Here is a 43026-nt window from a genome sequence, read left to right on the forward strand (position 1 = left end):
GGCCAACGGAAGGTCGTAGTACTCGGCAACGTTGGCGGCCGGTTCCTGGTAGCTCTGCCCGGCGAACACCAGGTCGGCGCCGTCGGCCAGCGACATCAGCGTGGTGTTCATCTGCGCCCAGCACTGGTCGCTGAGGTCCCACATCTCGCGCCACATGCCGCGCATTTCCTGGATCTTCCAGAAGCCGCGGAAGAACGATGTCCAGAAATCGCGGTACACGTCGAGCCAGGCCTGCGATTCCAGCCCGTACGGGACGGCCGTCAGCCCCGCGGCTTCGGTGAAGCTCACCGAGTCGGGCGGGACGGCCATGACCATGTCATGCCCGCGACGTTGCAGTTCGCGCGCCACGACCAGGGAAGGCTCGATATCACCGCGCGTTCCATAACTGGCCAGCACACATTTCATCGCGAATCCATGCCCTTCGGTTGCGCCATCGTTTGAAGCGTCGACTTCACTGTAAATATCGACGAAACCCCACGGCACCGGTTTGCGCGGCTACCTCGAGGACGAACTAAGCGCAGGTGGGCCTCATGGCTTACGCCACAGCACGCCGGTACCGTCGATCTCCTCGATCTCTGCGGTCACGCCATGCTGCGTACGGTAGTCCGTCACCGCCTGCGCGCACGCGGCGATGGCGTGGTAGTCGTCGATGATGCAGTAGCCGCCGGGCGACAGCCGCGGGTAGAGCGCGTCGAGTGCCTGGATCGTCGACTCATACAGATCGCCATCCAGCCGCAACACCGAAATGCGCTCGATCGGGGCGTCCTGCAGCGTGTCCTTGAACCAGCCCGGAACAAAACGCACCTGATCATCGAGTAACCCGTACCGCTCGAAATTCGCCTTGACCTGCTCCTGGGGTATCGCCAGCACGCCGGCCGCGCGATGCAGCTTGATGCCCTTGTCCGCCTCGTAGTGTTCGGTGTCCGGCGGCGGCACCCCTTCGAACGAATCGCACAGCCACACCGAACGCTTCTCATCGCCGTAGGCCGAGAGCACGGCGCGCATCAGGATCGACGCCCCGCCCCGCCACACACCGCACTCGACGAGATCACCGGGGACGTCGTCTTTCAGCACCGTCTCGACGCACTGCTGCAAACTGGTCAGCCGCTGCATGCCGATCATCGTCAGGGCATCCGCCGGCCAGTCCAGGCCGAGATCGCGTGCATGTTTGTTGAACGGGCGCTTGCGCACCAGCAGCAGGTTGCGGGTGCTGAAGAGCGGACGGCCGAGGTAATTCCAGCCCACGGGCACCAATTCGTCGCTGCCGTATCGGGTGAGGTTACGTCGCAGCAGTTCAAGGTATGCGGAACGGGTGTCGAGAAAGGGAGATCGCATGTCACGATCGGTAACGGTCAAAGCTGCCCCTAAGTTCAGATGAAGTCCGGAAAACGACGCCCTCGACGACGCCGAGCTCGTCAATGCGTGTCGCATTTGTCCACTAACGCGCCTAACCGGCCTCCTTGAGCTGCCCCCGCTGCTACCGGCTGACCCATCCCCTGCCCTACCGAGTAGTAGCAACCATCATAGGCGTTAAGTTTGCGGGGCCTGGCTGCTGGATTTGCCGAACCACGCGCCCTAACTGCGCCCGGCATGTTCGACGGCGGTCCGCCCCGATTCGTTCGATGCGTCGCGTTGCCCCGCGATCCAGTCGAGCAGGGCGCCCAGACCTTCGTCGAGCGTGGCCTTCGGACGCCAACCCAGCTCGGTTTGCGCCGGCTCGATGTCGCAGCTCGCGGCGCGCACGTCGCCGTCGCGGAACTTCGGAACCACGACCGGTTCCGGCGCGCCACACATGGCGGCGATCTTGTTGGCCAGCTCATGGATGGTGGTCGCGTTGCCGGACCCGATGTCGAGGCAGCGCGGCTGCGTCGCGGGCCGCTGCACGGCGGCGAACAGCGCGTCGACGACGGCGTCGATGTAGACGAAGTCGCGCACGATCCGGCCGTCCTCGTAGACCTCCAGCGCAAGCCCCTGCCGCGCCAACCGCGCGAACAGCGCCACGATCCCGGTGTACGAGTTGGTCAGCGACTGGCCCGGCCCGTAGACGTTCTGCAGGCGCAGCACGCTGAGGTTGGTGTCGTGCGCGGCCGTCCAGGCAGCCAACAGGTGCTCCTGGGCCAGCTTGGTGGCCGCGTACACGTTGGTGGGGCGGGGCTCCGTTCGGTCGGCGCGGCTCGGCAGCGGCACCGCCTGTTCGCCCGCCGGTCCCTGCGGATCCCAGACACCCGCGAGCAGTTGTGCGTGGCTGCGGGGCTTCGGGTAGAAGATCCGCTCGCCGGATTGCCACGCGCCCTCGCCGTACACCGCCCGCGACGACGCCAGGACCAGTTGCTCGGGCACGATTCCCGAGCGGCTCAGGGCGTCAAGAAGCTGAGTGGTTCCCACGACATTCACCGAGCCGTGCCGCGTCGCCTCCGACAGCGACTGTGCGGTTCCGGTCTCGGCCGCCAGATGGACGACCTGGGAAGGGCGGAACAACCGCAACACCGCGTCCCAGTCGGGCGCATGGGTGACGTCGCCGGTGAACAGCCGCACGCTCGGCGGCAGCTCGATCGGCCCGCCACCGCCGTGCACCTGCGGATGCAAGACGTCCATCACCGCGACGTCGTATCCGGCCTCGACGAGACGGTGTGAGAGCGCCGACCCGATGAATCCTGCCCCACCACTGATGAGCACGGACGGTGACAAGGATCGACGCCTTTCTTTCGTATGCAGAGGAAATTGCGCAACCGGCGCGCATCGCCGCGCGGTCCGGTCGATCATATCGGGGACTCCCCGCGGCATCAGAAGATTGTGCGAAGCCGACCGACGCCACCTCGAATTCGCACGAACGCGCGGAAGGGACTAGGCCCAAGTCCCCCGGTGCCGATGCGCCATTGCAAGGACCTCCATCACCGGACGCGCGATGACCGGCCGGAAAATGCGGAACAGCACGCTGTTCGATAACCCGTGAAAGTCCTCGAACGCCTTACGGAAATCCCGCTCGCTTTCCCGGTAAGACGCGAAAACGCGGTCCAACGTTGACATGTCGAGCGGATCGTCCTGAGCGGCCTCGCGCAACGCTTGGTAGACCAGCGAGATCCAATCCGCGCCGAATAGGTCCGTCACCGGCCCGCAGTGCCGCTGGCGATGAAGACCGGGGGTGAGAAACTTCTCGATGGCGTCCTCGTCCTGGGTATCCAGCTCGACCGGCAACTCGGTGGAAATCCGCTTCACTTCCCGGCGCCAGTCATCGAGCAGGTTCGCGTAGTCGACGAATACGCGCGGCACGCCGCGGGTGTTCCGCTCCGCGAGGATGTTGCATTTCAGCCACAGCGCACTCGCGAGCGCAGGAGAAACGTGCCAGGACTTCACAATCGACGAGATGACCTCCTGCGGGTGCCGTACGGCGATGACCGACGCCACGTCGAATCCGGCCTGACGCGCCGCGTCGAACCACAGGTCGGACAGGGTGGTGATCCTGGGCTCCTTGATCACCACCAGCGGCGCCGCGGGCAGGGTGGACAGATACCCGGCGATCTTCGCGACGCAGGCTTGGCTCTCGCCGGGATCGACCGCGCCGTCGTCCAAAAATCGCAATGACGGGTCGTACCAATTGGTCCCGAGCCGGCGCAGGATTGTCTCGTTCAGCGAAATGGCCGCTCGCGGTTCCCAGTAGCCGAGCGGATTGTTGGCGTCGGCGCCCAACATCGCGGTCGGAAGCGTGCCGCCGCACAGCGAGAGCACACGGGTGAGCGCCGAGGTGCCGGACCGTTGCGGGCCGAGCACGAACAACACCACTGGACGGGCGCCAAAGGAATTGGAGGCGTTGTCGGCTGGTTTGCTGGTCCGGGCCAATCTCATCGCGAATCCAAACCTTTCACTACTCGGGCTGCTATCCGACTTCGGGAATTCCGTTGCTATTCATGCCTTTCCGATCCGATGCAGACCCGTTCGACGGGCGCGCAGCAATCACCGGAGCCAACCCGATTGCGCACACTACGAAGTCAAGGGCCTGAATCTCAGTCCCTCAACATCTTTGACAAAAGAGGAGATCCTTTACCGAACTCCTCATGCGGAGTCAGGTCTGACTTGCGACCGTCAACTTCGCCCCCCCGGGTCAGTTTCCCTCGGATCATTGCGCCCGCTAAAGACTATAGCCGGGCACGAAGGATCAGGACATCATTTTTACGAATCCGTTTTGTTTACTTCACTTTTGGATGACAACGCGTGGATCGTCATGACGGCATCGGTTGTTGTGGGCCCCGTGCGAATTGCATCGGCGAGCCCCGGTAAGCCAATATCCGCGGGCCTATGCCGCAGCCATCGACAGTTCGGCTGTGCATTCCCGCGAACGCAGCATGGTTACTCTAACAAACAATCTCGGCCGCCGTGCGCCAACCCGCCGCGGACCAAGTCGGTAGTGGAAACGACGTGCTGACCTGCGCGACGGGGCCCTAGGCCCACGCTCCCCTGCGCCGATGCACCATCGCGGCGACCTCGAGGATCGGCTTGACGATGAACGGCCTGAACACCCGTCGGACCGCGCTGTGGGTTCGCGTGTGAAAGTCCGTGAAGGCCATGCGGAAATCACGCTCGCCGGCCTGATACGACTCGAAAACCCGATCCAATGTCGACACCTGCAGGGGATCGTCCTGCGCGGCCCCGCGCAGGACGTCGTAGACCGCGGAGATCCAGTCGCTGCCGAAATGGTCCGCCACCGGGCCGCAATATCTCTGGCGACGAAGGTCGGGAGTGAGGAACTGCTCGATCGCGCTCTGCTGCGCGGTGTCCAGATCGATGTCGAGCGTCGTGGCGATGCGCTTCATCTCTCGGTGCCAGTCGTCGAGCAGGTTGGCGTAGTCGACGAACACCCGCGGCATACCGCGGGTGTGCCGCTCGGCCAGCAGGTTGTATTTCAGCCACAAGGCGCTCGAGAGCTCCGGCGAGGTTTGGACATACTTCGCCGCCGATGCGATGACCTCTTGGGGGTGACGCAGCGCGATGACCGCGGCGACGTCGAAGCCGACCTGGCGCGCCGCCTCGAACCAGAGTTCGGAGAGCGCGGTTATGCGCGGCTCCTTGATCACCACCAGTGGCGCCGCCGGCAGCGTACCCAGGTAGGCGGCGATCTCCGCGATACAGGCGGCCTTCTCCCCGGCCCCGAAGGCGAGGTCCTCTTGCAGCCGCATCGTCGGGTCGTACCAGTTGCTGTGGTGGCGACGCAGGATCGTCTCGTTCAGCATGATGGCCGCGCGCGGCTCCCAATAACCGCGCGGGTTGTTGCCGTCGGCGCCGCACATGCCGGCCGGCAGGGTGCTCCCGCACAGCGAGAGCACACGCGTCAGCGCGGACGTCCCCGACCGCGCCATGCCCAGCACGAACAGCGCAACGGGGCGGACAGTGGTTCCCGAGCGGACGGCCTGCGCCGGCAGGTCGGCATTCTTGACGGATTGGCTCGTCCGGGCAGGCGTCATCGCGGAACCCATACCTTTCAGTTCGCTCTGGCGGGCCCCCGGGATCTCGGGCAATTATGCATGACTTTGCAATTTACGGGGCAATGTTCAATTACTCGTTTCCTGTGACGACACCGCCCGTTTAAGTCACGGCTTCGGCAACGTGAATATGCAGGCCAGACATCGTGAATCCGGTGCTTTTGCCTGCCTGCGCATAAAGGTGAGATTGAGGGTTGCGGATTGTTTGCGGGGATTGCCGGATCCGCGGCGAAAGAGCAGGGCCGGGGCCGCCTCGAGCGGCGTCGAGCGGTGATGCGGCGCGGCGGCCTTGAGTGCCTTACTCGGCCGAGACGGCGTCCGCGGCCGACGGTGCGCCGACGCCCGCAGCACCCCATCCGCGCGCTCGCCGTTTGAAGCGTGACTTGAGCGACAGCGCCCGCTTTTCCACCAGGAACCAGCTGAGCGCGGCCAGCGGCAGGGTGGCGACGGCGGCGACGACCGCGAAAGCCAGCGGAGGTAAGAAGGCCAGTCCGCAGATGACCAGCAACTGCTGGATCGGCCACGCGTAGATGTAGACGCCGTAAGAGAGGTCGGTGCGCAACCGCAGGCGTTGGTTGTGGATCAGCGCGCCGGAGACGACGACGGTGTAGGCCAGCGGGAGCGCGGCGAGGATCCGATAGTTGGGCACCAGCAAACCGGCCGCCACGACGATGACGGCGCTCAGCGCGACCAGTGACCACCGAGCGGGGATCACATCCCGAAACTCGTGCAGGACCGCACCCGCCGCGAACACGAGCGCGAAACGCGTCACCATCTGAATAAGCGTCGGCACCGTCTGGACCGGGTAGGACACCAGCACCGCGGCCGCCAGGAAGAGCGTGAAAACCACTGGCGCAGGCCATCTGCGGTTGAGCAGGCCGGCCATGCCCGCGGCGGCGACGGCGACGTAGCAGAGCAATTCGAATATCAGGGTCCACAGCACGCCGTCCCACACGCCCGGGAACGGGACATTCTTGGGTGTCCCGTCGATGCCGGCGTGATACACGTTCAGGACGGCGTTGTTCAGCACGTAGGTGATCGGCGCGGGCGACAGCAGCAACTTGAGAGCCGAGCCCCCTTGGATCGCCATCGCGATCGGGGCGATGACGAAGGCCACCACGGCCAAACAGACCCACAGCCCCGGAAAGATGCGCAGAGCGCGCGCGACGAAGTACTCCCGCAGCCGCGGGTTGCGGACCCAGCTCGCCGTGATGAGGAATCCCGAGATGACGAAGAACCCGTCGACCCAACCCTGGGTGAGCAGCTGCTCGACCGGAGGGTGCAGCTTGCGGCCGGTGAGCGGCCAAGAGTGTTCCAGGATGACGCCCGACGCCAGCACCAGGCGCCAGACGTTGAGCGCGTTATTGCGTGTGTCGAATACCTGCGCGAGCGTCGGACTTGCCGCCCGTAGCCGCTTTGACCGACGGTTGGCGGTCGGCTCCGGGCCGGAAACTTCTGCGTGCGCACTCATCTGGGGGTTCCGATGCGTTCAACCAGGCGACCTGCGTTTGCCGCTTTCCTGGGTGCCAATATCGCCGCCCGGCCATCAGCGCGCCCCCAGAGCGCAGACCGCCGACCGGCATTCCGCGGCAATGCCGCGAGAATGCACGGAAATGGACGGGGCAAACATCCGGACAGAGTACATCGCCCGCAAATCACCCGCGCGAGGGCAACCAACTCCGACTATTCGAACCGGGTCATCGAATTAAGCACGGTGGTTATTTTACCGGCCCCGGTTCAGGCAACCATGCCGGCGCGGCCCGGCGTCAGCCGGCGACGGCCCCCGGCTCGTAGCAGGGCGCCCCGAACTCGGTGACCGACCGGAATCCGCGTTTGCGTGCCTTGTCGGCGGCCCTGCGGATCAGCGCGTAGATGCCCACGAACGCCGCGTGATCGGACATCACCAGGGGCGTCAGCAGCCGGTTGTGCACCAACGAGAACGCCACCCCGGAGGCGGGGTCGGCCCAACCGACCGAGCCACCCATCCCGACATGCCCGAAGCCCGGCATCACGCTGCCAATGGGCAGTGTGTGATAACCCAGGTGAAAAGCCAACGGTACGAAGATGTTTCGATCCGGCCGCAGGCTGCGCTCACCGGTCAGGCCGGCGACCAGATCACGGGACAGGAATCGGATGCCGTCGACCTCGCCGCCGTTGGCGATGGCGCCGTACATGCGCGCCAGGCCGCGCGCGGTGGCCACCCCGTTGGCGGCCGGGATTTCGGCGTCCAGCAACGGAGTGTCACCCTGGACGGCGCCGACCAGGCCCTTGAAGTACATCGACCGGTACGCCCCGGACATCTCGTTGGCGACCTTGCGGGTCACATAGCTGACGACCGGGTTGCCGATCAGGTGCTGCGGGCAGATGATCTCGGCGACCCGCGTCGGGGCCTCGACCGGTGGCCGGCCGAGGTGCAGGCCGTCGGTGCCCAGCGGCTCGGCGAGCTCCTCGCGGATCAGCGTGGCCATGCCCTTACCGGTCACGGCCCGACCGAGGCCCGACATTAGCCAGCCGAACGTCAGCGCGTGATACGCCGATTTGCCCAACAGCCGTCCCGGAGCCGCCGCGGCCAGCTTCTCCTCCATCACGACGTGATCGAGCAGCTCTTCCTTGGTGGCGCCGCGCAGACCGGACAGCCCGGCCTGGTGCCGCATCACCTGGCGCACAGTCATATCGGCCTTGCCGTTGGCCGCGAACTCGTGCCAGTACTCGGCGACGGGCGCGTCGTAGTCGATCAGCCCCCGGTCGGCGAGGCGGTGGATGACGGTGGCGGCCATTCCCTTGGTCGCCGAAAACACCATGGGCGCGGTGTTTTCCGTCCACGGCCGCTGGCCACCACGGTCGGCCCACCCCGTCCAGACGTCCACGACGGGCTGGCCGTCGACATAGACGGCCAGCGCCCCGCCACCGAACCGGCGGACCGGGAACATGCTGGCGAAACTACGAACGACGCAACCGAAGTGTGAGTCCGCCGCGCCGGACACACGATGACCTGCGTCAAGGTCATCGTGGACACGGACCGCGCGGCGATCGACTCGGGTATCCACCGTCACAACATTGAATTTACTTGAATTACACAACCGGCCGGATCGAAATCCCGATTATTTACTGATCCGTTAGCCCTTCGCGGCCGCCAGTATTTGCTCGGCCGCCAGCGCTGGAGTTAGCTCCCCCGCCTTCACCTTTCGCTCCACGTCGGCACGGATCTTGCGCACCGCCGGGCTGGACAACAGCCGGTCCAGCACGGTGTCGCGCACCATCTGCCACGTCCAGTCGACCAGCTGTGCCCGGCGGCGCGCCTCGAACTCCCCCGCCTCGCTGAGGACCTGCCGATGACGTTCCACGGTGTCCCACAATTCCTTCAGGCCCGTCCCTTCGGCCGCGCTCATGGTGAGAACGGGCGGGCGCCAGAGCGTTTCGCGCGGATGTATCAGCCGGATCGCGCCGGACAGCTCGCGCGCGGCCGACCGAGCCTCGGCGAGGTGATCGCCGTCGGCCTTGTTCACCACGACGATGTCGGCCAGCTCCAGCACACCCTTTTTGATGCCCTGCAGCTGATCACCGCCGCGGGCCAGGGTGAGCAGCACAAAGGTGTCGACCATGTTGGCCACCGTCACCTCGGACTGACCGACCCCGACGGTCTCGATCAGGATCACGTCGAAGCCGGCGGCCTCCAGCAGGACGGACGTTTCGCGGGTCGCCTTGGCGACCCCGCCCAGGGTGCCCGACGTCGGCGAGGGCCGAATGTATGCATCCGGATGCATTGCCAGGCGGGCCATCCGGGTCTTGTCGCCCAGGATCGAGCCGCCGGTGCGCGTCGACGACGGGTCGACGGCCAGCACCGCCACCCGATGGCCCAGCTCGATCAGATGCATGCCGAGGGCCTCGATGCTGGTGGATTTCCCCACCCCCGGGATCCCGGTGATGCCGACCCGATACGCGTTACCCGAGTCCGGGGTCAGCTCCAGCAGCAACCGCTGCGCCTTTTCGCGATGGTCGGCGCGGGTGGACTCCAGCAGCGTGATGGCCCGCGGCAACGCCGCGCGGTCGCCGTTGCGGACCGCCTCGGCCAAATCCTCGACGGAGTCGTTGCGTTGGGAAGCCATTTAGTCGAGCGCGTAACCCAACCGCTCGGCGAGCTTGTGCAGCAAGCCGATTGCGGCGTCGGCGATGACCGTCCCGGGCGGAAAGATGGCGGCGGCCCCGGCCTCGTACAGCTCGTCGAAGTCGCCCGGCGGGATGACGCCGCCGACCACCACCATGATGTCGGGCCGCCCGACTTCGGCCAGCGCGTCGCGCAGCGCGGGCACCAGCGTCAGATGGCCGGCGGCCAGCGAGGACACCCCGACCACGTGCACGTCGTTGTCGGCGGCCTGGCGGGCGACCTCCTCGGGCGTGGAGAACAACGACCCGACGTCGACGTCGAATCCGATGTCGGCGAACGCCGTCGCGATCACCTTCTGGCCACGGTCGTGGCCGTCCTGGCCCATCTTGGCGACCAGAATCCTGGGGCGGCGACCGTCGGCTTCCGCGAACTTCTCGACGAGTTCGGTCGCGGTTGCCATGTTTCCGGCCTTTCCAGCTTCGTCGCGGTAGACCCCGGCGATAGTACGGATCTCCGCCTGGTGACGGCCATACACCTTCTCCAGCGCGTCGGAGATCTCGCCGACGGTGGCCTTGTGGCGGGCCGCGTCGATGGCCAGCGCGAGCAGGTTGTTGCCCAGCCCGTCCTCGCCGGCGCGACCGTGGGCGGCCGCCGCGCGTGACAGTTCCGCCAGCGCGGCGTCGACGGCCTGTTGGTCGCGGCTCTCGCGCAGCTCCTTCAGCTTGGCGAGCTGCTCGGCGCGCACCCGGCTGTTCTCGACCTTGAGGACCTCGACCTCCTGGTCCTCTTCGACCTGGTACTTGTTGATCCCGATCACCGGCTGGATCCCCGAGTCGATGCGGGCCTGGGTGCGCGCGGCGGCCTCCTCGATGCGCAGCTTGGGAATGCCGTCGCTGATCGCCTGCGCCATGCCGCCGTGCTCGGCGACCTCGGCGATGTGGGCGCGGGCCCGCTGCGCGAGTTGATGAGTCAGCCATTCGACGTAGTACGAACCCGCCCACGGGTCGATCGGCCGCGTGGTGCCCGACTCCTGCTGCAGCACCAGCTGGGTGTTGCGGGCGATGCGAGCCGAGAAGTCGGTGGGCAGCGCCAGCGCCTCGTCGAGGGCGTTGGTGTGCAGCGACTGCGTGTGCCCCTGCGTCGCGGCCATCGCCTCGATGCAGGTGCGCGCGACGTTGTTGAAGGCGTCCTGCGCGGTCAGCGACCAGCCCGAGGTCTGCGAATGTGTGCGCAGCGACAGCGATTTGGCGTTCTTCGGATCGAACTGGGAGACCAGCTCGCTCCACAACAGCCGGCCCGCCCGCAGCTTGGCGACCTCCATGAAGAAGTTCATCCCGATGCCCCAGAAGAAGGACAGCCGCGGCGCGAACTTGTCGATGTCCAGCTCGGCGTCCAGGCCGGCCTTGATGTAGTCGACCCCGTCGGCCAGCGTGTAGGCCAGCTCCAAATCGGCTGTGGCACCGGCTTCCTGGATGTGGTAGCCGGAGATCGAGATGGAGTTGAACTTCGGCATCTTCGCACTTGTGTAGGCGAAGATGTCGGAGATGATGCGCATCGACGGCTTGGGCGGATAAATGTAGGTGTTGCGCACCATGAACTCTTTGAGGATGTCGTTCTGGATGGTGCCGGCCAGCTTCTCCGGCGGAACGCCCTGCTCCTCGGCGGCCACCACGTACAGCGCCAGGATCGGCAGCACCGCGCCGTTCATGGTCATCGACACCGACACCGTCGACAGGTCGATGCCGTCGAACAACTGGCGCATGTCGAGAATGGAATCGATTGCCACGCCGGCCATTCCGACGTCACCCTGCACGCGTGGGTGATCGGAATCGTACCCGCGGTGGGTCGCCAGGTCGAAGGCCACCGATAGGCCCTTCTGGCCCGCGGCCAGGTTGCGACGGTAGAAGGCGTTGGACTCCGCGGCGGTGGAGAAGCCGGCGTACTGCCGGATGGTCCACGGCTGGTTGACATACATCGTCGGATAGGGCCCGCGCACGAACGGTGGTTCGCCGGGGAAACTGTGCAGCGGATATCCGTCAGCTTCGACGGCCGCGCGGTCCGCCCCGATGTAGACCGGTTTGACGTCGATGTCTTCCGGTGTCTGCCATTGCAATTGGTCGGGTGTGTACAGGTGCGCGGCCGCGGCCGCCGCCACGTGCGCGTCGACGGCGGCTTCGGTCGCCGGCGCGGTGGTCCGCTCACTGTGCAGCGGCACGTCGGCGAAACTGCCGACAGTAGGTGCAGTGGTCGTCATCGTGTCTACGCCCCCAGCCTCGTGAGGAGATCCGACAAAGCTTCGACCGCATTGATTTTCGCGGTCAGGAATTGGTCCGGTTGGTGCTCGGCGTCGGCCACGGCCTTATCGGGGCCGGCCAGATAGACCCGCGAGATTCCGGCGCCGCGGGCCGCCTGCACGACGCCCGACGCCTCAGCCTGGTAGCGCTTGTCGGTGCCGCAGATGACCGCCGCGACCGGTGACCCCGCGTCGGCCACCGCCGACGCGATGCCGTTGGCGTCGACCGTTCCGGGGTTGATCGCCTCGATGCCGCCGGACGCCAGCAGGTTGGAGGCGAACGTCGCGCGGATGTTGTTCTCGGCCAACGGCCCCAGCGGCAGCAACAGCACCTGCGGGCGCGAGCCGGTGCGGGCCAGGTAGGCGTCCGACCGGTCCCGCAGCGCCTCGAACTCCGCGGCGTACCGCACCAGTTTGCCGGCGGCCAGCGGCGAATACGTCGAGTCGCTTTGCGGCAGCGGCGCTTCGGTGAGGTTGGGGAATTCGTTGACGCCGGTGACCGCGGTCCTACGGTGCGCGATGTCGTCGGTGCGGCGGGCGGCCACCTCGGCGATCTGCCCGGCGATGAAGTCGTGGGCTTGCGTGAATCCGCCGTGCTTCTCGATGGCCTGGAACTGTTCCCAGGCGCGCTCGGCCAGGCGGCGGGTGAGGTCTTCGACGAACCATGAGCCACCAGCCGGGTCCAACACGCGGCCCACGTGCGACTCCTCGAGCAGCAGCAGCTGGGTATTGCGCGCGATGCGGCGGGCGAAACTCGTTGCGATGTCCGGGAATCCGCCCTCGATCGCGACATCGAACGGGAACACCAGCAGGGAGTCGGCGCCACCGACACCGGCGCCGAAGGCGGCCAGCGTGCAGCGCAGCATGTTCACCCACGGGTCGCGCTGGGTCATCATCGGCAGCGACGTCTCGGCGTGGATGACCGCCGCGCCGGCATCCGGGTCGCCGACGACCTCGGCGACCCGCGCCCACAGGTTGCGCGCCGCACGGAATTTGGCGATCGTCATGAACTGGTCGTCGTCGGCGGCGAACCGGAAGCTGATCTGCCGCAACGCCTGGCCGATCGACAACCCCGATTCGGTGAGCACCCGCAGGTAACTCACCGCGGCCGCGACACTGGCCGCCAGCTCCCACGTCGCGTTGGCACCCAGGTTGTGGAACGCGGGCCCGTCGACGGTGATTGCGCGCACGCCGGGGTGGCCGGCGGCCCTCTTGGCCACGGCGAGGACGTCCTCGATCTTCGGCGCGGGCCGCTCGCTCAGGGCCGCGCTCAGCGGGTCGCCGCCCAGGTCGATCGACAGCGTGGCGCGCTGGTCGGGTTCCACGCCGTCCGCCAGCGCCAGCACCGCGTCGCTGGCCCCCGGGTAGTCGGCGCCGGCCTCGAGGATCAGCGGCGCCATGCTCAGGTAGACGCCTTCGAGCGCGCCGGCCAGCTGGTCGGGCGCCACGCCCGACTCCCCGATCCGCAGGACCAGGGCGCTGGCCCCGTTGCCGAGCGCGTCCAGCACCGCGGAGTTGACGTCCTTGGCGGCGACCCCGGGGACCGGCGTGGCCGGGAAGGCCTCGGCGACCTTCCAGCCGGACTTGACGTCGCGCAGGGCGTCGCCGCCGCGCACGTAGGGCCATTCGCCCGGCAGCGGCGGTTCCGGCAGTTCGTCGAGCGCGGTGTAGAGCGCCCGGACCGCGATCCCGTCATACGTCGGGGTTTCCAGCAGCCGCTCGGGCGCGTCCCCCAACTGCTCGGGGTCCTTCCGGGTGCTTTTAGCCAGCACTCCGGCGACCGCACTGCGCCAACGCCCGAGAACCTGTTCTAGGTCGTCGAGCTCGGGTACATCAATGGACACCGATTGCTCCCTTTTCCCAGCATTTAGGGCTACAGCTCTGGGGATACCACTTAGCTACTGAGGCTAATTGATGACCGCTCGTCGCAAAAAACCGCCAGGTATGGCGAGCGGGCCCGATTCCGGATGAAACGCCAGCCTCGGGAAACGGCTTATTCATCCGCGCCCCGTACCCTATGAAGACGTGACGGGTTCCGCCACCAGCAAAATCACCGAGACGCTCCGCGATCTCGGCTGCGCCATCGGCGTCGCCGCGCGAGGCGTGTCCCGGTCGCGGATCGTCTGGACAGTGGTGGGCATCACAGCCCTGGTGGTGCTGGCGTCGTGGCTGCCGCTGCCCTCGCCGGTGCAGATGCGCGACTGGGCGCAGTCCGTCGGGCCGTGGTTTCCGCTGGCGTTCTTGGCCGCCCACATCGTCGTGACGGTGGTGCCCATTCCGCGCACGGCGTTCACCCTGGCGGCCGGGCTGCTGTTCGGCCCGCTGCTGGGCGTCGCGATCGCGGTGGTCGCCAGCACCGCGAGCGCGATGATCGCCCTGCTGTTGGTGCGCGCGGCCGGGTGGCGGCTGAACCGCCTAGTGCGCCACCGGTCCATCGACACCGTGGAAGAGCGCCTGCGACAACGGGGCTGGCTGGCCATCCTCTCGCTGCGGCTGATTCCCGCGGTGCCGTTCTCCGCGCTCAACTACGCCGCGGGCGCGTCGAGCGTGCGGGTGCTGCCCTACGCGGTGGCGACCCTGATCGGGCTGCTGCCCGGCACCACCGCCGTGGTGGTGCTCGGCGATGCCCTCGCCGGCCACATCAGCGCGCTGCTGTATCTGGTATCGGCGGTCACGAGCGCGCTGGGACTGACTGGGCTGATCATCGAGATCCGCCACTTCCGGCGGCACCACCGCCGCGCGCACCGTCACCTCGACGACGAGCACTCCCCCGAACCGGCCGCCATCAGCTGATCACCAACTTCATTCAGACCGCCGCGCGGTGCGCCAAAGATCGGTCTAATGGAGAGGTGTACGCGATGGAGGTCGCGAGCTGGGGGACGCCGTACTCGCCAGCTCGTGCCGTCGCGCTGCCGCTGAGCGCCCTGGTGTTGGCGGTACTCGCCGTGATGGGCTTCCTACCCGGTCCGGACGAGCGGCGTCGCAAGCCGAAGCGGAACCTGTTCGCCCGCCTGGCCGTGCAGCCACGCCGCGCCAAGATCCATACCTCGTTGCTCATCCTCGCGGTGGTGTGCAGCATCGCCGCCCTGGTGGCGGCTGTCTGCTTGTTCCCTACGACCGCCGTCCCGGCGCAGCAGGCGGCGCCGTCTCCGCCGCCCGTCCTGGCACCGATCGATCTGCCCGCCGCCAGCGCCGCGGGCCCGGGTGCCGGCATCTACGTCGACTACGCTGACGGCTCCGGTGGAATGGGCTGTACCGCAGGGTTTTTGGTGCGCGCCAGCAGCGGCAAAGCCGGCATCCTCACCGCCGGCCACTGCAACCGGCCCGGCGAAGCCAGCAAGGTGAGGATGAACCTGGGCGGTGTTTTGCCCTACGCGACGCTCGGGACGTTCAGCGAGACCGTCAGCGAGGGAGTCCACGACGAACAGCACGACATCGGCCTCATCACGCTGGACGGTGACAACGTTCCCCAGTCCTCAGCGATCGCCTCGTCGTTGCCGGTCAGCGGTGTCGCCACCAACCTGCGACTCGGCCAGCAATTGTGCAAGTTCGGCATGGGCTCCGGCGCGGACGCCTGCGGGCAGATCGTGCAGATCACCGGCAGCAAGGTCGTGTTCCTGGCGAGCGGCCAGTGCGGCGATTCGGGCGGCCCGGTGTATACGTACGAAACGGACGGCACCGTCAGCGCCGTCGGCATCCTCATCCGCGGCGGCGACCCCTACACCCCCAAAGCCGGGTGCGCGGCGCGGGCGAAATTCTCGGTCGCCGAGTTGGTGCGGCCTTGGCTGGACAAGTGGCACCTGGCGGTCGTGACCGCGCCGGCTTCCCCGGGCTGACGGGCTCTTTCCTGCCATCTTCAGGTGGGCTTCAGGCTGACTTCCTACCGTCACGGCATCGCCTCGGACCATGCGGGGCGCGGTGACCGGTAATGCGGTGCGAGACGCGCGCTTTCGCACCGGCCGGATGAAGGAACCGTCGACAGAGAGGATGGAAGAGCCCAGTGAAAATCAAGCAACTGATCGCTGGTTCGTTGATCGCGGGAAGCCTCGGGGTGGCCGCGGCCGGATTTGGCGCCGCGGTGGCCAGCGCGGATCCGCCGCCACCACCGCCGGGGCCGGGGCAACCTTGGGGGCCAGGGCCCGGTGGACCGGGCGGGCCAGGCGGGCCGCCCCCGCCGCCGGGCGGACCGCTCGCACCGCCGCCGCCCGGCGGTCCCGGTGGACCGTTCCGTCCGCCACCGCCGGGGTTCTGATGCCGGCCGTGCGCTAACCGGGCCGAGCGGTGGCCGCCTCAGACGGGTGGCCACCGCTCGGCCTCATGCGCGCGGCAGCGTGAGCCGGAATTGCGCGCCGCCCCGGTGCGGCAGGCACACCAGTTCGCCGCCGTGGGCACGCGCCAGTGCCCGCGCGATCGCCAGCCCCAGCCCGGCACCGCCGTGGTCGCGGGCGCGGCCGGGGTCCAGGCGCACCAGCCGCTCGAAGATGTTGTCCCGCTGATCATCTGGGATGCCCGGGCCGGTGTCGGTGACGGTGATTTCCGCGAGGCCCTCGGGGGCGCGAAGGTCGACGGTGATGGCTCCGCCGGCGGGTGTGTACCGGCGGGCGTTGTCGAGCAGGTTGGACACGATCTGCGACAGACGGGTCGCGTCGGCGTCGAGATGCAGTGTGGTCACACCGGTGCGGGACACGCTGACCTGCGGGGCCAGCATCGCGGCTCTGTCCACCTCGCCGTCGAGCACGGCGGCCACGTCCACGTCGTGCAACTCGAGCGCGAGCCCGGCGTCGATGCGGCTCAGGTCCAGCATGTCGGAGACGAGCCGTCCGGCGCGGCGAGCGTCGGAGAGCAACAGGCTCGCCCGGCGGTATTGCCCGTCGTCGTGGTGTTCGGAGGCGCTGTGCGCGACCTGCTCGGCGGCGACCTGAATGCCGGCGATCGGGGTGCGCAACTCGTGGGCGGCGTCGACCAGAAACCGCCGGGTCGCCGTCTCCGCGCGCTGCGCGGTGTCGGCGGCGTGCCGCGCCCGGTGCTCGGACAGTTCCAGTGCGTCCAGCATGCCGTCGAAAGCGCTTGCGGCGCGGCCGAGTTCGGTGTCAGTACGATCAGGGTGCAGCCGGCGGCCGCGATCGCCGGTGGTGATGGCGTTGGCCAGCGCGGTGAGCCGATCCAATGGACGCAGCGCCGCCCGGCTGACCGCGATGAGGAGCAGCGCCGCGAGCAGCAGGGTCACCAGACCCGCCCCGGTCATCAACCCGCGCAACTGATGCGCGACCTGGGTGGCCTGCGTCGTGTCGGCGACCAGGATCACCCGGCTTCCATCGGGCAGCGGGTGCACGACGGAGGTCGCGGTGGCGTCCGGCGGAGGGCCGGGCGGCGGCGGAAGTGCGTACGGCGGTGGCGGATACGGCGGATACGGCGGCGGCGGGTACCCGGGCGGCGGCCCGGGAGGCGGCGGCGGGGGCGGACCGACGCTGACGATCCAGGCGAAGGCGATCGCCGCGACGGTGCCGACCGCGCCGAGCAGCACGCCCGCCACTCCGGCGCCGATCACCACGCCGGTGGGGTAACGGCGTCGCTCGGGTGTTTGGTAGGCCACCGGCGCCGGCGCGGGTGGATTGGTGTTGATGTCGTCGTTCGTGGTCATGTCACGGACGTTAAGAGCCGGGGCTGAAATGGATCTGAAGAAATCTGCCGGGCGAACGGACCTCATCCGTCACGGTGGTCCCCGGCGGCGGCCAGCGACACAGGCCCTCTCCGCCCGCTTCAGGTTCATCTCAGCACCGGTGTCGACAATGAGGGGTATGACCGACTGCCCACGTGCCGGCCCCCACTTCAGCGTCGGCACACCGCGGGTGCTGGTCGTCGAAGACTCCGAGACCATCCGGGAGATGGTCAGCGAAGCGCTCGCCGATGTCGGCTATCACACCGACGCCCGCCGCGACGGCGACGGCCTGGAAGAGGTCCTCGACGGGATGCGGCCCGACCTGGTGGTGCTCGACGTGATGCTGCCCGGGCGCGACGGGTTCGAGCTGATCGACGTCGTCCGCGAATGGGGCGACATCGGGATCGTCCTGATTACGGCGCGCGACGGGCTGCCCGATCGGCTGCGCGGGCTCGACGGCGGGGCCGACGACTACGTCATCAAGCCGTTCGAGCTGGCCGAACTCGTGTCGCGGGTCGGTGCTGTGCTGCGCCGACGCGGCCGGCTATCGGAGGTGATTCAGGTGGGCGACGTCACGCTGGACCTCGGCGCCGGCGTGGCCGCGCGCGGCGGACACCGGCTGGATCTGACCGCCACCGAGCTGCGCGTGCTGGCTTTCCTGGTGGAGCAGCGCGGCCGGATCGTCAGCGCGGGCCAGATCCTGAACGGGGTGTGGGGCTACGACGCCTACGACCCGAACCTGGTGCAGGTCCATGTCAGCGGGCTGCGGCGCAAGCTCGAGGCGCATGGGCCGCGGATCCTGCACACCGTGCGCGGGATCGGTTATCGCCTGCAGGCCGAGCGGTCATGACGGCCGTGTCGACGACGCCGACGCCGTCGCTGCAACGTCGCGTGACGCTGGTGGTGCTGGCCCTGCTGGCCGTCCTGCTGGTGGTGCTCGGAGTCACCATCGACATCACGATGGGCGTTCTCGCCCACCGCAATCTGCACGATCGGCTGCTGGCCGCGACCTCGCGCGCGGACGCGTTGAACGCCGCGCGCACCTCGCCCGATCTGCTCGCCGCCGAGCTGAACGGCGGCGGGATCCGGGCGCTCGTGGTCACGGCCGACGGCACCGCGTACGGCGACCGCGGGATCAGTCCCGCGCTGAGCGACGGGGAGGTCGAACCACCACCGTTCTATCCGCCGCCGCCCCCGTACCCGCCGCCGCCCGGGCCGCCGGGACCCCCGCGCGGCTTCTGGCCGCCGCCCCCGGGCGAGGGATCCCCGACACCGCCGGCGTCCCCCGCGCCGCATCCCTGACAACTGAGCCTGTCGCCGTCACGATGCCCGACGTCGTGACGGCGACCGGCGTCGGCCCAGTAGCGTCTCGGTTATCCCGACGACCGAGGAGAGCCGCATGACATCGGACAGCCTCGCCAGCCTCGCCGGGCGGCTGCTGCGCTCGCGCCGCCTCATGCGCGCGCCGATATGGATGTACAAAGCCCGCGCGGGCGCGCTCTTCGGTTCCCGCATCCTGCTGCTCGAGCATGTCGGCCGCAAGTCGGGACTGCCGCGCTACGCGGCGCTGGAGGTCGTCGACCACTCCGTGCCCGACACCTATGTCGTCGCCTCGGGCTTCGGCCGAAAAGCCCAGTGGTTCCGCAACATTGAAGCCAACCCCCGGGTGCGGGTGTACGCGGGCAGCCACGCGCCCAGGACCGCTACCGCGCGGGTGCTGACCACGCCGGAGGCCGATCGCACCCTGGCCGCCTACCGGACCCGTCACCCCAAAGCGTGGGAAAGGATGCGCCCGGTGCTGGAGCAGACGCTCGGCGTCCCGATCACCGACACCGACACCCCCCTGCCGCTGGTCGAGTTGCGCCTCGATTAGCCCTCTTCCGGCCCCTTGATCGTCATCGCGGCGACCAGCGCCAAAAACAGCGCGGCCGGAAGGCCGTTGACGACCTTGTCGCGCACCCGAACGTGCGCGCCGACCGCCAGCACGAAGTACAACGTCAGCATCGCCGTCGTCAACCGCGCCAGCGCCGGAAAGCGGTGGACCGACAGCAGACCGACCGCAGCGGCCGCCTTCACCGCCGGCAGCACGGGCCGGATGTTCTCCGGGAGGCCCACGTCGTCGAGGACCTTCTTGATCGGGGCCACCTGCACGCCGCACGCCACCGCGTCGACGGCGTGGAACACGCCGAGCGCCGTGTAGGTCTTCGGGGAAGTCAACACGCTCATGCGTCAATCCTAGGGAGTCAGCTCCCCCGCGGCGCCGTCCGCCGGCTGACGCGCGATCGCCTCGGCCTTGGCCACCGCCTGGGCGATGGCGGGGTCGGTTTCGGTGGAGAACCAGTCGGCGACGTCGGCGTCGTCGTCGGCGCTGTGCTTGGGCGCGTCATCGACGGGTGACGGCTGGAAGCGGAACACCCCGTCCTGGCCCGGGGTTCCCAGCAGCTTGGTGAATCCCTGTAACGCCGCGTTGAAGTCGCTGGGCACCACCCACACCTTGTTGGCGTCGCCGCGCGCCATCTCGGGCAATGTCTGCAGATACTGGTAGGCCAGCATCTCGGGGGTGGGCCGGCCGGCCTTGATCGCGGCGAACGTCTTCTCGATCGCCTTGGCCTGTCCCTGCGCCTGCAGGTATGCCGCGGCGCGTTCACCCTGGGCGCGCAGCATCCGGGACTGCCGGTCGGCCTCGGCGCCCAGGATCGCGGCCTGCTTGGCGCCCTCGGCGGCCAGGATCTGCGCCTGCTTCTGCCCCTCCGCCTCCTTGATCGCCGCCTCCCGCATGCCTTCGGCGGTCAGGATCATCGCCCGCTTCTCGCGGTCGGCCTTCATCTGCTTTTCCATCGACGCCTGGATCGACGGCGGCGGGTCGATGCTGCGCAGTTCGACCCGGGCGACGCGCAGCCCCCAGCGGCCGGTCGCCTCGTCGAGCACGCCGCGCAGTTGCCCGTTGATCTGGTCGCGCGAGGTCAGCGTCTGCTCTAGCGTCATGCCGCCGACGACGTTGCGCAGCGTGGTGGTGGTGAGCTGCTCCACGCCGACGATGTAGTTGCTGATCTCGTAGACGGCGGCCTGGGGCACGGTGACCTGGAAGTAGACCACCGTGTCGATGTTGAGGGTCAGGTTGTCCTCGGTGATCACCGGCTGCGGCGGGAACGACACCACCCGCTCGCGCAGATCCACCCGGGCGCGAACCCGATCGATGAACGGCACCAACAGCGTGAGTTGCCCGCTGACCGTGCGACTGTAGCGTCCCAGCCGTTCGATCACCGCCGCCTCTGCCTGAGGTATGAGCGCCACCGACTTGGCCACCACGACGATGGCGAAGATCACCAAGACGGCCAGCAGTACCAAACCAGCAACCGCACCTTGCATCGGACTTCCTTTCCTTCGCAGCGGTTCTCGCCGCCGCTACAGACTGCTCCTGAACACCACCGCGGTGGCACCGTCGATCTGCATGACGGTGACGGGCTCACCGGGTTCGTAGACCTCGCCGTCGTTGAGCGGACGCGCAGTCCATACCTGGCCGTCGAGTTTCACCTGGCCCTCGTCGCGTGCGACCCGCTCGAGCACCAGCGCGGTTTTGCCCTGCAGCGCCTCGATTCCCAAGCGCGGCATCCCGGCCGGCGTCAGTCGTCGCTTCAGCGGCGGGCGAACCACCACCAACAGCAACACCGAGACGACCAGGAACACCGCGCCGTTCGCCCACGCCGGAAAGTCGGTCAGCCAACTGGTTAGCGAGGCGGCCAGTGCGCCCCCACCGAGCATCACCAAAAACAAATGGCCGGTGAGTGCCTCCGCACCGGCCAGCACCAGCGCGAATATTAGCCAAAGCAGCGCGGCGGGCATGCGGCAAGAATACGCGTGATCCGCCTTTGCCGGGCAAAACAACTACACTGCGTTCTCGTGTGGTGTCCCAGTGTTTCGCTGTCCCTGTGGGCCAATGCCTGGCTCGCCGGAAAGGCCGCGCCCGATGACGTCCTGGACGCGTTATCCGTTTGGGCGCCAAAGCAATCGGTGACCGCGTATGATGCCGTCGCGGCGGGCCACACCGGGCTGCCCTGGCCCGATGTGCACGACGCCGGGACCGTCACGTTGCTGCAGACATTGCGCGCCGCGATCGGCCGGCCGACGCCGACGCCGGATGCGCTCGGCTTGATGCGCGGGACGATCAACGTGGTTTTGCCGGTGCCCGGCGATGTGCGCGGGCTGGCGCCGGGAACGCAGTTCGAGCGGGACGCCCTGGCCGCCGGGGAGGCGGTGATCATCGCCAATCCCCGCAATCCCGCCGCCGCCGTCGGCCTGGTGCCCGAATTCTCCTACGAGGACGACGAGGACGCGCCCGACGACTACGAGACGCGGCTGGCGGAGCTGTGCGCGCTGACGTGGGCGGTGTACTCGCTGCCCGGCGCGCCGGTGCTGGACCATTACGAGCTCGGCGACGCCGAGTACACGCTGCGCTCGGCGGTCCGCTCGGCCGCCGACGCGCTGGGCGCGATCGGGCTGGGAGCGGCGGCCTCCGACGTGGACGACCCACGTGGGCTGGTCGAGCAACTGCTGGAATCCGCACGGCAACACCGCATTCCCGACCACGCGCCGACGCGAGCGCTGCGGGTGCTGGAGAAAGCCGCGCACGTCGACGCCATCATCGCGGTCAGCGCGGGGCTGAGCCGATCCGACTCTCCGGACCGTTTCACCGCGCCCGTCGCCGCGGGCCCGGAACCGCTGGGAACCCAGTCATCCTCGGAGGCGCGCATCGCCAGCGACGCGCTGCGACCGCTGACCGCCGTGGTGCGTTCGGCGCGGATGGCGGCCGTGACCGCGATCCTGCATTCCGCCTGGGGCGATTAGTCACCAGCGCCGGCCGCGCAGTGCGGCGGGCGGCACGGCGCGCCGTTGACGCTGGCCAGGCAGCCCGGCACCGGGTCCGGCCCGGCTGTCCTCTCGGGCGCCCGGCCGTAGCGCAGTTCGTCGATCAGGTCGGCGGCCAGCTGCGCGAAACGCGGGTGGGCGTTGGGCGTCGAGGCCCGCACCAGCGTCACGCCCGCCGCTGCCGCCTGGGCCGCCAGCTCGTTGTCGAGGTCCCACACCACCTCGATGTGGTCGGCCACAAACCCGACCGGGCAGACGATGACGGCCGTGGTGCCGGCCCGCGCCAGCGCGGCCAGGTGGTCGGCGACGTCGGGCTCCAGCCACGGAACCTGGGGCGGCCCCGACCGGGATTGCCACGCCAGGTCGTACTCGGCGTAGCCGGCGGCGGCCGCCACAAGGCTTGCGGCATAGCCGACTTGGCGGCTGTACAGCTGCGGGCCGAGCCGGTCGTCGGCGGCCACCGGGATGGAATGCGCGGTGAACACCAGACGAGCGCCGGCCTGTTGTTCGGCGGTCAGCGCGCCCGACGCCGCACCGATGGTGTCGGCGAAGATCCGCACGAACCGCGGGTGGTCGAAATAGGGCCGCAGCTTGACCAACTCAGGCGCATCGGGCCCGGCCGCCGCGCGCGCCCGCGCGATGTCCTCGACGTATTGCGTGCAGCTGGAATAGCCGCTCCATGCCGACGTGGTGAATACCGCGGCCCGACGAATTCCGTTGTCCCGCATCGTCGCGACGGTGTCTTCGATATAGGGTTCCCAGTTCCGATTGCCGAAGTAGACCGGCAGGTCCAGGCCGCGGTTACCCAGTTCGGCTTCCAGCTGCTGGATCAGCGCGAGGTTGATCCGGTTGATCGGCGACACCCCGCCGAAATGCAGGTAGTGCTCGGCGACGTGGTCAAGGCGTTCGGGGGGCACGTTGCGGCCCCGGGTGACGTTCTCCAGGAACGGCCGAACCTGCTCGGGACCTTCCGGCCCACCGAAGGACAGCAGCAGGACGGCGTCGAATTCCATTAGGAGTTAGAGCAATTCCGCTTTTACAGCAATTGCGTGCTTGCGCCACCGTCGGCGTAGATGATGGTCCCCGTCGTCGCCGGCAGCCAGTCGGAGAGCAACGCGCACACCGTCTTGGCGACCGGCGTCGGGTCCTTCATGTTCCAGCCGATGGGGGCGCGCTGGTCCCAGCCCTCCTCGAGCAGCTGCATCTGCGCGCCCGCCTCCTCGCCGAGCGCACCGCCGACGATGGCGCTCATGGCCAGCGTCCGGATGGGGCCCGCGGCAACGAGATTGGAGCGCACACCGAACTTGCCCGCCTCGCGCGCCACGAATCGGTTGACCGATTCCAGCGCGCTCTTGGCCACCGTCATCCAGTTGTAGGCCGGCATCGCCCGGCTGGGGTCGAAATCCATGCCCACGATGGAGCCGCCGGGGTTCATGATCGGCAGCGTCGCCTTGGCCAGCGAGGCGTACGAATACGCCGAGATGTGAATGCCTTTCGAGACGTCCTCGTACGGCGCGTCGAAGAACGGGTTGATGCCCATCCCGGTCTGCGGCATGAAACCGATCGAGTGCACCACACCGTCGAGCTTGTTGCCCTCGCCGATCTCGGCCGTGATCCGCTCGGCGAGCGAGTTCAGGTGCTCCTCGTTTTGCACGTCGAGTTCGATCAACGGCGCCTTCTCCGGCAACCGGTCGGCGATGCGCTGAATCAGGCGCAACCGGTCAAACCCGGTGAGCACCAACTGCGCACCCGCCTCCTGGGCCGCCTTGGCGATATGAAACGCGATCGACGAATCGGTGATGATCCCGGAGATCAGAATCCGTTTGCCGTCGAGCAGTCCTGCCATGTCCGTCCTCAATATCCTTGTGTCGTAGTTGAAGTCAGTGGCCCATGCCCATGCCGCCGTCGACCGGGATAACCGCACCGGCGATGTAACTCGCGTCCTCGGACGCCAGGAAGCTGACCACCCCGGCGACCTCCGCGGCGGTGCCTACCCGCTTCGCCGGGATGAAGTCCAGCGCCCCGGCCTGAATCCGCTCGTCCAGCGCGCGCGTCATCTCGGTGTCGATGTAGCCGGGGGCCACCACGTTGGCGGTCACCCCGGCCTTGGACAGCTCCCGGGAAATCGACCGGGCCATCCCGATCAGCCCGGCCTTGGCGGCCGCGTAGTTGGACTGGTTGCCGATGCCCCAGCTCCCGGACACCGAGCCGATGTAGATGATCCGGCCGAACCGCTTCTTCTGCATGCTGCGCGCCGCGCGCTGGGTCACCCGGAACGCCCCGGTGAGGTTGGCGTTGATGACCTCCTCGAAGCGCTCCTCGGTCATCCGGATGAGGAACGCGTCCTTGGAGATGCCTGCGTTGGACACCAGCACCTCGACCGGGCCCTGGTGCTCCTCGACCTCCTTGAAGGCGCGGTCGATGGCGTCGTTGTCGGTGACGTCGCACTCGACACCGAACAGCCCCTCGGGCGCCCCGGATCCGCGGTGCGTGACGGCCACCTTGTGGCCGTCGGCGGCCAACCGCTGCGCGATCGCCAGGCCGATCCCCCGGTTTCCACCGGTGACCAGGACGGAACGGGATACGAATGCCGGTTTGACGCCGTTGGCGGCGGGTTCAGTGGCTGCTTCAGTCACCCGGCCAACTTATCGCCTCGGCCGGCCAGAGCTGCAATCGGCTCAGCGCGAACGCGACGCGCGAGCCCGGGGCGGCTCCCCTAGGATCTGAGCCTGATGGCCGCAGCCCCGACCCGACCCTTCAGGATCGACGCCCGAGCCGCGGCGCTCTTCGCCGTTTGCTGCGGCGGCTTGCTCGTCCTCCTGCTGGTACGCAACCACGGGCTGTTCGGCCATCCCGTCTACGAGGCCGGGGATCCGGCGGCCAACTCGATTCTCACCATGCAGGCCAAGCATTTCGCCCTGCTGACCGGGCACTACTCCAGGGTCGGCTTCCACCATCCCGGCCCGGCGTTCTTCTACGTGCAGGCCGCCGGCGAATGGTTGCTGCACGACGTGACCCGTGTCGTTCCGGCGGCCTACAACGGGCAGGCGATCGCGATCATGGCCCTCAACGCGACGCTGATCGCCCTCGCGCTGACCATCCTCTACACGTGGGTGCGCTCGGCGCCGGCGGTGCTCACGGCGGCCGGCGTCACCCTCGTCTTCCTCGCCGAACACCCCCAGCTGGTGTGCTCCACCTGGATGCCGCACGCCTGCTTCGCACCCTTCCTTCTCTACCTCGTGGCGGTCGCGTCGGTCGCGGCCGGACGGCTGCGCCACCTGTGGATCATGGTGCTGGCCGGCGGCCTGCTGGTGCACGGGCACGCGGAATTCCTGCTGCTGGTGCCCCTGCTCGCGCTGGCGGCGCTCGTGCCCCGGCGGCGCGAGCTGCTCACGCACCGCCGCGACGTGCTGGTCGCCTCCGCGGTGTTGGCGTTGTTCCTGCTTCCGATGGTGCTCAACGTGATCCTGCACTGGCCGGGCGAGATCCCGCAGTACCTGGCCTACGGCCACCGCTCCCCGAACCCACCGGTTGCGGCCGCGCGATTCCTCGCGCAGTTCTGGGGCCCGGGTCCCGCACTCGGCGCGGTGTTCCTGGTGGGACTGTTCGCGGCGGATCTGGCGCTGGTCCGCAAGCTGTCGCACCCCGACATCGACGAGGCTGTGTGCGGCTTCTTCCGCCGTCTGCTTCGGGTCACCGCCCTGGCCACCGCGCTGTTCGCCTTCTACTGCTGGTACGGCGTGGACCACCTCTGGCAGTCGTACATCGGCGTCTTCTCCTACGCGCTGCCGCTGGTTCTGCTGATCCTGGGTTCGTCGGCGCTGATGGTGCTGGTGACCTCACGGCAGCAGCCGGTGGCCCGGCGCCTGGCGCCCGGCGTCGCGGCCGTCAGCCTGGCGGTCGGGGTGGCGCTCGCGCTCACCACCGACTCGCTGCGCCGAGACCGCGACGAGCTGACCGGCGTGCCCGTCGCGCTCGACTACCTGGCCGCGCACGCCCACGGCAAGCCGATCGTGCTGGAGACGCGCACCGACGAATCATGGGCTGATGCGCTTGCGCTGCTCGACGCCGCCACCCGAAACGGACAGCGCGCCTGCCTGGCGCAGGAGCGCTGGCGGCTCCAGGCCACCCCGCAGTTCATCTGCACGCCGCGGGAACTGGCCGGCGGGGCGCGCTTCACACTCAGCCGCGTCGACCCGGTGTCGCCGGGCGTCCCCGTGGTGCCGAATCTCAATCCGATCCCCGCGTCCTACCCGCCCTCGGCGGTCATCGCCGCCGGCTGAGACGCTACGTCGGTAGGCGCCGGTTGATCAGCAACGCCGCCAGCGCGGCCAGCGCCAGCACCAGCGCGCCCAGCCGCACCCAGCCCACGCTGGCGTCGCCCTTGATGGTCTCGTAGCCGATCTGCTGCTGCAGCGTCGCGTAGACGGATTTCAGTTCCTCCAATGACGCTGCGTTGTAGGCGTTCCCACCCGAGAGCTGGGCCACTTTCTTCAGCGTCTCGTCGTCCACGGGCACCGGCTGGCGCTGGTCGTTGATCTCGACGAAGCCGTATGGGGTGCCGAACGAGATGGTCGAGATCGGCACGCCCTGGTCCTTGGCGGTGCGCGCGGCCGTGAAGGCGCCCTTCGGGTTGTCCGGGTTGGTCGGCATCGTCTCCTTGCCGTCGGAGAACAGCACGATGCGCGCCGGCGGCGGTTTGTCGCCGCCGCCGATCACCGCGCCCACCGTCGCGATGGCCTGCAGGGCGGTGAAGATGCCCTCCCCGGTCGCGGTGCGGTCCGCGTACTGCAGCTTGCCCAGCGCGGTCTTGGTCGATTCGCGGTTGGTCGTGGGCGACACCAATACCGTCGCGGTGCCCGCATAGGCGATCAGCCCGAGGTTGATGCCCGGGGTCAGCTCGTCGGCGAACTGCTTGGCGGCCTCCTGGGCGGCCGCCATTCGGGTGGGCTGCACGTCGGTGGCGCGCATGGATTGTGAGACGTCGATGACCAGCATCACCACCGCGCGGTTGCGGGGAATCCGGACGTCGTTCGTCGGGCCCGCCATCGCAATGGTGAACAGCACCAGCGAGGCGATGAGCAGAATTGCCGGCACGTGCCGCCACCTGGGTGGCCGCTTGGGGGCGACGCTTTCCAGCAGCTCCATGTTGGCGAACCGCAGCATGCGCCGCTGCCGCGCCAACTGCATCAGGATGTAGAGCGCGGCCAGCCCGACGACGACGAGCAGGAACAGAAAGAACCACGAATGTTCAAAGCCCGACAACGACATTGGGCCGAGTAGCGGCAGGGTCACTGCCGCCCTGCCAATGCACCGCGCCGGCGGGATTCGACAAAGCGCACGATGTCGGCGATCCAGTCACGGTCGGTGCGCAGCGTCAGGATCGGGGCCCCGCAGCTGCGGATGGTGCGTGCCACGTCGGCGCGGTGCGCCGCGGCGGCTTTGGCGAAATCGTCGCGCAGCTGGGCGTCGATGGTGAATTCGCGGGTGACGCCGGACTCGGCGTCCTGCAGCACCACGTCACCGATGTCGGGCAGCTCGACGTCGCGGGGGTCCAGCACCTCGACGGCCAGCACCTCGTGCCGGGCGGCGACGGCGCGCAGCGGGCGCATCCAGTTGATCGGCCCGAGGAAGTCGCTGATGATCACCGCCATGCCGCGGCGGCGTTCCGGGCGGCGCAGCGAGTCGATCGCCGTCGCCAGGTCGCCGCGCACCCCGACCGGGGCCCGGGGCGTGGTGGCGATGGTGCGCAGCAGCGTCTGCTCGTGCTGGCGCCCGGAGCGGGCCGGCACCCGGGTGATGTTGGCGCCGGTGGAGACGATCGCGCCCAGCCGGTTGCCGCCCCCGCTGTTGAGGAAGGTGATCGCGGCCGCGGCCGCGACGGCCAGGTCCCGCTTCTCGCAGACGGTGGTGCCGAAGTCCAGGCTGGCCGACATGTCGACCACCAGCCAGGTTTCCAGCTCGCGGTCGGCGATCATCTGCCGCACGTGCGGGTGTGTGGTCCGCGCGGTGACGGCCCAGTCCATCCGGCGGACGTCGTCGCCGGGCTGGTACTCGCGCGACTCCCCCGGCTCCGAGCCCGGCCCCGGGATCAGGCCGAGGTGATCGCCGTGCAGCACCCCGTCGAGCTTGCGCTTGACGGTGAGCTCGAGGGTGCGCAGCGCCGCCGACAGCTTCGGGTCGTCGATCTGACCCCGCTGCATCGATGGCGGATGGACCGCCGCCCGCTTGGGGTCGGTCACCGACCGCTGGCCGCGCCGGCGGGTTGCATCACCGGGGGCACCGAATGACCTTGCTGCGGAACGGCGTTCACCTGAGGCAGGGCAACCGTCTGCAGCACCCGGTTGATGACGATCTCCGGTGAGATCTCGTCGGCCAGCGCGTCGTAGGTGAGCACTAGCCGGTGGCGCAGCACGTCGGGGATGACGTCCACGACGTCCTGCGGGATCACGTAGTCACGGCCGCGGACCAGCGCCAGCGACCGGGACGCCGCGATGATGCCCAGCGAGGCGCGGGGCGAGGCCCCGAACGAGATCCACGTCTTGACGTCGTTCATGCCGAGCTGTTCGGGGTGACGGGTGGCGGTCACCACGCGCACCACGTAGTCGACCAGCGCGTGGTGGACGAAGACGTTGGCCGCGATGTCCTGCAGCCGCAGCAGGTCGCCGGTGTTCAGGATCTGCTTGGGCTCCGGCGGGCGCACGCCCATCCGATAGATGATCTCCCGCTCCTCCTCCGGCGACGGGTAGCCGACGTTGATCTTGAACAGGAAGCGGTCGCGCTGGGCCTCGGGCAGCGGGTACACACCCTCGTGCTCGATCGGGTTCTGCGTGGCCATCACCAGGAACGGGTTGGGCAGCGGGAAGGTCTTGCCGCCGATCGACACGTGCCGCTCCTGCATGACCTCCAGCAGCGCCGACTGCACCTTGGCCGGCGCGCGGTTGATCTCGTCGGCGAGCAGGAAGTTGACCACCACCGGGCCGAGCTCGGTGTCGAACTCTTCCTTGCCCTGCCGGTAGATGCGGGTACCGATGATGTCGGTGGGCACCAGGTCGGGCGTGAACTGGATGCGCGCGAAGGTCCCGCCGACCACCTTGGCGAAGGTCTCGACGGCCAGCGTCTTGGCCACGCCGGGCACACCCTCGAGCAGCACGTGCCCCTTGGACAACAGGCCGACCAGCATGCGCTCCACCAGCTGGTCCTGGCCGACGATGATGCGCTTGACCTCGAAGATGGCCCGTTCCAGGGTCTGCACCTCGCCGGCCAGTCCGTTGCCACCGCCCGTCGGCGCTTCGTGAGCCGGGCCGGTTTGCCCGCCCGGGCCCGAGTAACCGCTGGCGCCTGGCGGCGGCCCACCTGCTGCTGTCATGAACTGCTACCTTCCACCGCTCAACCGACAAAGCTCAATCGGACACACTGCTGGCACGACTCATGTCGTGGCGACGTGCCCGCGTCCAACTATTCCAGGCCCGCCGAATTCCGTCGACGCTGGTGCACCGGCCCGGGGGCCCGCCCACCGAACCGAACGTGGGGTCAGTACTCGATGATCCTGGTCAGGAACGGCGTCATGCCGGGCTTACGAACCGGGCTGACCGTAACCTTGGCGGCGCTGCCCGACGCCTCGAGCATCTGGCCGTTGCCCAGGTACATCGTCACGTGCTGGCTGCCGCCCGGGCCGTAGAAGATCAGGTCGCCGCGCCTGGCCTGATCCGGCGGGATGTGGCGGCCGGCGTTGTACTGGTCACCGGAGAACCGCGGGATCAGCACGCCGACGCCGGCGAAGCCGTACCGCATCAGCCCCGAGCAGTCGAAGCCGGTGATGTTGGCGCCGTCGCCGACGCCCTTGCTCGGCCCCTCGAGCGAGCCACCGCCCCACGAATACGGCACCCCCATCTGGGAGCCCATCCGGCGGATCACGTACTCGATGGCCTGCCGGCCGTTCGCCCGCGGAATCTTGGCGCCCGGGTTGCTCGGAGTGGCCGCCGCCGCGGGAGGGTCGCCACCGAGGTTGATCCCGAGCCCGCTCAGGAACTGCTTGCCCAGATCCATCGTGGTCTGGGTGGCCTGGGCGGTGGCCTGCAGCGACGCGTTGGCGACGGCGAGCGGGTCACCGGGCGCACCGGCGCTGATCTGGGCCGGCAGGGTGGGGTCCCACTGGCCGGGGTCGGCCCCGGCGAGAGGAGCCGGACCCGCCACACAAAACATCAGCCCGGACACCACTGCGGTGATCCAGGCGAAGTTGATGAGACGAAACCGGTTGCGGCGCATGGCTCCTCGTTCAGTACTCACTGGATCACCACTCGATGTAGCGGACCACGTAGGGCGTCATGCCGCTGGTGCGCACCGGTGCGACGCGGACCTTCAACCCGATGTCGGGGGCCTCGAGCATCTGGCCGTCGCCGAGGTAGATCGTGACGTGCTGGCTGCCGCCCGGGCCGTAGAAGATGACGTCGCCGCGGCGCATCTGTGCGGACGGGATCTTGCGGCCCAGGTTGTACTGCGAGCCCGAGTAGTGCGGCAGCTTGATGCCCACCCCGGCGAACGAGTACAGCACCAGCCCCGAACAGTCGAAGCCGGTGATGCCGGCCCCGGAGTCGATGCCCTTGCTCGGGCCTGCCGCGTTGCCGCCGCCCCAGGAGTAGGGCACGCCGATCTGCGACATGCCGCGCCGGATCACGTATTCGGTGGCCTGCCGGCCGTACACCCGGGGAATGCGCCCGCCGACGCCGCCGGGCCCCGCGTTGGTGATGCCGGTGTCGTCGGGCTTGAGGATGCCCATCTGCTGCAGGAAGTTGCGGCCCAGGCCGGCGGTGACCTGAGTCGAGGTGGCCGAGATGCCGAGCACCTGGTTGATCACCGCGATCGGGTCGCCGGGAACGTTGGCGCTCGGGATCATCGGCAGCGTCGGGTCCCAGGCGCCATCCCACTGACGGCCCCCGGACGACGGCGCGGGCGCTCCGGGCGATCCGGTGTCCCACCGGTCGCCCGACGCGGGCGCTCCCGGTCCGCCGGCGCCGGCGGACCACTGCCGCGCGGCCTCGCGCTTGGCCGCCTCCAGCTTGACCTGAGCCTGATCCCGTTCGGCGGCAAGGCGAATGATGTCTTCGCGTTGCTGCTCGAACTTCTGCTTGGAGTTGGTCAGCGCCGCCACCGCCGCGTCCTGGCTGGCCTTGGCGTCGGCGGCGGCCTTGTCGGCGTTCTGCTTGGCCAGCCGCGCCGCCGATTCCTTGTTCACCTGCTCGGTGCGGGCCTGCTGCAGCTTGGCCATCACGGTCTGCGAGCTCGTGGTCAGGTTCTTGGCGGCGGCTTCGGTCGCGATGATGTCGTCGGGGCTGCTCGCCGTCAGGTAGCTGTTCGACGGGCCGTTCATATAGGTGGCCGCGGCGAACGTGTCGAAGCGGCGCTGCGCCCCGGCGATGGCGATGTTGGCGTCCTTGACCGCCTGCTGGCTGGTCTCCACGTCGTGCTGGGCGGTGGCCGCGTTGTCCCGCGCGGTCTCCACGTCGACCAGGGCCTTGTTGACGCTTTCCTGCTCGGTCTGGATCTCGGCGCTGAGGTTCTGCAGCCGCTGGTTGGCCTTCGCGACGTCGGCGATGAGTGCGGCCAGGTTGTCGGCGGTGGGATCGGCGTCCGCGAGGCCCGGCGTCGCGATCAGCAGCGCGAGGCTCAAAACGGATGGGACGACGGGCCGCATCAGCCTTGCGGCCGGTCGCGCAGAAGACCCCCAGCGTGTGCGTCTCATTCGACTCAGGTCTCCTACGGCTCAACACGACGGGCGGCGCCAGCCACAGGTTCCCCGAAAGGCGCCAAAGACAACACCAGCATCATTTGCACCGTACGTCACACGGGTGGGCGTGCAAACGCTCCACCGAAATCGCACTCTCTACGTGCGTTTAATGTGACCGAACGGTGACCTGCCCGGTTTGCCGCAGCTTGCCGCGAGGGTTCGTCGACGGAACCCGAAGAAGCGAATATTGGTGGCTACACGGCGGTATTGGTGTCGACTGCCGGGGTGGCCGCGGTATCGTCCGTCGTTGCTGAGCGCTTGCTACGCACCTGCAACACCCGGGTGCCGACGGCCGCCGCGAGGACGGCGATCAACAGGAAAATCGTCAGCCCGGTCCAGGGAAACTCGGGCGTGTCCAACTCGTGCAAGAAATGCTGCGCGGAGACCACCGGATTGCCGGTCTTGGCGATGTCCTCGCCGGCCTCGAGCGTGACGCGCGGAAACTGCGTGCTGTAGCTGCCGACGTAGCTCGGGCTCAGCGTCAGCACCGTCGCGTCGTGATAATCCGCGCCGACCACCGTCGAGATGTCGCGCAGCGGGGTGTCGTTCGGGGGGTTGTGGTCGAGCAGCACGATCTTGAGGTTGATGCCGTCGGCGTGTGCCTGGTTGACCACGTCGAGCAGTCCCGGCAGCGCCGACGGCGGGGCGCTGACTCCGGTGGCGGCGACCTGAGCCTTCACCATGGTCATGTCGACGTCCACCGGAATGTAGAGCGGCAAGGCCTGCACGGTCATCGCGTCCCTCCTCATGTGCCCGTCACGCTGGCGTGACTCTCGGCCACGGCGGTCACTTTAGCGTGGCGCTCGGCCAAGGATTGGAGACGTCGCGAGGGTTTAAACCGGCGGCCGCGGCGACAAGACTGCAATCAGGAGTGCCGGCGTAATGCAGGACAAGCGTACTGTTAAAGTTGGCACCGCACCGCCGACACGGCCCGTCGCGGTGGGAGAACTAAAGACTCTGGAGTTGAAGTGACTGATTCTGTGAATTCGTTCGAAGCCCGCGACACCCTCAAGGTCGGCGACCAGAGTTACCAGATCTATCGCCTCGACGCCGTTCCCAACACCGAGAAGCTGCCCTACAGCCTCAAGGTGCTGGCCGAAAACCTGTTGCGCAACGAGGACGGCGCCAACATCACCAAAGACCACATCGAGGCCATCGCGAACTGGGATCCCAAGGCGGAACCCAGCATTGAGATCCAGTACACGCCCGCCCGCGTGGTGATGCAGGACTTCACCGGTGTGCCCTGCATCGTCGACCTGGCCACCATGCGCGAGGCCATCGGCGACCTCGGCGGCAAGCCGGACAAGGTCAACCCGCTGGCGCCGGCCGACCTGGTGATCGACCACTCGGTGATCGCCGACCTGTTCGGCACGGCCGACGCGTTCGAGCGCAACGTCGAGATCGAATACCAGCGCAACGGCGAGCGCTACCAGTTCCTGCGCTGGGGCCAAGGCGCGTTCCAGGACTTCAAGGTGGTGCCTCCGGGCACCGGCATTGTGCACCAGGTCAACATCGAGTACCTGGCCAGCGTCGTGATGGAGCGCGACGGCGTCGCATACCCCGACACCTGTGTGGGAACCGACTCGCACACCACGATGGTCAACGGCCTGGGCGTGCTGGGCTGGGGCGTTGGCGGCATCGAGGCCGAGGCCGCGATGCTGGGCCAGCCGGTGTCGATGCTGATCCCGCGCGTGGTCGGCTTCAAGCTGACCGGGGAGATCCAGGCCGGCGTCACCGCCACCGACGTCGTGCTGACCGTCACCGAGATGCTGCGCAAGCACGGTGTCGTCGGCAAGTTCGTCGAGTTCTACGGCAAGGGCGTGTCCGAGGTGCCGCTGGCCAACCGCGCCACGCTGGGCAACATGAGCCCCGAATTCGGTTCCACCGCAGCCATTTTCCCCATCGACGAGGAGACCATCTCCTACTTGAGGTTCACCGGCCGCACCGAGGCGCAACTGGCGCTGGTGGAGGCCTACGCCAAAGAGCAGGGGTTGTGGCACGACCCCGACCACGAGCCCGCGTTCTCGGAGTACCTCGAGCTCGACCTCTCAACGGTGGTGCCGTCGATCGCCGGCCCCAAGCGCCCGCAGGACCGAATCGCCTTGTCGGCGGCCAAGTCCACCTTCCGTGAGCAGATCCTCAGCTATGTCGACGGTGACGCCGACGGCCAGCAGGGCTACTCGAAGCTGGACGAGTCGGTCGAGGAGACCTTCCCGGCCAGCGACCCCGGCGCGGTGTCGAATGGTCATGCCGACGACGTGCCCGAGGTGCACTCGGCGGCCGCGCACGCCAAGGGCCGCCCGAGCAACCCGGTGACCGTAAAGTCCGACGAGCGAGGCGAATTCGTGCTCGACCACGGCGCGGTGGTGATCGCGGCGGTCACGTCGTGCACCAACACCTCCAACCCCGAGGTGATGCTGGGCGCCGCGCTGCTGGCCCGCAACGCCGTCGAGAAGGGACTGACGTCCAAGCCGTGGGTGAAGACCACCATGGCTCCCGGCTCGCAGGTGGTCAACGACTATTACGACAAAGCCGGCCTGTGGCCGTATCTGGAGAAGCTCGGGTTCTACCTGGTGGGCTACGGCTGCACCACCTGCATCGGCAACTCCGGTCCGCTGCCCGACGAAATCTCGAAGGCCGTCAACGACAACGACCTGTCGGTGACCGCCGTGCTCTCGGGCAACCGGAACTTCGAGGGCCGCATCAACCCCGACGTCAAGATGAACTACCTGGCGTCGCCGCCGCTGGTGGTCGCCTACGCGCTGGCCGGCACCATGGACTTCGACTTCGAATCCCAGCCCCTCGGCAAGGACAAAGAAGGCAACGACGTCTTCCTGAAGGACATCTGGCCGTCGCAGCAGGACGTCTCCGACACCATCGCCTCGGCGATCAACTCCGAGATGTTCACCAAGAACTACGGCGACGTGTTCAAGGGCGACGAGCGGTGGCGCAACCTGCCCACCCCGAGCGGCAATACCTTTGAGTGGAACGCGGATTCGACCTACGTCCGCAAGCCCCCGTACTTCGATGGCATGCCGGCCGAGCCCGAGCCGGTCGCCGACATCACCGGCGCGCGCGTGCTGGCGCTGCTGGGCGATTCGGTGACCACCGACCACATCTCCCCCGCAAGCAGCATCAAGCCGGGCACCCCGGCGGCGCAGTACCTCGACGAGCACGGCGTGGAACGCAAGGACTACAACTCCTTCGGCTCGCGGCGCGGCAACCACGAGGTGATGATCCGCGGCACGTTCGCCAACATCCGGCTGCGCAACATGCTGCTCGACGACGTGTCCGGCGGCTACACCCGCGACTTCACCCGGGACGGCGGACCGCAGGCGTTCATCTACGACGCGGCGCAAAACTATGCGGCACAAGACATTCCGCTGGTGGTGCTGGGCGGTAAGGAATACGGGTCGGGTTCCTCGCGAGACTGGGCCGCCAAGGGAACGCGGCTGCTGGGGGTCCGCGCGGTGATCGCCGAGTCCTTCGAGCGGATCCACCGCTCCAACCTGATCGGCATGGGCGTGATCCCGTTGCAGTTCCCCGACGGCAAGTCGGCCACCGACCTAGGCCTGGACGGCACCGAGGTGTTCGACATCACCGGGATCGAGGAGCTCAACAACGGCAAGACGCCGAAGACGGTGCACGTCAAGGCAACCAAGGACGGCGGGGACGACGTCGAGTTCGACGCGGTGGTGCGCATCGACACCCCCGGCGAGGCCGACTACTACCGCAACGGCGGCATCCTGCAGTACGTGCTGCGCAACATGCTGAAGTCCGGCTAGTCCCGGCCCGAATCCACCTCACCCCGTGCCCAAGGTCAGCGAGGACCATCTGGCGGCTCGACGCCGCCAGATCCTCGACGGCGCCCGCCGTTGCTTTGCCGAATACGGTTACGAGCAGGCGACGGTCCGCCGGCTGGAGAAGGCGATCGGGATGTCGCGCGGCGCGATCTTCCACCACTTCCGGGACAAGGACGCGCTGTTTTTCGCCCTCGCCCACGAGGACGCCGAGCGGATGGCCGACGTGGCGTCCCGCGCGGGACTCATCCAGGTGATGCGCGACATGCTGGCCGCGCCGGACCAGTTCGACTGGCTGGCCACCAGATTGGAGATCGCCCGCAAGCTGCGCAACGATCCCGCGTTCAGCCGGGGATGGGCGGAACGGTCGGCCGAGCTGGCGGCGGCGACCACCGATCGGCTGCGCCGGCAGAAGGAGGCACACCGGGTGCGCGACGACGTGCCCGGCGACGTGCTGCAGTGCTATTTGGAGCTGGTGCTCGACGGTCTGGTGGCCCGGTCGGCGTCCGGCGAGGACCCGCAGCGCCTATCCGCGGTCCTGGATCTGGTGGAAAACTCGGTGCGCCGCAACGACTCTGAGAAGCGATCGTAACGTCACCGCGAACAAGGGGATGTGATTTCGCAGTGACGCTACGCCCGCGCGATCTTGGCGGTCCGGTTGGGGCCGCCGCGGCTGCGCATCGTGGTGCCCGACTCACGCAGCAAGCTATGAATCGACCCGTACGACCTGCCGGTCTTCGCGACCAGGCTGCGGATGCTGGCGCCGCCTTCGTAGGCGTGGCGCAGTTCGTGCAACAACTGGTCGCGTGTCTTGGCCGACCTTTGCAGTGTTCTCTTCATGGCTCCTCCGACGCGGGACACGATCGCAAGCACCCAGCGTAGGAAGCCGCCGTCGGCCGCGGGCCGATTTCGCCGAATCGCCTGCGAAGTCGTGGCGATCGCGAGCGCGGCATGGTCAGCCAAGGCGCAGCGGGTCGCCGCCATCAAATCAGGCGAGCTCGATGAGATCGGAGTATTCGTCGGACCAGAAGTCCTCGGTGCCGTCGGGCAACAGCACGACGCGCTGCGGGTCGAGCGCCTCGGCGGCACCCGGATCGTGCGTCACCAACACCACCGCGCCCTGGTAACTGCGCAGCGCGTCGAGCACCTGCTCGCGCGAGGCCGGGTCGAGGTTGTTCGTCGGCTCATCGAGCAGCAGCACGTTGGCGGTCGAGGCCACCAACCCGGCCAGCGCGAGCCGGGTCTTCTCGCCGCCGGACAGGGTGCCCGCCGGCTGGTCGAGCTGGGGGCCGCTGAACATGAAGGCGCCCAACAGCCCCCGCAGATCCTGCTCGCCCGAATCCGGTGCGGCGTGGCGGATGTTCTCCCACACGGTCGCATCGTTGTCGAGCGTGTCGTGCTCCTGGGCGAAGTAGCCGATCCGCAGCCCGTGCCCGGGCTCGAGTCCCCCGGTGTCGGGCGCCTCGGTGCCGGCCAGGATCCTCAGCAGGGTGGTCTTCCCGGCGCCGTTGAGGCCCAGCACCACCACCCGCGAGCCGCGGTCGATCGCCAGGTCGAGGCCGGTGAACACCTCCAGCGACCCGTAGGACTTGCTCAGCCCGGTGGCCACCAACGGCGTGCGCCCGCACGCGGCCGGGTCGGGGAACTTGATGCGGGCCACCTTGTCGGCCACCCGCTCGTCGTCGAGCGCGGCCATCATCCGGTCGGCACGACGCAACATGTTCTGCGCGGCAACGGCTTTGGTGGCCTTCGCACCGAGCTTGGCGGCCTGTGAGCGCAGCGCGGTGGCCTTGCGTTCGGCGTTCGCGCGTTCCCGGCGCCGGCGCTGCTCGTCGGTGGCCCGCGCGTCGAGGTATTTCTGCCACGTCATGTTGTAGACGTCGACCTCGCCGCGCACCGCGTCCAGGAACCACACCCGGTTGACGACGTCGGCGAGCAGTTCGACGTTGTGGCTGATGATCACCAGCCCACCGGTGTGTGCGCGCAGGAAATCGCGCAGCCAGCCGATGGAATCCGCGTCCAGGTGGTTGGTCGGCTCGTCGAGCAGCAGCGTGGTCGACGAACCCGACATACCCGCGCCGCCCTCGGACGCGGCGAACAGGATGCGGGCCAGTTCCACCCGGCGGCGCTGCCCGCCGGACAGGGTGCGCAGCTGCTGCGTCAGCACCCGTTCCGGCAGGCCGAGACTCGCGCAGATGCGGCTCGCTTCGCTTTCCGCGCCGTAGCCGCCGAGAGCGACGAAACGCTCCTCCAGCTGCCCGTACCGGCGGATCGCGCGGTCGCGGGCGTCGTCGTCGGCGACCTCGGCCATCAACGCCTGCTGCTTTTCCAGGTCGGTCAGCAACACGTCGAGCCCGCGGGCCGACAAGACCCGGTCGCGGGCCAGCACGTCGAGGTCGCCCTCCTTGGGATCCTGTGGCAGATAACCGATTTCACCGGCGCGGTGGATCGCGCCCGCATAGGGCTCGGTTTCCCCCGCCAGGATGCGCAGAGTGGTGGTCTTACCGGCGCCGTTGCGGCCCACCAGACCGATCCGGTCGCCGGGCTGCACGCGCAGGTCGGGACCGTCCGGGGAGAGCAGGATGCGCGCACCAGCGCGGACCTCGAGGTCCGTGGCCGTGATCACGATCGCTCTCCTTGGTTGAAAAGACGCCTATTTGTCGTCGGTGAACACCGGGGGTCGTCGTTCTGCGCGCGCGGCAACTGCTTCTTCGAAGTTGGCGGTGAGCAGGCGGACGAAAAGCTGTCCCAAGCCTTCGGCTTGCATGTGCCCTTCCAGGCTACCGGCGTCCAGTCCACTCCACAGCGTGCGCTTGGTCAACTCGATGCCCGGCCGGGAGAAGGCCGCTATCCGCGCGGCGATGGCATAGCAGGTGTCCAGCAGCTGCTCCTCGGGCACCTGGCAGGACACCAGCCCGATGCGTTCGGCCTCCTCGGCGGTGACGTCGCGACCGGTCAGCATGATCTCGAAGGCGCGCGACGAGCCGATGGCCCGCGGTAGCAGGTAGGACAGCCCCAGTTCGCTGGCGGTCAGCCCGTTGTTGATGCCGGCGGCGCGGAAGTACGCGCTGGTCGAGGCCACCCGGATGTCGGCGGCCAGGGCCAGGCACAGGCCGCCGCCGATGGCGGGGCCGTTGACCGCGGCGATCACCGGTTGGTGCAGCCGGCGCAGCGCCAGGATGACCTCGTCGAGGATCTCCATGGAGCGCAGCGCGTAGGTCGGGCGGGTCAGCCCCTCGACGTGCGGCACCGAGCCCGCGGACTTGTGATCGGCGCCGGAGGAAAAGCCGCGGCCGGCCCCGGTCAGCACGACGACGCGCACCGAATTGTCGTAGGTGACCTTTTCCAGGGCCTCCTTGAGCGGGAGCATGATGTCGAAGGCCATGGAGTTCATCCGCTCCGGCCGATTCAGGGTTATCAGTGCGACGCCGGGCCGCGGGTGATCCACCAGTACCAAACTCACCCATGCAACCTAGCGCGTAGCTAACCGTGGCTCTGCGCGCAGCGCGGCGTGGAGGCTTATTCGGCTTGCCCGGCCTGGGCGGCGTCGACGTCGAAGGCGCGGACTTGCTGGACCAGATCCTCCAGGGCGGCCGGCGGCAGGGCACCCGGCTGGTTGAACAGCAGTTTGCCCTTCTTGAAGGCCATCAGCGTCGGGATGGACCGGATCTGGGCGGCCGCGGCCAGCTGTTGTTCGGCCTCGGTGTCGACTTTGGCGTGCACGATGTCGGGGTGTTTCTCGGCCGACGCCTGGAAAGTGGGGCCGAACTGGCGGCATGGGCCGCACCAGGACGCCCAGAAGTCGACGAGCACGATGTCGTTGCCCTCGATGGTTTCGTTGAACTTCTCAGCGGTGAGATCAAGTGTTGTCACATTTGCCGTAACGCCCGGAGCCGACCCGATGTTCCCCGATGTGCCGGGAGTTCGGAATACGGCTAGCGGCGCGCCGCGCCGCTCGGAGCGGCGCTGGTTACGGTTGCGTACGTTTTCCCGCGTCCGACAGACTGGGCCTGACGATCCGCCGCCTCGAGGACCAGTGAGGGAATCGCGTTGGGCCACTACATCGCAAACGTTCGTGATATCGAGTTCAACCTCTTCGAAATGCTCGATGTCGGCGCCGTTTTGGGCACCGGCGGCTACAGCGAGCTCGACGAGGACACGGTCAAAACGATATTGGCCGAAGCCGCTCGCCTCGCCGAAGGTCCGGTGGCCGAATCGTTCGCCTTCGCCGACCGCAATCCGCCGGTATTCGACCCGGCCGAGCACAAGATCACGGTGCCCGACGAGTTGGCCAAGACGGTGGCCGCGCTCAAGGAGGCCGGCTGGTGGCGGCTGGGCATGGCCGAAGAGATCGGCGGCATGCCCGCCCCGCCGCCGCTGGCGTGGGCGGTCAACGAGATGCTGATCTGCGCCAACCCGTCGGCGAATTTCTTTTGCCTGGGCCCGTTTATGTCTCAGGCGTTGTATGTCGAGGGCAACGAGCAGCAGCGTCAATGGGCCGCGCAGGGTGTCGAGCGGGGCTGGGCGGCCACCATGGTGCTCACCGAGCCCGACGCGGGCTCCGACGTCGGCGCCGGCCGCGCCAAAGCCATCGAACAACCCGACGGCACCTGGCACATCGAGGGCGTCAAGCGCTTCATCTCCGGCGGCGACGTGGGCGATACCGCCGAGAACATCTTCCATCTGGTGCTGGCCCGCCCGGAGGGCGCCGGACCGGGCACCAAGGGGCTGAGCCTGTTCTACGTGCCCAACTTCCTGTTCGACCCCGACACCTTCGAACTCGGCCCCCGCAACGGGGTTTACGTCACCGGGGTGGAACACAAGATGGGCATCAAGTCCTCCCCCACGTGCGAATTGACTTTCGGCGCAACGGATGTGCCCGCCGTCGGCTACCTGGTCGGCGATGTGCACCGCGGCATCGCGCAGATGTTCACCGTGATCGAGCAGGCGCGCATGACCATTGGCGTCAAGGCCGCCGGCACGCTGTCCACCGGCTACCTGAACGCGCTGGCGTTCGCCAAGGAGCGCGTGCAGGGTGCGGACATGACGCAGATGTCGGACAAGACCGCGCCGCGGGTCACGATCATCCACCATCCCGACGTGCGCCGCAGCCTGATGACCCAGAAGGCGTACGCGGAGGGGCTGCGCGCGCTCTACATGTATGCCGCCGCACATCAGGATGAGGCTGTGGCCCAACGTGTTTCGGGTGCAGACCCCGAGATGGCGCACCGCATCGACGATCTGCTGCTGCCGATCGTCAAGGGGGTCAGCTCGGAGCGGGCCTATGAGGTACTGACCGAGTCGCTGCAAACCCTGGGCGGTTCCGGCTTTTTGGCCGACTATCCGCTCGAGCAGTACATCCGGGATTCCAAGATCGATTCCCTCTATGAGGGCACCACCGCCATCCAGGCGCTGGACTTCTTCTTCCGCAAGATCGTGCGCGACCGGGGTCAGGCCCTGCAGTTCCTGACGACTCAGATCACGGCGACCATCGACGACTGCGACGAGGCCCTCAAGCCGATCGCCCAGCTGGTGCAGACCGCGTACGACGATGTCACGGCGATGACGGGTGCGCTGACGGGCTTCCTGATGTCGGCGGCCCAACAGGCAGAAGAGATCTACAAGGTGGGGCTGGGATCGGTGCGCTACCTGCTCGCGGTGGGCGATCTGCTGATCGGCTGGCTGTTGCTGATGCAGGCCGGGATCGCGGCCCGCGCGCTGGCCGAGGGCGCCGGCAACGACGAGGCCTTCTATCGGGGCAAGATCGCGACCGCGGGATTCTTCGCCAAGAACATGCTGCCGAAGCTCACCTCGCTGCGCAGTGTCATCGAATCCATGGACGACGAGATCATGAAGGTGGCCGAAGAAGCGTTCTGACGCGGCGGATACACAGGTTAGCCACAGTTTAAACGGGTAAACCATGACGTTGGCTCTAACCGACGAATGGAGAAACGTTGATGTCTGCCAGCTGTCCAGTGCCCCGGCTCACTCGCTTCGCGGTCTTCGCCGTCGCGGGAGCCACCGCATTGTCCCTGTCCGCCTGCGGCTCTTCGAACAAATCCAGTTCCACGTCAACGTCCACCTCAACCGCGACGTCCACCGTCACCTCGACCACCACGTCGTCCACCCCTAACGCCGAAGCGCGGGTCAGCGGTCTGATCGCCTCGGTCGCGGGCAACTCCATCCAGGTCACCAAGGAAGACAACGCGACCGCCTCGGTCAACTTCACCTCGACCACCAAGATCACCGAGGCCGTGCCGGCCGGGCTTCCGGACGTCACCCCGGGCAGCTGCGTCAGCGTGAAGCCGACGGAGGGATCGGCCCCCGGGCAGGCGGTCACCGCCGCGTCGGTGAAGATCAGCGAGTCCGTGAACGGCGCGTGCCCCAAGCCTCCGCAGTCCGCGCCGGGCGCCTCGACCACCGCCCCGTCCCTTCCGCCGTCGCAGGCGCCCGCGAAGCCGGCCTGGGTCCGTGGCTCGGTGGCGTCGGTGACCGGTAACACCATCAACGTGACCAACACCGATCCGAGCGGCAACACCACGCAAACGCCCGTGACGGTCGATGCCAAGACCAAGTACAGCAAGCAGTCGTCTGCGAACACCGACGCGATCACGCCGGGCAAGTGCCTGTCCGCGCGCGGAACTCAGGACAACGGCGGCGCGCTGCAAGCGACGAGCATCAACCTACGACAGGCCGTCGACGGCAAATGCGGCAAGCCCAAGCAGCCCGGCCACGGGGGCTGACCCGGCCCGGGTTGACTGAGATTGCCGTCACTCCTGCCGGGCGCGGCGTGAGAACCGCGCCCGGCGGGGGTAATTGCTGAGGGCCGCGAAACGTTTGATCGGAGATGAGTGGCTGTGCCTGCCCTATCGCTGAAGACCCGGCGGACACAGATCGCGCTCGGCGTCATTGTCGCTTTCGTCGCGGTGTGCGTCGCCATGTGCGGCTCCTCACACGACACGTCGACCGGCAGCGGCCCGCCGGCCGTCACGGCGGTCCCGCCGAGCGCGGCCCCCAGCGCCGCGCCCCCGCCCCCGGGGCC

General features: G+C 68.1%; 37 protein-coding genes and 2 pseudogenes. 12 read left to right on the top strand and 27 right to left on the bottom strand.

Translation table 11 applies throughout. From position 1 onward, the window contains the following. The 10 genes from ACYQ8K_RS24520 to mutA all read right to left on the bottom strand — a co-directional run. Positions 1 to 405, bottom strand: a 405-nt coding sequence (locus ACYQ8K_RS24520; protein WP_459973108.1) for a glycosyltransferase, incomplete at its 3' end; no start/stop codon positions are given. A gap of 123 nt (positions 406 to 528) precedes the next feature. Beyond that, positions 529 to 1335: a TylF/MycF/NovP-related O-methyltransferase gene (locus ACYQ8K_RS24525; protein WP_459973110.1), complete on the bottom strand. Its 807-nt coding sequence runs from the start codon at positions 1333 to 1335 to the stop codon at positions 529 to 531. 240 nt (positions 1336 to 1575) lie between these two features. Then, positions 1576 to 2676 carry an NAD-dependent epimerase/dehydratase family protein gene (locus ACYQ8K_RS24530; RefSeq protein WP_459973168.1) on the bottom strand — a complete coding sequence of 367 codons (1101 nt, stop codon included), beginning with the start codon at positions 2674 to 2676 and terminating at the stop codon, positions 1576 to 1578. Positions 2677 to 2844: 168 nt separating this feature from the next. Continuing rightward, on the bottom strand, positions 2845 to 3843 hold the full coding sequence (locus tag ACYQ8K_RS24535; protein WP_459973112.1) for a sulfotransferase family protein: 999 nt from the start codon (positions 3841 to 3843) through the stop codon (positions 2845 to 2847). Between the two features lie 593 nt (positions 3844 to 4436). Then, positions 4437 to 5351, bottom strand: a complete 915-nt coding sequence (locus ACYQ8K_RS24540; RefSeq protein WP_459973170.1) for a sulfotransferase family protein — start codon at positions 5349 to 5351, stop codon at positions 4437 to 4439. Positions 5352 to 5772: 421 nt separating this feature from the next. After that, the gene (locus ACYQ8K_RS24545) at positions 5773 to 6945 is read right to left on the bottom strand and encodes an acyltransferase family protein (RefSeq protein WP_459973114.1); all 1173 of its coding nucleotides are present in this window, start codon (positions 6943 to 6945) and stop codon (positions 5773 to 5775) included. A 295-nt stretch (positions 6946 to 7240) separates the two neighbouring features. Beyond that, positions 7241 to 8527: an esterase/beta-lactamase LipL gene (gene lipL / locus ACYQ8K_RS24550; RefSeq protein ID WP_459973116.1), complete on the bottom strand. Its 1287-nt coding sequence runs from the start codon at positions 8525 to 8527 to the stop codon at positions 7241 to 7243. Between the two features lie 63 nt (positions 8528 to 8590). Next, positions 8591 to 9580 carry a methylmalonyl Co-A mutase-associated GTPase MeaB gene (meaB, locus tag ACYQ8K_RS24555; protein WP_459973117.1) on the bottom strand — a complete coding sequence of 330 codons (990 nt, stop codon included), beginning with the start codon at positions 9578 to 9580 and terminating at the stop codon, positions 8591 to 8593. After that, a complete protein-coding gene (gene scpA, locus ACYQ8K_RS24560; RefSeq protein WP_459973119.1) occupies positions 9581 to 11833 on the bottom strand; it encodes a methylmalonyl-CoA mutase in 2253 nt (750 codons plus the stop codon). A 5-nt stretch (positions 11834 to 11838) separates the two neighbouring features. Then, complete coding sequence (mutA, locus tag ACYQ8K_RS24565) at positions 11839 to 13716, bottom strand: methylmalonyl-CoA mutase small subunit (protein ID WP_459973121.1); 1878 nt, start codon at positions 13714 to 13716, stop codon at positions 11839 to 11841. A gap of 181 nt (positions 13717 to 13897) precedes the next feature. Between mutA and ACYQ8K_RS24570 the strand changes: the two genes are divergently transcribed. After that, positions 13898 to 14665, top strand: coding sequence for a TVP38/TMEM64 family protein (locus tag ACYQ8K_RS24570; RefSeq protein ID WP_459973122.1), 768 nt, complete (start codon positions 13898 to 13900; stop codon positions 14663 to 14665). Positions 14666 to 14730: 65 nt separating this feature from the next. Next, on the top strand, positions 14731 to 15708 hold the full coding sequence (locus ACYQ8K_RS24575; protein WP_459973124.1) for a S1 family peptidase: 978 nt from the start codon (positions 14731 to 14733) through the stop codon (positions 15706 to 15708). Positions 15709 to 16187: 479 nt separating this feature from the next. Here ACYQ8K_RS24575 and ACYQ8K_RS24580 read toward each other — a convergent pair whose 3' ends face one another. Beyond that, positions 16188 to 17513: a sensor histidine kinase gene (locus ACYQ8K_RS24580; RefSeq protein ID WP_459973126.1), complete on the bottom strand. Its 1326-nt coding sequence runs from the start codon at positions 17511 to 17513 to the stop codon at positions 16188 to 16190. A gap of 148 nt (positions 17514 to 17661) precedes the next feature. On the opposite strand from ACYQ8K_RS24580, the gene ACYQ8K_RS24585 reads away from it, so the two are divergent. From ACYQ8K_RS24585 to ACYQ8K_RS24595, 3 genes and pseudogenes are all read left to right on the top strand, one after another. After that, positions 17662 to 18381, top strand: a complete 720-nt coding sequence (locus ACYQ8K_RS24585) for a response regulator transcription factor (protein WP_459973128.1) — start codon at positions 17662 to 17664, stop codon at positions 18379 to 18381. Next, positions 18378 to 18830, top strand: a pseudogene (locus ACYQ8K_RS24590) (two-component sensor histidine kinase); the annotation flags it as partial. The gene ACYQ8K_RS24585 and the pseudogene ACYQ8K_RS24590, both read left to right, overlap by 4 nt. A 100-nt stretch (positions 18831 to 18930) precedes the next feature. Continuing rightward, positions 18931 to 19404: a nitroreductase family deazaflavin-dependent oxidoreductase gene (locus tag ACYQ8K_RS24595; protein WP_459973130.1), complete on the top strand. Its 474-nt coding sequence runs from the start codon at positions 18931 to 18933 to the stop codon at positions 19402 to 19404. On the opposite strand, the gene ACYQ8K_RS24600 is transcribed toward ACYQ8K_RS24595, so the two are convergent. Genes ACYQ8K_RS24600 through ACYQ8K_RS24610 form a run of 3 tightly spaced genes read right to left on the bottom strand, consistent with a single transcriptional unit; the run spans position 19401 to position 21374 of the window. Continuing rightward, the gene (locus ACYQ8K_RS24600; RefSeq protein WP_459973132.1) at positions 19401 to 19757 is read right to left on the bottom strand and encodes a DoxX family protein; all 357 of its coding nucleotides are present in this window, start codon (positions 19755 to 19757) and stop codon (positions 19401 to 19403) included. The genes ACYQ8K_RS24595 and ACYQ8K_RS24600 overlap by 4 nt on opposite strands. Before the next feature lie 9 nt (positions 19758 to 19766). Beyond that, the gene (locus ACYQ8K_RS24605; protein WP_459973134.1) at positions 19767 to 20900 is read right to left on the bottom strand and encodes an SPFH domain-containing protein; all 1134 of its coding nucleotides are present in this window, start codon (positions 20898 to 20900) and stop codon (positions 19767 to 19769) included. A gap of 36 nt (positions 20901 to 20936) precedes the next feature. Beyond that, positions 20937 to 21374, bottom strand: a complete 438-nt coding sequence (locus tag ACYQ8K_RS24610) for an NfeD family protein (protein ID WP_459973136.1) — start codon at positions 21372 to 21374, stop codon at positions 20937 to 20939. Positions 21375 to 21431: 57 nt separating this feature from the next. On the opposite strand from ACYQ8K_RS24610, the gene ACYQ8K_RS24615 reads away from it, so the two are divergent. After that, a complete protein-coding gene (locus ACYQ8K_RS24615; protein ID WP_459973138.1) occupies positions 21432 to 22376 on the top strand; it encodes a hypothetical protein in 945 nt (314 codons plus the stop codon). On the opposite strand, the gene ACYQ8K_RS24620 is transcribed toward ACYQ8K_RS24615, so the two are convergent. From ACYQ8K_RS24620 to fabG1, 3 genes are read right to left on the bottom strand one after another with little or no spacing between them, the layout of a single operon-like run. Continuing rightward, the gene (locus ACYQ8K_RS24620; RefSeq protein WP_459973140.1) at positions 22373 to 23410 is read right to left on the bottom strand and encodes a ferrochelatase; all 1038 of its coding nucleotides are present in this window, start codon (positions 23408 to 23410) and stop codon (positions 22373 to 22375) included. The genes ACYQ8K_RS24615 and ACYQ8K_RS24620 overlap by 4 nt on opposite strands. A 23-nt stretch (positions 23411 to 23433) precedes the next feature. After that, positions 23434 to 24243 carry an NADH-dependent enoyl-ACP reductase InhA gene (gene inhA / locus ACYQ8K_RS24625; protein WP_459973142.1) on the bottom strand — a complete coding sequence of 270 codons (810 nt, stop codon included), beginning with the start codon at positions 24241 to 24243 and terminating at the stop codon, positions 23434 to 23436. A 34-nt stretch (positions 24244 to 24277) separates the two neighbouring features. Continuing rightward, positions 24278 to 25033 carry a 3-oxoacyl-ACP reductase FabG1 gene (gene fabG1 / locus ACYQ8K_RS24630; RefSeq protein WP_459973143.1) on the bottom strand — a complete coding sequence of 252 codons (756 nt, stop codon included), beginning with the start codon at positions 25031 to 25033 and terminating at the stop codon, positions 24278 to 24280. A 96-nt stretch (positions 25034 to 25129) separates the two neighbouring features. Between fabG1 and ACYQ8K_RS24635 the strand changes: the two genes are divergently transcribed. Continuing rightward, complete coding sequence (locus ACYQ8K_RS24635) at positions 25130 to 26680, top strand: hypothetical protein (RefSeq protein WP_459973145.1); 1551 nt, start codon at positions 25130 to 25132, stop codon at positions 26678 to 26680. 4 nt (positions 26681 to 26684) lie between these two features. Here the strand turns inward: ACYQ8K_RS24635 and ACYQ8K_RS24640 are convergent, their stop codons facing one another. The 6 genes from ACYQ8K_RS24640 to ACYQ8K_RS24665 all read right to left on the bottom strand — a co-directional run bounded on the left by ACYQ8K_RS24640 (position 26685) and on the right by ACYQ8K_RS24665 (position 32918). After that, on the bottom strand, positions 26685 to 27692 hold the full coding sequence (locus ACYQ8K_RS24640; RefSeq protein ID WP_459973147.1) for a VWA domain-containing protein: 1008 nt from the start codon (positions 27690 to 27692) through the stop codon (positions 26685 to 26687). After that, entirely contained in the window at positions 27689 to 28600 is a 912-nt protein-coding gene (locus ACYQ8K_RS24645) for a DUF58 domain-containing protein (protein WP_459973172.1), read from the bottom strand. The genes ACYQ8K_RS24640 and ACYQ8K_RS24645 overlap by 4 nt, the downstream gene beginning before the upstream one ends. Positions 28601 to 28635: 35 nt before the next feature. After that, positions 28636 to 29766, bottom strand: a complete 1131-nt coding sequence (moxR1, locus tag ACYQ8K_RS24650; protein ID WP_459973148.1) for a chaperone MoxR1 — start codon at positions 29764 to 29766, stop codon at positions 28636 to 28638. A gap of 164 nt (positions 29767 to 29930) precedes the next feature. Further along, entirely contained in the window at positions 29931 to 30665 is a 735-nt protein-coding gene (ripB, locus tag ACYQ8K_RS24655; protein ID WP_459973174.1) for an NlpC/P60 family peptidoglycan endopeptidase RipB, read from the bottom strand. Positions 30666 to 30690: 25 nt separating this feature from the next. Further along, positions 30691 to 32139, bottom strand: a complete 1449-nt coding sequence (gene ripA, locus ACYQ8K_RS24660) for an NlpC/P60 family peptidoglycan endopeptidase RipA (protein ID WP_459973150.1) — start codon at positions 32137 to 32139, stop codon at positions 30691 to 30693. A gap of 239 nt (positions 32140 to 32378) precedes the next feature. Beyond that, a complete protein-coding gene (locus tag ACYQ8K_RS24665) occupies positions 32379 to 32918 on the bottom strand; it encodes an Rv1476 family membrane protein (RefSeq protein WP_459973152.1) in 540 nt (179 codons plus the stop codon). Positions 32919 to 33152: 234 nt separating this feature from the next. On the opposite strand from ACYQ8K_RS24665, the gene ACYQ8K_RS24670 reads away from it, so the two are divergent. After that, entirely contained in the window at positions 33153 to 35969 is a 2817-nt protein-coding gene (locus tag ACYQ8K_RS24670) for an aconitate hydratase (RefSeq protein ID WP_459973154.1), read from the top strand. A 25-nt stretch (positions 35970 to 35994) separates the two neighbouring features. Next, positions 35995 to 36576 (top strand): TetR/AcrR family transcriptional regulator, encoded by a 582-nt coding sequence (locus ACYQ8K_RS24675; RefSeq protein ID WP_459973156.1) that lies wholly within the window; start codon positions 35995 to 35997, stop codon positions 36574 to 36576. A 38-nt stretch (positions 36577 to 36614) separates the two neighbouring features. Here the strand turns inward: ACYQ8K_RS24675 and ACYQ8K_RS24680 are convergent, their stop codons facing one another. From ACYQ8K_RS24680 to trxA, 4 genes are all read right to left on the bottom strand, one after another. After that, the gene (locus ACYQ8K_RS24680) at positions 36615 to 36812 is read right to left on the bottom strand and encodes a helix-turn-helix domain-containing protein (RefSeq protein ID WP_459973176.1); all 198 of its coding nucleotides are present in this window, start codon (positions 36810 to 36812) and stop codon (positions 36615 to 36617) included. Between the two features lie 160 nt (positions 36813 to 36972). Beyond that, positions 36973 to 38610, bottom strand: coding sequence for an ABC-F family ATP-binding cassette domain-containing protein (locus tag ACYQ8K_RS24685; protein WP_459973158.1), 1638 nt, complete (start codon positions 38608 to 38610; stop codon positions 36973 to 36975). Between the two features lie 27 nt (positions 38611 to 38637). Then, a complete protein-coding gene (locus ACYQ8K_RS24690) occupies positions 38638 to 39447 on the bottom strand; it encodes an enoyl-CoA hydratase (protein WP_459973160.1) in 810 nt (269 codons plus the stop codon). Between the two features lie 56 nt (positions 39448 to 39503). After that, positions 39504 to 39857: a thioredoxin gene (gene trxA / locus ACYQ8K_RS24695; protein WP_459973162.1), complete on the bottom strand. Its 354-nt coding sequence runs from the start codon at positions 39855 to 39857 to the stop codon at positions 39504 to 39506. Between the two features lie 177 nt (positions 39858 to 40034). On the opposite strand from trxA, the gene ACYQ8K_RS24700 reads away from it, so the two are divergent. From ACYQ8K_RS24700 to ACYQ8K_RS24710, 3 genes and pseudogenes are all read left to right on the top strand, one after another. Then, complete coding sequence (locus ACYQ8K_RS24700) at positions 40035 to 41861, top strand: acyl-CoA dehydrogenase (RefSeq protein ID WP_459973164.1); 1827 nt, start codon at positions 40035 to 40037, stop codon at positions 41859 to 41861. Between the two features lie 80 nt (positions 41862 to 41941). Beyond that, positions 41942 to 42727, top strand: a complete 786-nt coding sequence (locus ACYQ8K_RS24705) for a DUF5666 domain-containing protein (RefSeq protein WP_459973166.1) — start codon at positions 41942 to 41944, stop codon at positions 42725 to 42727. A 129-nt stretch (positions 42728 to 42856) separates the two neighbouring features. Further along, positions 42857 to 43026: pseudogene (locus ACYQ8K_RS24710) on the top strand (DUF5666 domain-containing protein); the annotation flags it as partial.

This window comes from Mycobacterium sp. MUNTM1, from assembly GCF_054660795.1.

Excerpts from the sequence above, each read along its gene's own strand:
- ACYQ8K_RS24525 (WP_459973110.1), bottom strand. The coding sequence starts at position 1,335 with ATGCGATCTCCCTTTCTCGACACCCGTTCCGCATACCTTGAACTGCTG.
- ACYQ8K_RS24535 (WP_459973112.1), bottom strand. The coding sequence starts at position 3,843 with ATGAGATTGGCCCGGACCAGCAAACCAGCCGACAACGCCTCCAATTCC.
- ACYQ8K_RS24540 (WP_459973170.1), bottom strand. The coding sequence starts at position 5,351 with ATGGCGCGGTCGGGGACGTCCGCGCTGACGCGTGTGCTCTCGCTGTGC.
- ACYQ8K_RS24545 (WP_459973114.1), bottom strand. The coding sequence starts at position 6,945 with ATGAGTGCGCACGCAGAAGTTTCCGGCCCGGAGCCGACCGCCAACCGT.
- meaB (WP_459973117.1), bottom strand. The coding sequence starts at position 9,580 with ATGGCTTCCCAACGCAACGACTCCGTCGAGGATTTGGCCGAGGCGGTC.
- scpA (WP_459973119.1), bottom strand. The coding sequence starts at position 11,833 with ATGACGACCACTGCACCTACTGTCGGCAGTTTCGCCGACGTGCCGCTG.
- ACYQ8K_RS24575 (WP_459973124.1), top strand. The coding sequence starts at position 14,731 with ATGGAGGTCGCGAGCTGGGGGACGCCGTACTCGCCAGCTCGTGCCGTC.
- ACYQ8K_RS24580 (WP_459973126.1), bottom strand. The coding sequence starts at position 17,513 with ATGACCACGAACGACGACATCAACACCAATCCACCCGCGCCGGCGCCG.
- ACYQ8K_RS24585 (WP_459973128.1), top strand. The coding sequence starts at position 17,662 with ATGAGGGGTATGACCGACTGCCCACGTGCCGGCCCCCACTTCAGCGTC.
- ACYQ8K_RS24595 (WP_459973130.1), top strand. The coding sequence starts at position 18,931 with ATGACATCGGACAGCCTCGCCAGCCTCGCCGGGCGGCTGCTGCGCTCG.
- ACYQ8K_RS24600 (WP_459973132.1), bottom strand. The coding sequence starts at position 19,757 with ATGAGCGTGTTGACTTCCCCGAAGACCTACACGGCGCTCGGCGTGTTC.
- ACYQ8K_RS24605 (WP_459973134.1), bottom strand. The coding sequence starts at position 20,900 with ATGCAAGGTGCGGTTGCTGGTTTGGTACTGCTGGCCGTCTTGGTGATC.
- ACYQ8K_RS24610 (WP_459973136.1), bottom strand. The coding sequence starts at position 21,374 with ATGCCCGCCGCGCTGCTTTGGCTAATATTCGCGCTGGTGCTGGCCGGT.
- ACYQ8K_RS24620 (WP_459973140.1), bottom strand. The coding sequence starts at position 23,410 with ATGGAATTCGACGCCGTCCTGCTGCTGTCCTTCGGTGGGCCGGAAGGT.
- inhA (WP_459973142.1), bottom strand. The coding sequence starts at position 24,243 with ATGGCAGGACTGCTCGACGGCAAACGGATTCTGATCTCCGGGATCATC.
- ACYQ8K_RS24635 (WP_459973145.1), top strand. The coding sequence starts at position 25,130 with ATGGCCGCAGCCCCGACCCGACCCTTCAGGATCGACGCCCGAGCCGCG.
- ACYQ8K_RS24645 (WP_459973172.1), bottom strand. The coding sequence starts at position 28,600 with ATGCAGCGGGGTCAGATCGACGACCCGAAGCTGTCGGCGGCGCTGCGC.
- moxR1 (WP_459973148.1), bottom strand. The coding sequence starts at position 29,766 with ATGACAGCAGCAGGTGGGCCGCCGCCAGGCGCCAGCGGTTACTCGGGC.
- ripB (WP_459973174.1), bottom strand. The coding sequence starts at position 30,665 with ATGCGCCGCAACCGGTTTCGTCTCATCAACTTCGCCTGGATCACCGCA.
- ripA (WP_459973150.1), bottom strand. The coding sequence starts at position 32,139 with ATGAGACGCACACGCTGGGGGTCTTCTGCGCGACCGGCCGCAAGGCTG.
- ACYQ8K_RS24665 (WP_459973152.1), bottom strand. The coding sequence starts at position 32,918 with ATGACCGTGCAGGCCTTGCCGCTCTACATTCCGGTGGACGTCGACATG.
- ACYQ8K_RS24705 (WP_459973166.1), top strand. The coding sequence starts at position 41,942 with ATGTCTGCCAGCTGTCCAGTGCCCCGGCTCACTCGCTTCGCGGTCTTC.